Source organism: Undibacterium sp. TJN19 (genome assembly GCF_049339485.1).
In the GTDB taxonomy this organism is placed as follows: domain Bacteria; phylum Pseudomonadota; class Gammaproteobacteria; order Burkholderiales; family Burkholderiaceae_D; genus Undibacterium.
On sequence record NZ_JBMPPL010000001.1, the window covers coordinates 173015 to 230324 of the forward strand.

Below are 57310 nucleotides of genomic sequence, written 5' to 3' on the forward strand. Positions count from 1 at the left end.
TATTGGATCGCGTATCGGCTTCATCATGTTCGCTTTAATCATGCCTGGTATTTTCAAGATGCGGATGCTCGGAATTTATCCGCAATTTTTAAAGTCCTGCTTTTTGCATTCTGCCGCCAGGTTATCGGCTTTGACTATTTGCGCAGCTTTCATTTTCTTTGCCAGGCTGGCTTTTTTCTTCAATGCCTCGGGATATGCAGGCGTGGCAGCCAGCGCAAACCACATATACGCCAGTGGGATATCAGGCTTGACACCCAGGCCCTGCTCGTAGCTGGTAGCCAGGTTGAATTGCGCATATCCGTCATTTTGCAGCGCGGCCAGGCGATAAAATTTGAGTGCATCGGCATGGCTTTGCGGCACACCCTGCCCTTTTGCATAGCGCATGCCCAGGTTGTTCTGGGCCGCTGCCAACCCCTGGTCGGCTGCACGCCGCAGCCATTTCAACGCGGCTTCCACGTCTTTTTCCACGCCCTGCCCATTCAGGTAAAGCATACCCAGATTGTTCTGTGCGCCGGCATGCCCTTTTTCAGCAGCCAGTGTGTTCCATTTTACGGCTTCGGCATAATCATGTGGCACACCTTGCCCCTGGGCATACAACAAACCCAGATAGTATTGGGCCTGCAAATTGCCCTGTTCTGCTGCCGGGCGCAATAACTTGAGGGCTTCTGCATCATCGCGCTGCGTGCCGCGGCCTTCCATCAACAACAAGGCCAGGTTGATTTGCGCAGTCGTATAGCCCTGCGCAGCTGACAGACGATACCATTTCACGGCTTCAGCATCGCTTTGCGGCAAGCCCTTGCCTTGCGCATGCATATTGCCCAGATAGAATTGCGCACTGGCGTCATTTTTTGCAGCGGCCAGGCGATACCATTTCAGCGCTTCCGGCAAATTCTGTGGCACCAGTTTGCCACTGGCATAAATTGCGCCGAGGCTGGCTTGCGCCTTGGCGTCGCCAGTGGCGGCGGCCAGACGATACCACCTCAGTGCATCATCGGTGTCCTGGATAACGCCCTGGCCTTTTTCATAGGCATAAGCAAGATTGACACGGGCATCGGCATTGCCCTGGTCTGCGGCCAGGCGATACCAGGTAACAGCTTCAGCATAATCCTGACGCACACCCAGGCCTGATTTATACAACAGGCCCAAGGCATACTGGGCACCGGCATGGCCTTTTTCAGCGGCCTGCTGATACAGGCGACGCGCATCGTTATAACTTTGTCGCACACCTCTGCCGGTCTGGTACATGGTGGCCAGATTATATTGTGCCAGCGTATTTCCCTGTGCCACGGCCTTGTTGATCCAGGTCAGCGCATAGCCGACGTTTTGCACGACACCCTGACCATCCAGATACATCATGCCCAGATGCGCCTGTGCCGGTGCATTGCCTTGCGCGGCTGCCTGCTTGATCCAGTTGGCGGCTTCGGCATAATCCTGCGCCACGCCATTGCCCTGTACGTACATCAGGCCCAGATTGCTTTGGCCTTGGGCGTCACCCTTTTCTGCTGCCTTGCGATACCATTTGACGGCCTCGGCCATGTCCTGCTCAACGACATCGCCGAAAAAATACAACTGCCCCAGATCATTCTGCGCCCTTGTATTGCCCTTTTCTGCCAAGTCGCGCAATGCCTGCAAGGATTTGGATTTATCACCACCAAGCGGTGTGATACCTTTGAAATCGATGTGTCCAGTGGGCTCATCAGGATAGGCCAGACTGGCCACGGGATGCATGATCAGTGCAAAACTGACCAGCAGTAAAATTTTTTTCATTGATTTTCTTGAATTGTCTGCAAAAGCTGATAAAGCCAGCCAACATGCTAACAACAGGGTCAGGCTTTGGCAATATTTGTACCCTGTTTGTACAATATTTTTGCATGGCAGCATTCAAGCTGCCCATTGCGCTACCACTTCGGTGCAATATAGTCACCGGGCATGATGTCATATGGGCCAGCCCAGCCAGGTAATGCCTGGATACGATCCAGCCATGCGGCGATGTGCGGGTAGCGCTCGCGCACGCCATAGGCGCTTTCATTCTCTGGATAGAACAGGTAAGCGCATAATGAAAAATCGGCGATGCTGATCTGTTCACCCAACAAAAACGCACGATTTTCCAGGTGCTTTTCGACAATCGAAAAAGCTGCATCCATCCTGCTGCGCAACCAGTTCATGAGGGTGATATCAGGCGCGGCAGGGCCAAAAGATTTCATGAAACGGTAAGTGGCAAAATAACTGGTGAACTTGTGGTTGTCGAATAATATCCAGCGCAGGATCTCGCGTTTTTCAGCTTCATCATTGCCACCATAGACCGCGTATTTATCTGCCAGGTAATGTAGAATGACGCCCGATTGCGTCAGTTTGATATCGCCATCTTCCAGCACCGGTACTTCACCCATTTCATTCGCGGTTTCACGCCAGTCATCACCACGGGTGGCACCATGCATGTAATCCACAAATTCAGCCTGCCAGGGGATATTCATCACGCGCAAAGCCAGAGCGACTTTGTAACTGTTACCAGATTGACCGAAGCAATGCAGTTTGAGCATCTTGATATCCTGTATGAAAGTGGCACGAAGTAACAAAAAACGACCATCATTCTAACCCAGGCAGCTGTTTTATTATTGCGCCTGTGCTTTCAAAAACTGTCCGGTCTTTTCATCGGACGGATAAAATAATTCCACGCATAATTCATGCAGGGTAATGTCACGCGGGCTGCCAAAAGTGGTCAGGGTGGTGAACAATGACAGTACATGACCGTGTAGTTCCAATATGCAAGGCACCAGCAAGGCGGGTTCATTTTTGATGCCATTGACGGCATCAACTGTGGTGTGTTCTTTCAGCGCGATCACGTTAGGGTACGCATAGACTTCTTGCGCCAGCGCCGTGAGCGCTTCATCGCGTGCGCTGAGCATCAGCCTTTGCAGCACCTGCAAAAGATAGCCGCCCCACTCATTGAAGTTTTTGGTGTAAGCCGCAAAACCTTGTGGGTGCAGGCTGGCACGGAAGATATTGATGCCACCCAATGTTAATTCCGCCGGCAGCAAACCCATGAGTCTTGCCGCTGCATGGTTATGCAATACCACATTCCAGTGGCGGTCAAGGGCCACGCCTGGATAAGGGTCATGCGTATCCAGCAGTCGCTGCACGGCAGCCCTGACCTGCACCATGCGGGCAGAATCAAGCCCCTGCTCGGTATATCTGGGCGCATAACCCGCCGCCAGCAGCCAGGTATTGCGTGCCCGCAAGGGCACATCAAGCTGGCTGGCAATCGTCATCAGCAGTTCGGCACTGGGTCTGGACCGCCCAGTTTCAACAAAGCTCAAGTGCCGGGGCGAGATGGCGATATCCAGCGCCAGGTCCATCTGACTCAGTTTGCGCTGGTTGCGGCATTCGCGTATCAGCTCACCTATCGAAGCATCATGCCCTGACTGCTGCATGGATTGTGCACCAAGTGGTGTTTTCGTTGAAGTGCTCACTCATCGCCTCCGTTTTCCTGTTATCACATGAAGTACCAGAGTCAGCATTATGGGCTTTTTTTTCCGCGCAGCCATTACCTCTGAGGTAATCGACTTGCTGCACGCAAAGCACGAAACTGCAAGCTCCTTAACCGAACTGGAGATTGATCATGACCACCGTTACTTCAAAAGCCACTGCAAATACGGATGCCGCCAATGCCGCTACCAATGCCATCACCGGATTGAATCCAAGAACAATTTTTTTATTCGACGCACTGACCTGTCTCGCCATGGGCATTTTGCTGGTGGCTGCGGCTGGCGTGCTTTCCGGCTTACTGGGTCTGCCAAAAAATTTCATCTTCATGGCCGGGCTTGCCTTGTTCCCCTGTGCTGCGCTGATGTGGTTCACCAGCCGTGCCGGCACGCAAGAACACCCGCCTGCCGCGTTGAGTTGGCTGGTCATCATCGGCAATGTTGGCTGGGTCATCGCCAGCATATTGGCGATCGAAGTCTGGTTTGATGCAACCGTGCTGGGAATGATCTTTGTCGCAGCACAAGCCCTGGTCGTCGTGACGCTGGCAGTGCTGGAATATCGCGGCTTGCGCAAATGAAGGGAATCAGCAGGCGCTGTAACAAGTGTGCCGCAAACTCTACCGCAAACTGAGCAGCAAATTGAGCAGAAAGCGCCTGTTGATCAATTTGCGGTATGATTGCCATATTCGCAATACCAAGACTATGTCATCTGATGAAACTGCCTGCTCTGAAAAAACACTGTGCCAGCTTTATCGGTGCGCAAGAAAGACTGTCAGCTGCACCCAGCAATATCCTGGTGTACAGCATTGACGATAAAACGTTTGCGTATTTTAAAACCAGCGAACCGGAACAATGGCGTTTCAGCATACGGGTTTCACCCGACCGTTTTCTTGAACTCACCGACACCCCCGGCGTCAAACCGGCCCGCTACATGGGCCGCTTTCACTGGGTGACCATCGTTGATATAACGACATTCCCGGAAGATTATCTATTGGAACTGCTGGCCTATTCTTACCGCAAAGCCTTGTCGGGCTTAACAAAGAAAAGGCAGACCGAGATTTTGCAGGGGCAGGCCGCTTAAGCGCGGTCTGCACGTAGAGCATCATCACGTTATCGCTTTTCCTGCTCTGTGCAAATAATCTGAGCAATGACAAAACGCCTGCTGACTTCAATGATCGCTAGTGGCTGTGATGTGCTGTGTCCTTTGCTGCGCCCGGTATCACCTCGCCGCGTTCCATTGCCAGGCGTTTGCTCAATAAGTCGCTGGCTTCTTTTGCATAATCGCGGCAACCATTAGCGTCGATGAATGGATTGCTGTCGGCCGTACGTTTGGCAGCTTTTTCCATGACATCGGTCATATTGGGATGTACAGAAATAATGATGTCGCATTTCAGCGCTGCGACCCTGGCGATGCTGGCTGCGAAGGAGACGGAAATATCGGCGGTTTTATTCTTGCCGTTGCCCTGATCGCTGCTATTTCCTGTATATCTGAAATCACCACTGGCATAGGGATTGAGGCTGTCGGCATAGACCACGTTCAGACAACGCGAGCCTTCGCAGGAAACCCAGGTCCAGGTCGTGCCGCCGGGTGTATGGCCAGGCGTCATATGAGCAGTGAGGCCCAGCGGGCCTGCTGTCACGACATCGCCCTCGCCTATCACCTTGACCTTGTCTACCCTGGCGATGTTGATCACAGGCGTGGCCTGGTATTGCGGATCATCAACCCCATTGGTGCCGCTCTGGAGTACCTTCGCAGCCGACGCGCTGGCCACCACGACGGCCCCCGTCGCGCGTTGCAGTGCGTGTATGCCGCCGGCATGATCCCAGTGCGCATGTGAATTGAGGATGAATTTCACGTCCTCGACACGAAAGCCGAGCGCCCTGATATTTGCTGCTATCAAGGGTGCCGATTGGGGCATGCCGCCATCCAGCAGGATATGACCCTTCGGGCCAGTCACCAGCACGGCTGACAAGCCTTTGACACCAACATACCAGGTGTTGCCAAATATATTGAACGGCTTGACTGGCTGGTTCCATTCTTCGCAACTATCACAGTTGACCGGTGTATCCGGGGTCTGTGCGCTGACGTTGCCAGCGATGCTGGCCATTAACAAAAAAGCGATAGCTAAGATCTTCATGCATTTCTCTCCAGGGGAATATTGTTCACGCAAGATGTAGAATAACATTTCTAGAAAATTTATTCTAGAAATAATTTTCTATTTCGTGACTACCCGGGAAACAGCGCTATCAATTCTATTTAAAAGATATAGTCTAAAAGAGGCTGGTTGCGCGGGTTTAACTGGCCGCTGGAAAATGCTCTACATGCGTTTCACCACGACGGCCAAAATAAATCACATGCCGCCCGTTTATCCAGACCAGATAACCGACACAACCGGCAGCCATGGAGAGTTGCAAAAATTCTGGATATTTCACCGCACCAGCTTGCGCACCACGTATTGCCGCCTGCAAGGCAGCCGTATCAAAATTTTCAGCAACCGGTATTGCCGGTGCATGCAGCGCGATCACCATCGTTTCACCGTCTGGCAGGTAGTAAGTTGTATCCGCATGACGATAGTCTGCATGATAGGACTCAACTCCCGCCACCATCAGCTTGCCGACAATGGCGCCAAAACTCATCGTACCTGCATAAGACGCCTGCGCGCATTGCGTGATGGTTTCGCTGACTGTATTTTCCATTTTTCTCTCCCGGTCATCAATATTCAATGGCGGTGCTTTAGTCCACCGGTAATTGTTTCAGCCCGCACATGCTGACTATGAGTTTCATGCTGCTCATCAACTCTTTGCGCTCAGTTGCGCTCAGGTGACCAAAAAATGCCTGGTCATTCTGATCAGCCGATGCAGCCAGCGTTGGTACCAATGCCATGCCAGCTTTGGTCAGCATGATTTGCTGCGCCCGTTTATCGGTATCCACAATGACACGCCTTACCAGACCTTTGTCTTCGAGGCGCGTCACGATCTTGGACACGGCCCCTTTTGTCATACCCAGTGCATCCATCAGGTCCGCAGCAGAAAATACTCTGGTGCTGCCGGTATGCCCTGCGGGATACAAGGCGCGCAACGCTACCCATTCAGACACGGAAACACCATTCGCTTCCACCATGCTGGCAAACTGGCCCGACACATGATTCGATACATAGCGCAGCCAGAAACCCAGATGCGATTCAAGTTCACTGACTGTGCCTGCATGTGCAATGGCGGGCTCTGATGGTTTCACTTTTTTCATATTCATCGCAATGGCGCTTATCACAGGTATGCGCATCTTATGTCTGTTACGGTTTGATGTGATTTTAGTTTCCACGGAAACTATTTGCAAGTTTTATTTTGAATCGCCATGACAAGGCATGAAGCCTGCCAGCTTGCCTGTCAGGCACAGCGCAGTGCTGTCTCAATACACCGGCAAACGGCTGGACGACTTTATCTCGCGCAAGGTCAGGCTGGAATGGATGGAGGTCACGCCAGGCAGGCGGCGCAGGATATGTTCAACAAATTCGCCATAGCGATCCAGGTCTTCGGCAACCACCTGCAACAGGTAATCCGCCTTGCCGGTGATCTTGTGGCAGGACAAGACTTCTGGATAAGTCAGCACGGCCTCTTCAAACCGGTCTGCCGAATCATCGGTATGGATATCAAAACACAGGTGCACAAAGGCCAATACATCAAAGCCGAGTTTGCGGCGGTTCAGGTTAGCCTGATAACCTTCAATAAAACCCTCTTCTTCCAGCCTGCGTATGCGACGCCAGCATGGCGTCACACTCAGCGACAGGCGCTCTGCCAGCTTGGCGTTGGACAGACTACCGTCTGCCTGCAATTGACGCAGAATGTTTAAATCAACGTCATCCAGTGGCTTTTTGAGGTGTTTGTTTTTCATTTCGTCTATTTTTGAGTTGATTTGACTCAAATCATAAGCTTGCATCAGGCAATAAAGCAAAGTAATTTCTGCCTGGCAGGCTCATAATCATTCCCGTACCGACCGTCAACCCTAGCCTGCGAGAGCAAAAAAAAATGCTGACCATCTATAGTGACAAACACCATCTGCATCACGGCACGGAACTCAAAGACGGCATGTTGAAACCCTGCGTGGAAATGCCGGGCCGCGCTGATACCGTCCTGGCGCGCATCAAAGACCTGGGTTTGGGCGACATCATCGCGCCGCATGATTACCCGGTCAGCATGTACAGCCCGGTGCACAGTGAGCGCTATGTCGATTTTCTGCAAAATGCCTGGGCCAACTGGGCAGCCTTGGGCCGTCAACATGATGCGCTGCCGCTGGTCTGGCCGGTGCGTGATTTGCGCACTGATATCGAACCTGTTCACATCGACGGTAAACTGGGGTTTTATGCGATGGATGCCGGGGTACCTATCACGGCAGGTACCTGGGAAGCAGTATGTGCCAGCGCCAACCTCGCGCTGACTGGTGCCGACATCATCAGCACTTCAGCAAATACCCGGCAGGCATTTGCACTGTGTCGTCCGCCTGGTCATCATGCATCGACAGAATACATGGGCGGTTACTGCCACCTCAATAATGCCGCCATTGCTGCACAGGATTTCATACGCCGCGGCGCTGCCCGCGTTGCTGTGCTGGATGTCGATTATCACCACGGCAATGGCACACAAGGTATTTTTTATGGCCGCAGCGATGTGATGTTTGTGTCCCTGCATGGCGACCCGCTGACTTCTTACCCCTACTTTCTGGGGCATAAGGATGAATGTGGGCATGGTGATGGCAGGGGTTTCAACCATAACTACCCGCTGCCGCACGGCACGAACTGGGATACCTACAGCCTTGCCCTGGCCGATGCCTGCAAAAAGCTGGCAGTATTCGCGCCAGACGCCCTCGTCATTTCATTAGGTATCGATACCTTCAAGGATGACCCGATCAGCCAGTTCAGACTGGAAAACAGCGATTACCTGCGCATGGGCGCCATGATCGCCACCCTTGGCAAACCCACATTGTTTGTCATGGAAGGTGGTTATATGGTGGATGACATCGGCGTCAATGTCGCCAATGTCTTGCTGGGGTTTGAAGGGGAAAATTAAAACGGCGGCAAAATCTTGCCGCCGTTTTTGCTGAAACAAGCTGAAGTAACCGGGTTATTTTTTTGCGAAAGTCATCACAGTGAACTGATCGTTCAGGATGGCAGGCAAATAGATGCGCCTGGTTTTCATATCCATGGCCATGGTCTTGGCACCCTGTGCGGTTTTGACATTCTCGACCACGGCATAATGATCGGCATCTTTCTGGCTGATGACTGTCAGGCTGCCACCACCATCACCATTGGAAGAAAAGATGCTGGCCGTTTCTGAATCATAGATGACGGCATCAGGATGTTCACCAATTGCCACGCGGCTGACCTGCTTGCCGGTTTTGGCATCGGTCACGACCATGGTCTTGTTATGACAGACAGAAAACAAGCGGCTATGGGCAACATCCATCGCCAGGCCAGTCGGCTCTTCACAATGCTTGAGCGGCCACTTGGCAACCAGCTGATTGCTGGCGACATCAATGACATGCAGTTCGCCCTTGTCTTCGACATTGAAATACACTTTGCCAGCGTTATCCGAGACGGCAAATTCAGGCCTGCCGGTGCTGGCGATGGTTGCCACGACTTGCAAGGTTTGCGCGTCTATCACCGTCACATTGGCCGATTTGCCATTGAAGGCAAACAGCTTGTGACTGGCGGGTTCATACAGCAGCGCATCAGGATTATGGCCGCTGACTTTGATTTCCTGTTTGACCGCCAGGCTGTCAAGATCGAATACCGTGACGGAGTCGGCACGGCCATTGCTGGTAAAGCCAATCTTTAAATCCTGTGCAAAAGCCACACCATGTACACCAGCTGTGTTGGCGATATCGCCAACCGGTTTGCCGGTCGCCAGATCCAGCACCTGTACATGATCGCTACGGCTCAGGAAAAGCCGGTTACGTACGGGGTCAATGTCCAGATAATCCCACTTGCTGGCTTTACCCAGGGGCCATTGTTGTACCAGGCCATAAGCTGTTTCAGCAGCCTGTGCCGGTATACATGGCAGGCTGCCAAGCAAGCTCAGCGATGCGCAAATCAGTATTTTTGCTTGATGCTTTTTCATAGGTTTCTTTATCGTCAGGTTAGGCTGCATTGAAATAAGAAGTACATGATCTTTATTGCGGGGCTTACTGGTTCGGGAGGATACGCATTTTTTTGCGCAGCCGCCACCAGTTCAACATGGTCAATACGCTGATCACCAGCAGGCTGGCCCAGCAGATGACCGCCAGCACACCACCTATCTGCGGCGTCCTGCCCAAAAACACCCAGAAGAAGAGAATATAGCCCGCCGGGAAACTGGCGACAAAGCTGATGATGGCTTTTGGTTTTTCTTTTACGGCCAATACAGCGCAAGGCAAAAAGAAGACAGTCACAATCGCCAGAAAATTGACGATGGCATTGGAAAAATTTCCTTCTTTCAATTCTTCCCAACCAGAATGCAGCATCTCTGTCGCATATAACACGTTATCTTGATTTTCAGCAGGCTTTGCTGTCTTGTTGGCGTCCGCCACTGATGCGCCAACTGCGTCAGTGCCCTGCTTTGGCTCTGATTTAAACGAGCAGGTAGAAAGCGGCAAGAAAAAACATAGCAGCAATAAGACCGAAGCGATTTTTCTGATCAGACTAAAAGTAAGCATGCCGGTTTCCGGTGAACGTCGCGCCCTGCGTTGAAGAAAAAGATTGAACACCCACGGTTATCAATCAATGAACCCGCACGCACTTTATCAAACCATGGGCGCTAAATATACTGCAAATGCCTGTACCGGTGGCTTAAAAAAAGCAGGGTACAGATAAACATCATCGATTCAATCAAAAAAGGAAAACACCATGTACTTACTCAACGTCAGCTATAACAAAGCCCCCGGCCTGGTAGAACCACATATCAAAGCCCATGGTGAATGGGTGGGGCGTTATCTGAAGGAGGGCGCATTTCTGTTTGCAGGCCCGAAAAAGAGTGGCCTCGGTGGCGTTATCGCGGTACAAAGCATGGCCAAGGAAACGCTCCTGCAAATGCTGGCTGAAGATTCTTATGTGCAACATGACGTGGCCGAATACCAGATCATCGATTTTGATTGCAAGGCAGCGCAGACCGCACTGGAAACGCTGAAGCTGGCTTAAGGGAAAAACCTCTCCTGCTCCCTCAACGATGCGAGAGCAGGAGATGTCAGCAGCCTTCATACGTACGGGTCTGCACGCACATGGGTTCGCCAAACAATTCCTGCCCCCTGGCATCGCCAGACAGGTACACACACACCTGGGCCCCCTGAGAGCCGCCGCTTTCGGTAATGAGATCAAGCCTGCCATCATGGTCAAGGTCACCCGCCCACAGCAGGTGATTTTCTATCTCATCGAATTTATTGATACTCATATAGCCGAGCTGGCTCATCCTGCCTTCGGAATAAAGCATGATCAGCGGGTATCCGCCTTGCTCTTCAGCCGGCTGTATCCTGAACTGGTACAGATGATGATTGAACTTGGTCTGTAAACGGCTGGGCAAAGTCGCAGGCAAAGCTGTCTTCAATATGCGGTGATAAGTTACCGGGCCAGTCATCACGGCGGGATGACGCAGCAAAATAACTGGATCGACGATGCTCGACGAAACGTTCGAAAAACTGCCACTGGATTCAATCTCAGGCAAAATTTCCGATTTTACCTGGGTGGCGCTTAGTCGCCATTGTCCGCCGTGACGCGTCAAGGCCAGCCATGGTCCAGTCTCCACATTCCGAGGCAGGTCAGCCGTGCAGACTGGCATGGGCAACAAGGCATCACCGGGCTTTTCTGTTGTCTGTGCCATCGCGGACATGCTGCGCAGGGAAAATATCCATGCAAATATCCACGCAAAACAGGGGCTGTTTATTTTTTTCATTCAGGCTGCGTAGTCCGATAATGTGACTTCCAGGTACTCCCATCAAGGCCGTATATACGCATACCCCTGCTGCTGGCGTTTGATTAGTTGTGAAACACCGGCTTCGACATAGCCCAGGTTATCGAGCATATCAGACTTGCTGAGTTTTTGGGCGCGCATGGTGTTTTCGCAAATCATGACTTGCGCACCAAGCTTCAACACTTCTTCTATGCGGCCTGCGACGGGTGATTCGAATTTGAACATATCGATACCAGGTCCATAGGCAACAACTTCAACGTCGACATTGTCCTTGCCCAGGTCCTTGATGACGTTTTTGACATTGCTCAATGTCAGTTCCCATTTTTTGCTGTCACCATCGCTCACCTGAAATACCACTTTGGATTTCTTGGTCGCCTGGGTTTTGCTTTCCTGTGCCTGCACGCTGGCTTGCACCAGACCGCTCAATGCCAATGCCAGAACCAGCAGGCGGGTAAAATAAGCAAGATGTGAGAGGCGTTTCATGACAGCTCCAGAGTTCGTATCGTGTCCGCAAAGATACCAGATTTATGCAGCCGTGGATGCGCCGGATTGAAGCTTATAAAGCTTTACGCCAAAAGACTTGACCATACCAAGAGAATGGTTATTTCGCCTGAAAAATGACATAAGGGATTGCCTGCCAGCATTATCTACATTAAAGTTGGCCTTTTCTTAATGAAAAATGCCTATAAACTAAGCTATCACGCAAGGCTGTGGCAGGATTTCCTGTTCGTGCCTTCAAGTTGTTTGACATATTGACATGCACTACATGCGCTTTAAGGGGCCAGCAACATGAAACCATTTTCTACGCTTGCAGGGCTGGCCTTGCTGATCAGCATAACCAGCACAGGCAGTGCGCAAGCGCAAAGCAGCTATACCCTCAATGTCAGTGAAGGCACGTCTGGCGGTCTGGATTCAGCACAGGTCATAGAGAAATACTCGGGTCTGGCAGAAGTCATGAGCAAGGCGCTGGGCAAAAAAGTGAATGTGGTGGTGACCCGCGAATTTACCCAGCTGGAAGAAGGCATGAAGGCTGGCAAGATGGATTTTGTGATTGCCCGCCCCAGTGATTATCCGGCGCGTGGCATACGTGATTACAAATACCAGTTGGTGTCCATTTCCAAGCCGGATGGGCAATGCCTGTTGATTGTACCCAAGGCATCACCGTTGAAAAGCCTGGCAGATGTCAAAGGCAAACGTATTACCCTGCCGGAAAAAATTTCATATATGTCGAAATTCTGTTCGGCTGAACTGACCCATAAGGGCTTTAACCTGGAAAAAGAGAAAGTGCAGTACGCCAAGGAACAGGGTGCCGTGCCATTTTATCTGGACACGATGCTGGCAGACGTTGGTGGTATCGCCTCTTATTCGGGCGTTGCCAAAAATCTGGAAAAAACCGGACACCGGGTCATACACAGCAGCCAGCCTCAGCCGTATCAGCCGCTGATCGCGCATGCAAAATTCACGGCAACACAAATTCAGGCATTGAAGAAAGAGTTGGGGCAACTTGACGAAAACGAATCAGGCAAAGCTGTTTTGAAACAGCTGGGCATCAAGGCATTTGATACCGGCAACAATGAGCAAAGCTTGCTCGATTTGCTGAAATGGCTGGGGTAGCACCAGTCTCTTGCTGCCTGGCATATTTCATTACATCACCTCAGGCATCCTGAATCAGCCCCAGACGTCTGACCGCACTGACGGCCTGGATGCGGTTGGCTACCGCCATTACCTTGAAGATGGTGGAGACATGCGACTTCACCGTCAGTTCGACGATATTGAGACGTCTGGCGATTTCCTTATTGGAATAGCCCTGGCACAGCAACAATAAAATTTCGTACTGACGACCGGTCAGATTGAACGCAGCCGCCTTGTCAGGCGCAATTTTCTGTTTGCGCACTATCCATTTTGCGGCCAGGCTTTCATGTGCCATGACTTTTCTGATGGTATCCGCAATGACCTCCAGGGATACCCTTTTGGATATAAAAGCCGTGGCCCCGGCAGCCAGGGCATGACCAACCTCGTGCCGGTCTTCTACGCCTGACAATACCAGGCAGTCAGTTTGTGGGTAGCGCGACTTCAGATATGCCAACGCGGCAATGCCGTGCATGCCTGGCAAACCCAAATCCAGTGTCATCAGCGTGAAATTGATGGCCTCTGAAAAACAACTGGCAATATCTTCTATGCAGCCAACTGAAAAGATATCGCTGCCCGCCAGCAATACCTGCAAACCCGCCACCAGTGCATCGCGGTACATGGGGTGCTCTTCTATGACTAAAACAACAGGGCGCATTGTTTCATCCGTATGTCGGTCTCATGGTCAAATCGGTCTGGATCAAATTTATTGCTAAAAGTCTACGTGCCAGCCACGTCTATGTAAACTGTTTTCCTTCATTTCCCTGCAAGAGATTGAGCAGGCTGCGGTGAAGTGCCGCTGCTTGCAGAGGTTTATGCAGGATCAGCAACTGCGGCAGGCTGCTGCTCACCGTGGTGTCGCCGGTAATGAGCAAGGCAGGAATTTCTTCATTGAAAAAATCACGCAGTTTTTCAATGACTTCGACACCAGTTTCATTGGTTGCCAGATGATAATCACAAATCAGCGCGTCCGGAATCTGTGTTGCATCTTTCATTTTTTCAAGCGCCGCTGCACAACTGGTGGCGGCCGCGACCTGACAGCCCCATTGTGTCAACAGGCTTTGGGTGGCATGCAAAATCGTTTCATCATCATCAACGATGACGACAGCAATGTTACGCAACAAGGCGCTATATTCTATATCGGCCTGATTATTGCTGGTGCTGTCTTCATGGATGGCAGCCAGTTGCAAAGACAGGGCGAAGCAGGTGCCATACCCCAGTTCAGACTGTACCGTAATCGGTATGGCCAGCAAATCTGTGAGGCGTTTAACAATAGCCAGACCCAGTCCCATACCCTTGTTGCCATCTTTTTTCAGGGTTCCTACCTGGAAAAATTCTTCAAATACGGTTTCTTGCTGGTGCTCGGAAATACCAATACCTGTATCACTGACCGCCACGCGCAAGCGCCCTTCCACCTCGCGACAATTGATGGCAACGCTGCCCGCCGGGGTATAGCGTATGGCGTTGGCGATCAGATTGCGCAGTATCTGCTCCAACAAACCGGCATCGCTATTGACCCAGGCCTGACATTCGCCAATGCTGAAACCCAGTCCCTTGGCATGCGCCTGCAAGCTGAACTCAAGTTCTAGCTTTTTCAGTATCAATGCCAACGGAAATTCGACCAGATCCGGTTCTACCACGCGCGCATCCAGCCGTGACAAATCCAGCAGGGACAAAAACATGGCATCCATGGTACCAGCACATTTTTGCACCTTGTGTAACAGGTTGCGCGATGCGCTTGACAATTCTTCACTGGACAAAGCTTGCAGGTAGAGATTCAGCGCATGCATGGGCTGACGCAAGTCATGGCTGGCCACGGCCAGAAAACGCGTCAATTCACTTTGGTGTTCGAGTTGCTGCCGGTTGGCCTGTGCCAGCACACCCACGGCCTGCTCAAGTTCGGCGGTCTTTTGTTCGACCAGGCTTTTGTGCATGGCAATTTCTGATGTGCGCCGCATGACCTGTTGTTCAAGCCTCAGCTTCTGACGTATCAACTGGCGCAGGCGATAGCGATAAATGCCCCAGAAAACCAGCATGATCAGCAGCAGCCCCGCTATGCGGAACCACCAGGTCTTCCAGTAAGGTGGGGTGATCGTGATCGTCAGCGATGACCCTTCTTCGTTCCACACACCATCCTTGTTGGCCGCCTTGACACGAAACACATATTCACCAGGGTCGAGGTTGGTATAAGTGGCGAAACGGCGTTTGGCGTCGGTATATACCCAGTCCTTGTCAAAACCCTGCAATTGATAGGCAAACTGGTTGCGCTCGGTATCGGCAAAATGCGGGGCGGCGAATTCCAGCGAAAATACTGAATGGGCATAGGACAGGGTAATGGCCCTGGCGTCCTGTATCTGTTCTTGCAGCGTAAAGCCAGCGACGCTTTTACCAGCCTGCACGACCTGGTTAAAGATCTGTAGTTCAGTAATCAGTACCTGTGGCGGCACGGGATTATCATGAATATCGAGCGGATCAAAAGCACTTAAACCGCTCAGCCCGCCAAAATACAATTGCCCCTTGCTGTCGCGCAAACAAGACCCGGTGTAGTAACCACCATCGACCAGGCCATCTTTACCGGTATAGTATTTCATCTGCCCATTGGCGGGGTCAAAGCGGGCAATACCGGCATCCGTGCTGAGCCAGAGTTTGCCGCCCGCCCCTTCAAGTATGCAATCGACAGCTGCATTGGTGACATAATTTTTGAACTTCAACTGCGCATCATTGGTTTCTTGCATGCGGCTCAGACCAGCACTGCTGCCTAACCAGATCACCCGCTTGCTGTCCTGAAAAATGGTAGTGACAAAATCACTCAGCAAACTGGCGGGGTCACTGGCACTACGCTGAAAATGCCGGAAAGCCATGCGTTGCCGGTCAAGCAAGTCGATACCGCCCAGGGTTGCCAGCCACAGGCGGCCCTGATTGTCTTCCTCCGCGGCCATGACAGTATCATGGGCGATACTGGTGTCATCCTGATCGCTATGTCGAAAATTATGCAGCTCATTGCTGGCCGGGTCCAGCCGCAGCAAACCACGGGTGTTGCCTGCCCACAGTATGCCGGCACGATCCTGAAAAATGCCGTTTATCTGATGGGTAGCTACCTCATCGGGATTGGGTTTGCGTGCTATGAATTTGTTACGCACCGGGTCGATATAGCCTAAGGCCGTTTCAGTACCTATCCACAATTTTCGGTCCCTGGCCTGAAACATGCCCAGCACATTTTTGCCACTGACACCATAATTGGCACTGACATTACTGGCTTCACCGGTGACCGGGTCCAGCAAATTCAGGCCGCCGCCAAAAGTACCGAGCAAGAGTTTGCCGTTGCCAGCCTCCACAATGCCGGTCACTTTTGACATGCTCAGGCTGTCCGCCTCGCTAGGTACTTGCAGGTAACGTTTAAACGCACTGCCAAGCAAATCAACATGGCTGGTGCCGCTGGTCCAATAACCTATCCACAGGCTGCCACTGCGATCCTGGAACAGGGTTTCCACCTGGTCATCGGCAAGGCTGTTGCGGTCACCATCTTCGCGCTTGAAATGCTGCACTTGCCTGGTATTGCCATCAAAGCGCAGGACGCCACTATTGTTGACAGCTATCCACAGGCTGCCACCACTGTCCTGGAGTATTTTCTTGACAGACTGTTCCTGCAATTTTTCTGGTAAGGCGAAGCGTTCATACTGCGCCCACGGCTTGCGGTGATCCCAGAACAAAAGTCCCTTGCGCATGCCTATCCACAAGTTTTGCTGCTTATCGATGAAAATATCATTGACGGCATTATTCTTCTTGTCAGCCTTGGGGTCGCTGTCTATCTTGAAATGGATAAATTCTTTTTCACCTTGCGCCAGGTAATCAAGACCCTCTTCAGTGCCTACCCACAAATTACCCTGGGCGTCACGCGCCAGGGTATTGACGCGGTCATGCGCCAGGCTGGCTGGCCGGTTTTTTTCATGATGCCAGACCTGTATTTTTCCGTCACTGGCATCAATATGCTTAAGGCCATTTTCAGTAGCGATCCACAAACCATTCTTGCCATCTTCCACCAGGGCGTAGATGTTGCGCTTGTCGGCAACCTGCGGCACTTGGTCGGTAACCAGAAAACGTTGAAAATTGTTTTTGCGACGATCATATAAATGCAGACCACTGCTCGCCGTCGCCACCCACAGCCTGTCGCGCGAATCGACATAAATTTCCCTGACCCAGTCACTATTGAGGCTGCGTGGATCGTCAGGGTCGTTTTTATAAGTGGTGAAACGATAACCATCAAAACGTATCAGGCCGGCCTGCCCGCCAAACCACATATTGCCCTGCCGGTCCTGGGCGATAGTCTGCACTGATTGCGTAGGCAAACCCTGGTCGATGCCCAGATGTTCAAAGCGCATGGTGCGCAAGGCCGCAGCGTGACTGAAGGCGGGCATCAATGACAGGGCCAGCATCAGGATCAGCACGCAACAGCTCAGACCAGACCGGCTTAAATGGCGACGCACAATCAGCATCCGTTCCTCAAAGTAACGATACAAATAGCGCGATTTTACCGCCCTATCTCATCAGGTAGTCAAATCGCGATGCTTGTGCCTGCATGACAAGACAAAAGTGTGCCTTGGCTGAGGTGGTCAGCCTGCCATTACGCAGTCAAGGCGCGGCCAGCACAGCGAAAGCGGCCCGCTTGAAATGGCACTGACGGATTTCATCGACAGGAGCAAGATGCGTTTGCCAGGTAATCTGGGCAAGCCAGGTCAGGCTGAGAATATAGGCCGTTTGCGCACTGGCGTGACCTATACAAAGGTATGTGCGCCAGCTGGTCTAGCGGTGCAGCAGGGAAGTCGTCAGATGTTCCAGCCAGTTGATCAGGCTGGCTGGCAGCTGCAAATTGCTCAAGAGATTGTCTTCCAGCCGCAGATACAGGCATTGCCAGAAAAAACTGCTCTTGTCGGTGGCCAGGCATTGCATGGAATTCTCAAGTCGTAACATTTCTGTCCCGGCATCGGGAAACTGCAACATCACACCAGCGATCACGAAACCCAGTACAAATATCAATGCACGCATGATAGGGAATAATAAAATGAGATCAGGTTTTAAATCGTAGTATTCGCCACGGCAACGCTGCCGTGTCCAGTTTTCATCATTGAATCAGACTGATCGGCCAGCTGGGAAGACGGCATGAAACTGCATCAGTTGATTCCATCGCCAGCGCAAAATAACCAGGGTAATCACACTGACACCTGCACACAGCAACCAGGTCGAGGCCAGCACATATTCCGCATATTGCGCATGCAGGAAACTTAACGCGCCACCCAGCAACACGGGCTGAAAGAAAGCCAGGAAATTATCACTCGAGTATTGTGTCTTCAATCTGGCATAGTTCCTCAGATAAAAAATACTCAGGGGCAGCATGCTGAAGCAGGCGATTATGCCATTTTCAGTCAGCAAGGGGCTGACGTCTGCCAGATGCAAAGTGCCAACAACGATCAATAACACCATCAGCCACAGGCCGAAAAACTGTCGCAGCAAGAATGCACATTGCAAGCGTGTTTGCGTCGCTGGCCCTGGTATTCTGGCTGCCAGGCTGAGCAGACCCTGCTCCACACTGGTCTGATAGACGGCACCGCGCACCACAGCAGTATGTATCACCGGCAGCATGATAAAGGAGACGACAAATACCATATAGGTAAGAATGCTACTGCCGGGTTTTACGTCACCTGATTTTTGCAGAAAGAAATGGAAGTAGGCAACTACGCCAGTGGCCATCACGGCTACTGACAAGAAACTGCCCAGCCAGAGTGCCTGCTCGCCAAATATATACGGCATCAGTCTGGTCGCTTCACCAGCCGCGCCACCGACTTGCCTTAGACGGCGATTAAAAAAGAACTGGTAGGGATTCAAGATTTTCATGGAAAACTGATTCGCTTGTCCACCACGGCCATCCATCGCGCTTTGCAACAAAAGCACATTCTTATGGCGCTTGAAATGACGGTCGCCATGTACCTGCAAGGCCCAGTAAGTCGTTGCTGCCGTCAACAACAGACCACCCAGTGTCAGCCAGGCAGGATGGTGCAGGGTTCGCACATCAATCGAAAGCGCGGCACTGCCACCCCACAAGGGTAACTGACTGATCACTACCAGCACCAGGATTGCCCATTTGCTGCGTATGGTACTGACGTAAGACAATATGGCAAGCACGCCAAAAAACCATATCTGGTAAATACCCTGATAATGATCAAAATACAGGGACGCCATCAGCATCACTACCTGAAACATCAGCACGGGCAAGGCCAGTGCCCAGCGCATCGCGGGTTTCAAGCCGGGCACCAGGTTGGCATTGGCGGGAGAAAACTGTGTGGCGATACTGGGAACCAGCAGCGTGAACCAGAATGCCAGTGTCGCCACCAATGCAAAAGCCAGCCCCAATGCCAGGGCAAGAAGTAATGGCTGCCAGCCAGGTGCATCGCCGCCTACTTTCATCAGCAAGATGGCCGTTGGTAATAACGCCAGCAAAAGCAGCAGTACCAATGTCACTTTCTGGTTGGCGGCATTTTTGCGCGCATACACAGGTTGCATCCATATCGAAATGATCTGTTTCATTTTTTATCCTTGTCGAGACCAACTGCTTTCATTTTGAGTACACTGACTATGCTCACTATGCTCATTGCGTCATCTCTATGAATAAATCTTCCAGACTCAGTTTTTCGGCACGCACATCGCGGCGCGCTTGCAGTTGCGCAAATTGTTCAGCACTGAACTGGGCAAGCACAGAGCTTTCACTGGCGCCATGCTTTACCGGACGTAACAGTTTTGGAGTTTGCAATTGCGCCAGGGCCTGCGCTGTACCGGTGACGCGCACGGTGTCGTCCATCATTTCATCGAGCGCCTGCTGGTGCACGATGCGGCCACCGTTAAGGAAGGCGACATTCATCGCCACCCGCTCAAGATCAGACAGGATATGGGTAGAAAACACGACCGTGGTCTGCTTTTCAATGACCCCATCGATCAGTTCACGCAAGAAATCACGGCGCCCTGCCGGGTCAAGGCTTGATACCGGCTCATCAAGTATCAGCAACTCTGGTTCATGTGCAAGGGAGCGGATGATGGACAGGCGCTGTTTTTGCCCTACCGACAGTTTGCTGATGACTTTGTCGAAAGGCAGATCCCATGCCTGCATCAGGCTATTGACCTTGGCTTCATTCCAGCGTGGGTATAGCTGACGGAAGTAAGCCAATAACTGCCTTGCGGTCAGCCATTCAAACAGGTCGCTGCGTTGTGGCACATAGCCGATTCTGGCTCTGGTCTGTTCGCTCAGTTGAGTGACAACATCACCATATAACTGCAAGTCACCGCTGTCGACATCGCGCAAACCCAGCAGGCATTCGATCAGGGTCGATTTACCTGCCCCGTTGCGACCCAGCAGGCCAACAATACTGCCGGGCTCGATTTGCCAATCGAGTTGTTGCAAGACTTTTTGCTGTTCAAAGGCTTTGTTCAAACCACGGATTTGTACTGGCGCTTGCATACTCATTTTCCTTTAAGAATACTGGTCAGCAGTGCGATCACTGCCTTGGGTTCTAATTCCAGCTGGCTGGCTTCGGTGGCGATGCGTTCGAGGCCGGGGCGTAATAATTCCAGTCTCGCCTCCACATCTGCACTGCCACTGGCCTGCGCTGCCACCACCATGCCAAGGCCACGCCGGCGTGTCAGCAAAGCCTCGGCTTCGAGCATGCTGTAGGCCTTGGAAACCGTCATGGGGTTGACGCCCAATGCCGTTGCGACTTCACGCACCGACGGCATGGCATCACCTGGCTGTATCTGCCCACCTGCCAGCAGACGGCGCATCTGCTCTATCAACTGGCGGTAGATGGGTTCGCTGGTACCAGTGGCAACCCGGAACAGGTCGGCACTTAATTGCCGTTCTCTGGGTTCTGGCGGCGTCACGATTTAATCTCTCTGTTCATACTGTCATCCTTGCTGGTTAGCACATACTCTGGTCTGACTGATACACCTTCATGTTCACCAATACACCTAATTCACGTGTATTAATATAGTAATACACTAAACCGACAATTTCAAGAATATTTTTTCATCTGCCATTCATCTGCCATTTTGTCTGGCTAAGGAGAATGAATGGAAGAGACAAAAACCGCACAGGCAATAAAGTGCCAGCTACCTATCGCAGCACGACAGTGGCTGACAGGCTAAAATAAGCGACATGCGCCAAGCAGATATCAGATAAAAAAGCCAGCCATCACTAAGCCTACACACGCAAACCCATGTCCAGTTTCAATACCGCCAGCCTGACCGCCGCACAGATTTTATTGACACGTCGCCGCCAGGCTGAACGCGGCCCTGCCCTGCCTGAACATTGTCGCCCTCACGATCTGGAGGCAGCCTTTGCCATTCAGTGCGCAGTCAGCAAACTGAATGGCGAACCCATCGCTGGCTGGAAATGCGGCTTGCCAGGTGATGGAAAATGGGTCGTCGCCCCGATATATGCCAATGCCTGCCATGAACAATCACCCCAAACTGCACCAAAAAATTACCCGCTGCATGCTTATGCAGGACAACATGGGCAGGTCAGGATAGAACCTGAACTGGCCTTCATCATTGCGCGTAACCTGTCTGCCAGGGCTGAGCCTTATACACCTGCAGAAGTTGATGCGGCAGTTGACGGCACCAGGCTGGCACTGGAAATAATTGATACCCGTTATGAGGATGCAGCACACATCCCTTTCATCGATCACCTGGCTGATGGCCTGTTCAACCATGGCATGGTCCTCGGGCCTGAAGTCGATAGCGATGCAGCATTGGCGGCCAGTCATCTGAAGATAACCATCAAGACCGAGAATGGCAAGGCTGACCGGTACAATGGCGTGCACCCGACGGGCAACCCGCGTCTGCCACTTTACTGGCTGGCAGAATTTTTACGCAGTCGCGGCATGGGCCTGCAAGCGGGGCAAGCCGTCATCACCGGCTCATACGCAGGCAGCCCGGATGTGGCCATAGATACCGACCTGAACATACAGTTCGGCGAACTGGGCAACCTGCATGTGCATTTTAAGCAGATGAAATGAAGCAGCCTGGCGACGACAGGACGGACAGCGTCGCGGGTCACTTTCGCCCGCGCATTACCCTGCAAACCCTGCACCGTGGCGATGGCTTGCTGGGCATGAAACCCAGCGGTGATTTTGGCCCACGCGGTGGCAGTGTCACGGTGGTGGAAATCGACTGGCTGTATCACACCGACAATGGCTTGCGCTGGCAAACACCTGCGCCTACGGCCTTGCTAAACCGCCGTCCGCATTCCACGCATTTGCTGCATGATGCGGCGGGCAAACCCTACACCCTGTTGCGTGACCTCGGTGCTGAAGCGGATGCACTTGATAAAGTCTGGGATATCCATCTGCACCCCCTGCCCGCGAAAAGCCTGCAATGGCGCACCGAGGCCAACGCGGCAAACTTTGGCCCGTTGTGGAGCCTGGTACAGGAAGATTTCTTTGCCGATTTCTGGGCGGAACAATTACCACAGATGCAGGCCCTGGGCTGGCAAGTCGTGGTGCGCCCCGGCTTTGCGCATGAAAGCGTGCCGGTTGACGCATGGCACTTGATCATTGATGAGGCCAGCGGTGCGATAGTGGGCAAACAGGTAGCCAGCCGCATGCGCGGCCGGGCTGAAATCATATCGCCACTGGGCCTGCCTGCGCGCGAAGGTTCATGGTTGCTGAGCCTGGGCATAGAAATTGAAGGCCACATACTCGACCTGGTGCCCATGCTCGCCCATCTGCTGCAAAGGGATGCGCGCTGGCTCAATGCCAGCCAGATACGCAAGATCGACGACCTTGCCATCATCCAGTTGCGCGCACCCGGTGGCAAGCGCATTGATGCCATGGCTGCACCGCTGAAAGCCATCGTCATCCATATGCTCGATATGCTGACCGACCTGCGCCAGCCGGATGGCCCTGTCGTTTTGTCGGCATGGGAAAGCTACCGGCTTGATGCACTGCGCCTGAGCCTGCTTGACAGCCAGCCTGCACGCGCCGGCGAATTCGGTGGCTGGCAATTGCAGGGCGATGCTGGCCTGCGCAGCCTGGCGCAACGCCTGCAAACCATCGGCAGCCCGCGCCCGGTCGCTGCACCAGCCGGCCTGGGCGTGAGCTTGCGGCCTTATCAGTTGCATGGCGTGGCATGGCTGCAATACCTGCGTGAACAGCATCTGGCAGGCATACTGGCAGACGATATGGGCCTGGGTAAAACCGCGCAGGCACTCGCCCATCTGCTGATAGAAAAGCAGGCTGGCAGGCTGGATAAACCGGCACTGATCGTGTTGCCGACTTCGCTGATTTTCAACTGGCAGGCAGAAACCCTGCGCATGGCACCTGCGTTGCGTGTGCTGACCTTGCAGGGGCCGGAACGCGCCGACCTGTTTGCGCGAATCGCGCAGGCCGATGTGGTGTTGACGACTTACCCCCTGCTGTGGCGCGATATTGCCGCACTGACTACGCAGGAGTTTCATCTGCTGATACTGGATGAAGCGCAGACCGTCAAGAATGCCGCCAGCCGCAGTGCGGATGCGGTGCGCCAGATACGCGCGCGGCATCGCCTATGCATTACCGGCACACCGCTGGAAAACAATCTGGGTGAATTGTGGACGCAGTTTGATTTTCTGATGCCGGGTTTTCTGGGTGATATGCGCAGTTTCAGCCGTCTGTGGCGCAAGCCTATCGAAGTCAATGGCGAAACCCTGCGTGCGCAATTATTGGCGCAACGTGTCCGCCCTTTCATTTTGCGCAGGCGCAAGGATGAAGTGGCGAGCGAATTGCCGCCCAGGACAGAAGTCATCAAACGCCTCAACCTGCAAGGCCGGCAGCGTGAATTATATGAAAGCGTGCGCGTCGCGGCTGATGAACAGGTGCGACGCATCTTGCAACGCAAGGGTTTTGACGGTGGCCAGATCACCATCCTGGATGCCTTGCTGAAACTGCGCCAAGTCTGCTGTGACCCGCGTTTGCTCAAAGGAGAACAGACACCGGACGATATGGAGCGTGCCAAACTGTCCCTGCTATGCGACATGCTGCCCGCCCTGGTGGCAGAAGGCCGTCGTGTGCTGGTGTTTTCGCAATTCACTGAAATGCTGGAACTGATTGCCGAAGCACTCGATGAACTGGAACTGCCTTATTTAAGCCTGACCGGCAAGACCCCGCCTGCCCGGCGTGGCGAAGTGGTGGCGCAATTCCAGGGCCAGCAGGTACCTGTCATGCTGATCAGCCTGAAAGCCGGTGGCGTTGGCCTGAACCTGACTGCGGCCGATACCGTCATCCACATGGACCCGTGGTGGAATCCAGCCGTGGAAGAACAGGCCACCGCACGCGCCCACCGCATAGGCCAGCAACAGGCAGTTTTCGTTTATAAGCTGGTGATAGAAGGCAGCATAGAAGAACGCATACTGGGCTTGCAGGCGCGCAAGGGCGCACTGGCTGAAGGCGTGCTTGGCACGGACGCGGCTTTCGCCCCCAAATTCAGCGCCGAAGATTTACAGGCCTTGCTGGCCCCCTTGACTGCCGTCATATCGACGTAAACATCTTATGTGCTGGTTGCCGCTTAGCGCACAAAGCGGCAACAAGTCGTAATGCGAAAATTATCAAACATTGAATATATTTCAATAATATCCCGATTTTTCATTGACAAAAAAACACATTTGGCACATCTTAAGATGAATTTTTTGCTGTTGTAGCATTGTTATTGCGCAATGTTGCCAAGAGGAAATAATATAGACTGTGCTGAGCTCCGCTGACTGAACTTCGCCTGGCAATGACATCTCACTCCACCGCCACGCGCACTTGAGAAGGCATTATTAAAGTCCGACCATTCGCGCTCTATGATGACTACGCCACGCAATCGTTACATCTTGTTTGTGACAGGGTTTTATCTGTTGTTTTCGCTGGCATGGATTTTCCTGTCTGATAATCTGCTGGCGAGCATTACGGATATGGAATCCATTACCTGGGCATCAAAAGCCAAGGGCATGTTTTTTGTAGTCATGACGAGTGCACTGTTCTTTTTTGCCCTGCGTGCGGTCCCCCTCAGGTTTGGAGAGACGCAACCTCCTCTGGGCAGCGCCTTGCTCGAAGCCTTTCAGCCGCAAACCCAGGCACGCTGGTTGCTGTATTTTTTTTCCATTACCCTCTCACTGGCGGTCTTGTTTCTGCGGCAGGTCATGGCACCGGGCTTCAATGAACGCCCTTTACTCATCATGTTCATGCTGCCCATCGTGCTTAGCGCCTTGGTGGGCGGTCTGGGCCCTGGCCTGCTATCTACCAGTTTGTCTGCCATGGGGCTGGCGTATTTTGTCTTCCCGCCGCTGCACAGTCTGGAGATGAAATCGAATCAGGATATTTTTCAACTGGGCTTTCTGATTGTCAACGGGATTGCCGTCAGCCTGATGACAGAAGCCCTGCACCGCTCACTGCAAAAAATACAGGTCAACCGTAACTTGCTGGATGCTGTGGTATTTGGTACGTCGGACGCCGTATTCGCCAAAGATTTGTCGGGGCGCTACATCCTGGCCAACGATGCGGCAGCAAGATTTGTCAATACCTCAGTAGAGCAGATGATAGGCAAGGACGATTTTGCCCTGTTCCCTCGTGATTCAGCCAGGCTGATTGTAGAAAGCGATCATGTCGTCATCACCAGTGGCCGCACCCAGACACGTGACGAAAGCCTGACCCTGCTTGATGGCAGCACACTGGTGTTCATGGTGACCAAGGGCCCGCTGTTTGACAAGAACGGCAAGATCAGGGGCCTGTTTGGTATTTCGCGCGATATTACCGAACGCAAGCAAGCAGAAGCCCTGCTCAAAGAAAGCGAAGCGGCCATGAAAGTGGCGCAACGCTCCGCCGCAGTAGGCAGTTGGGAATGGGATATGCGCAGCGATGTGCACATCTGGTCGGAAGAAATCTACCTCATCTATGGACGTGACCCGGCGTTACCGGCGGCTGTTTACCCAGAGGTGCAGCAATATTTTACGGTCGAGTCATGGAACAAACTGGCATTGGCTGTAGAGGATGCCATCAATCACAGAATACCCTATACCTGCGATGCCGAAGTAGTCAGGCCCGATGGCAGCCATCGCTGGATCATCGCCCGTGGAGAAGCGCTGGCAGATGCCAGCGGTACACTGTTCAAGCTGCATGGCAGCGTGCAGGATATTACCGAACGCAAGATGGTTGCCATGCAGTTGCAGGCCAGCGAAGAGCGCCTGAAAATGGCCATGGAAGCAACCAGCGATGGTTTGTGGGACTGGGATCTGGTCAACGACCATATCTATCGTTCGCCCCATTATTTTGAGCTGGTCGGGTATTCACCTGAAGACGATACGCATGATTTTGAGTTTTTCAAACGCATGGTGCACCCCGCTGACCTCGACCGCGTGGTACAAAATATAGACCATCACAAGCGGGGTATGACGGCAGGCATAGACTTTGAATACCGTCACCGCACCAGTGCAGGTGAGTTGCAGTGGATGCGTTCAAAAGGGCGGGTTGTCAGCAGGGACGCTGAGGGCAAGGCATTGAGAATGGTCGGCACGATTTCAGACATCACCCAGAAAAAACTGACTGAGGCTGCCCTGAAAGATCATGAACAAAGGCTGGAGAGGGTCATGCAGGGGTCTGATCTTGGCTATTGGGACTGGGACCTGCCAAGCAATGTGTTCCAGGTCAGCGCCCGCTGGGAAACCATGCTGGGTTATGAGCCCGGTGAGATGCAGGTCGCACCAGAACATTGGGCAGGCTATATTCACCCGGAAGACCTGAAGCTGGCAACGGTGTCACTGGACAGGCACCTGGCTGGTGAGACACCCATCCATGAACTGGAACTGCGGATACGTGCCAAATCAGGCGAATGGCGCTGGATCAGGACACGCGGGGCCATCGTCGCCTGGGATGAAGAAGGCAACCCCCTGATCATGTCGGGCACGCATACCGACGTCAATGAGCGCAAGCGCATGGAGCTGGCACAACGCGAGGCGGCCACGGTGTTTACCAGCAGCTATGAAGGCATCATGGTGGTTAACCCCAAAGGTGACATCACCAAGATCAATCCGGCGTTTACCCGCATCACGGGTTATAGCGAAGAAGAAATCTGCGGCAAACCCACCAGCCTGTTGTCGTCGGGGCGTCACAGTGCGGCGTATTATGCCGATATGTGGAATACCGTTATCAAGAATGATTACTGGCGCGGTGAGATCTGGAACCGTCGCAAGAATGGGGAAATCTATGCTGAGCTGCTGTCGATTTCATCGGTGCGCGATGCCGGTGGTGAAATACAATATTACATAGGCATTTTTACAGATATCAGTGAGCTCAAAGCGCATGAGGCAGAGCTGGACCGTATCACACACTATGACCCGCTGACTGGCGCGCCCAACCGCCGCCTGCTGGCCGACCGGCTGCGCCAGGCCATCAACCGCGCGAACCGCACAGGCAAGACCCTGGCAGTCTGCTTTCTTGACCTGGATGGTTTCAAGGAAATCAACGACCAGTATGGCCACCAGGCAGGTGACCAGCTGCTGGTGGGTGTGACGGCAAACCTGAAGCATGTCTTGCGTGCCGACGATACCCTGGCACGCCTTGGCGGTGACGAATTTTCCCTGCTGTTATCTGACATCACCTCAGCCGAAGAAAGTGCACTGATACTTGATCGCATACTTGCCGGTCTCAGTACGCCTGTCAGCCTGGGTGAACATATGGTCAGCATTTCAGCCAGCATCGGTGTGAGCCTTTATCCCGATGATAATGTCGATGCCGACACCTTGCTGCGTCATGCAGACCATGCGATGTATCTCGCCAAGGAGGCTGGCAAGAACCGTTACCATCTGTTTGACCCTGAGAGTGACCGCAAGGCGCAGCAGCGCCGGGCGATACTGGAACGCCTTGCCCTCGCGCTGACGCAGGAAGAATTTGTGCTCTACTACCAGCCCAAGGTCGATTTGATCAGCGGCGATATTATCGGTGCTGAGGCACTGATACGCTGGCAACATCCTGAACGGGGCCTGTTATCGCCTGCCGAATTTTTACCGTATATCTATGGCAGCAAACTGGAAAAGCCTTTAGGCGAATGGGTCATCAAAGCCGCCTTGCAGCAGGCCAATAACTGGCAACTGCGCGGCATGTCCTTGCGCATCAGTGCCAATGTCAGCGCCCGCCATTTATTGCTGCCTGACTTTTACGACTACCTGCAAACAACATTACGGGCGCATCCCAACCTGCCTGCAAATAATTTTGAACTGGAGGTACTGGAGACTGCGGCCATCGCCGATATGGAACAGGCTGTCACCATCCTGAATCGTTGCCGCCGGCTGGGTGTACATTTTGCACTCGACGATTTTGGTACGGGCTATTCATCGCTGACTTACCTGCGTAAACTGCCGGTAGATACCCTGAAGATAGACCAGAGCTTTGTGCGTGACATGCTCAATGACAGTGAAGACCTGGGGATAGTGGAAGGTGTGATACGACTGGCGGCGGCATTTGACCGCCAGGTCATCGCAGAAGGAGTGGAGACCATGGAACATGGTGCCAAGTTGCTGGAACTGGGTTGCCGCCTGGCCCAGGGCTATGGCATCGCCCGCCCCATGCCGGCAGCGCAGTTCATGGATTGGTCAGCCACGTGGAAGAAAGAAGGACGCTGGCGCGATCTGCGCCCCAAGCTGGTACTGCAAATATTGCATTGACAATGTGAGCCGGGCTGAGGCCATGCAGCCAGAGCGTTCAGGTCAGTCTGTACTCGTCGCCCTGGATGAAGACCTCAAAGGCAGGCAACATCACTTCTTGCGAAATACCAGATCCCATACACCATGACCAAGGCGCAGGCCACGGTTTTCAAATTTGGTCACCGGACGGTAATCCGGCCGTGGCGCATAGCCCTCTGCCGTGTTTTCCAGCGCAGGTTCAGCGCTTAACACTTCCAGCATCTGTACGGCATATTCTTCCCAGTCTGTGGCGCAATGCAAATAACCGCCCGGTGCCAGGCGGGAAGCCAGCAAGGTCACCAGCGGCCCCTGTATCAGGCGACGCTTGTTGTGACGTGCCTTGTGCCATGGGTCAGGAAAGAACACGTGTACGCCATGCAGGGACGCCGGCGCGATCATATGTGTGAGCACTTCAAAGGCATCATGCTGGATGATGCGCTGGTTTTGCAAACCCATTTCATCCGTCAGCTTCAACAGACTGCCCACGCCTGGCGTATGCACTTCTACCCCGATGAAATTCTTCTCAGGCATGCTGGCAGAAATCCTGGCACTGGTTTCACCCATGCCAAAACCAATTTCAAAGACTGTCGGTGCCTGCCGACCAAAAGCAGCGTCGACATCCAGTACTGCCTTTTGATACGGGATGCAAAACTGCGGCCCCACGGTATCTATAGCCCTTGCCTGCGCATCAGACAAACGCCCGGCGCGGGTGACAAAACTACGGATGCGGCGTTCAGTAGGGTCGTAAAACAGCGGTTTAATACCGTCAGCAGGTTTGGAATCAGACATACGGAAATGATAGAAAATAGGAAGAAGGTCTGAGGCGCGGGACAGTGCATCAAAATCATGCTCATGTGGTCAATGTGAACATTCATATCAACCATGCAAGACGCGCACAGCCAGTGCAGGCCCGCAAAACGCGTATTTTAACAGAAGCGCCGGGCAAGAAGAAATCTGGCATTTTTGGCATGAAGACAGGCCAGCCCCAGCCCCGCATAACGACCTTCAGCAAAATTTCAGTCTACGACGAGATCTGAACATTGAAAGTAATAAAGCGCGATTTGCAGCAAAGCGAATCGCAAAGTTTCAGTAGACTGATCAATCTATGAAAAAATCGATATCAACAAACCTGTATTCCCCATTCTCCAATTTTCCAAAATTAAACCATCTTGTATATACAAAAGTGTTATCGGCAATTGCGCTGTAACATTGCACAAATTTTTCATTGCTTGGATGTGGCCGAGATACGCATCTTTCAACAGATACATCAGAAATACTTTTCACAACGAGTGGCAACTTTCTAAAATCTGTCTTGGCATCCCAATCACTCTCTTTTAACAAGGCAATGCCTTTCGATTCAACAAAGGCGCGAATATTCAATGCAGCAGCTAGCGGCAGGTTTTTATCAATATAGAACCACCCTTTGCCAGGGTAGCGTTTACTGCGAAAATCAATTGGAGGGCATTGCTTGCTATTTCTGGATTTTGCGATAATTTTTTTCGTGTCAGAATCAAGAAATTTTACTGCTGCACCTTTCACTGAAACCAGCGCTTCATTGAAAACACAAATATCATCCCCGGTCATTTCTGGTTTGGTAATGACAAATGTTTTCGGATTACCATCGAGACACCGCACAAGCATTGCCCCCTTTTTTAAAGATATTGGCGCTTGGCGAATAGCCGTTGCGTCAAGCACTTGCTCAACAGCGTTCAGATTGCAATCGTAAGCGTCTACGGTGTAGATGGTGACCGGTATCATTATTTTTTCCATAACTCCCACCAACTGGGTGGTGATGGGGCCTTGTAATTGCGGTAATGATCTACCAAGATCTTGTATTCTTTAGCAGTGGGTCTCGGTGATCTTAAAATATCGGATGCATAAGACATGATGCCGGGTCTTTGCTCCGGGTTTATTTGCTTAAACTCCTCATGACCTAATCCCAAAGCATGCAAGATTTCATGTTCAGTTGTAGTGTAGTCGTGACTTCGAGGCAAAGATACAGTTAAACCATGCAAGACGCGTCCAGACATTGCAGGCCCGACTGGTTGGCTTGCAGATAGTTTGCAGCAATGCACTGCTTTCTGCCAGGACAAAACAGGTCTGTAGCCTGCGTCTAAACTTGACCTGATTGACTTTCACGCTGACAAATCCTGCGCCGATGCATATGTACAGGATTTGTTTTAACTGGCAAGAAATTTCGCCAGAAAATAAGATTTATCTCTTTTTGATCTCACAACAAAATTTTTCGCTTACTTCAGATAAATCTGGCACTGGTGTGCTCAGGATTTTTTCCGCTGCTTTCGCATTGCTTTTATTCTTCTGGCCTGGTGTCAACAACAGGCCCAGTTTATCCGTTTCGACTATGCCATACTCTGGTACACACACTGAGCCGCCGCAATCAGACTGAAACACAAGCATCGCCTTTCCAGATTTATTTTTCATGCACACCGCATCAAAATTACCTGCGCCAAGCGTAAACAATTTTTTCTTCTCTTTACCCTTTATGCCATAAAGATCAAATTTCGTCTCCAACGGCCCCCCTTCATTTTTCATCTGCACTTCGAATTTACTGTCACCACAAGTGGTCGTCACAGATTCGGCATAAGAAAAGCAGGCCATACTGAGCAAGACGAATGCAGTTACGAAATACTTACATCGATTGAACATAGCGTAACCCCTTCAGACAAAAATCGCGACCAACTCAGTACACCAAATTTTCAGGTATTAATCTACAAATTACGTCGCGATGTCGTTACATTTTTGAGGCCGTCGAGCCAAACCGCGTTGCCGCGGGCGCGAAAGCATTGAATATACTTATATCTTCAAGTATCAAAGATGTCTTTCTGCGTTCAACCGCAGGGTCAATTCCGCTAGAAAACGCACAAGCATGACCCCTTTTAGAGGGCAGGTGCTCTGCAAATGGCCTATGTTTCAAGAAGCTGTTCAATGGCATTGAGATTACAATCGTAGGCTTCTACGGTATAAACAGTGACCGGTATAATTATTTTTTCAGAGTCCCCACTAACTGCGCGGAGGCGCAATTTTATGCTGATTTTTGAGGATTCGCGTCTTCACTGCATTCGAATTTAAGCTGTTTCTCATTCACCACGTCTAAAAATACGCGCTGCAAGTGCCTAGGTGTCGTCGCACAATTTACGGTTGCAGAAGTCTCTACCCAGCAATCGAGCTTACCTGTCATCATTGAAAAACAATAGAGTTCATCTCGCGTATCTTCATCTATCAATGAAATGGCAAGCTGGTTTTTAGCAAATTTAAGGGAATTCCCTACTGATTTCAGTTTCAGATTTTCGGTCAATTCAGCCCGTTGCGCCTCATCCACAGCTAGAGAATATTTCAGATAAGGCTGGTGGCCTTCAGAAACAACACGATTACTGAGAATGACGTACAGCAGAATAGCGGCTCCCAGGACAACGGGGGTACCTATAAACCATAGCAAGGGCACGACGACATTATCTTTTATTTTTCCCATAAATTTTTTCACTTTCAAAAATTTTTATTGCCGCCCTTTGATGGCACGGCAAATGAACCGATCGCATTCCTTTTTACTGGACTTTCTCTTATTTTGTCAAATCATCCATTCTCTTCACAAAATCTGCTCGGGCAGCAGGTTTTTCAATTTTTTCGTAGAGGCGCCATATTGACGGAAATTTCGATGCGGCATATTCGCTGGCAGATTTAGATGTTGATTGCAATTGTTCGGCCATTTTAGGTCCTAATCTTTGCGGTGTTTTGACAAACCTTCCGGACATCATGTTCCACAATTCATCACCCGTCGCAACCGTTTTTTGCTGTGCTTCAGTCATGCCATTTCTTTTGGCTATATATTCCAGTGCATTGTCTGGCAAGTAATCTGCCTCATCGTTTTTTCCTTGAATAGCACGGTATAGATTGGTCGCATTCATGCCGAAATCACCAATATTTTTTGCTACCGTTGCGCCACCAAATGCTGCAAGTGGAACGCCCGCTATCTTTGTAAGTACCGGCTCTGGCGCAGCGACAAGGGCACCTCCCAGAGCGGTCATCGCACCGCCCTCTATGGCACCTACAGTACTTCCGAGCATGCCAATCGCAGATTTTGCTCCCTTTGTCCATGGGCTGACAGCTACCGGCAATCTGACCACGTCATCAGGATAGCGGCTATCAATGAGGTAGCGTTTTATATTGTCTTTGGCAGATATGACGTTCTGGTAAGTGGGGTCTGCAAGCATCTCGGCACGGGTACCGTTCAAAGAGCGCCATCTGTCCATTTCCTGCATTTGTTGCTGCTTGTTCCTGTCCTGCCTGATTTGCGCATCCCTCGCCATAAAATCGTTTAACTGTGGCGGACTGACATCGACCCCATGCAAAATATCCAGACTTGGGCTCCTGATCAGCTGATTGACAGGTAAGTCATGCGCGCTACGCAAGTCATTTAATTTGGCGAATTGTATTAACTCACCCGGGCTTGGGGCATAGCCGTAATTTTTTTTGAACAACGCCGTCATCGTATCATCAGGCTGGCTGACGTCGCGGCCATCGAAATCACCTGCCCGATAACTGGCTTTTTCTGAGCGCAAAAATGCAGATTTTCCATTGTCATCCAATCCATCACCAATGTCAGATTGATCTGCCCCTCTACGCGCCAGCATTTCGCCAAATGAAGGGATGTCCGGGCTGTCATCGCTATCATTGCTGGCCTGCGAGAAATAAGGCGGCAGACCAGATCTGCGGGCACCGTCATAGTCTTCGGATGTCACCCCGTTTAAACTATCATCGTTTGCATAATCCGATGTATCGATGTCATAAAGTACGCCATCCGGGCCGATGATGCTTCTGTAATTTGGCATGTTTTTCCTTTTGTTTTAAAATTTGATATTGCGTTTTCGGTTGCGCACTTAAGTTGACGATATTTTTAGACTCACATAAGCGCTTGGTGTCAGCTGTTTTCAGCTGGTCTATATTGAAAGTTCGGCAGAACAAATCGACGGGCGAAAAAAAACCCGCAAATGCGGGTTTGTACGTCTACTAGCTGAATTGATCCTGTAAGTTTGATCCACCTTCCATTTCCTGGCGAAGGCGGCCACTCGGCCATGCGATCCCTCAAATCCCAGTTCTTTCAGATCGAGATGAAGCTGCTTTAAACTTCGTCGCTGCTTACGATTTTTACCAGCTTCGGCTCTAAGCCAGCTTGAAAGCTGTAATGCATATTTATCGATGGCGCTTGTTGTTTGTCGATCCGCATAGGCTGGCTCTGTGACTTCAGAGCGCAGAAAGCGTCGCGCGGATAGCGCCGGACAGTGTTGCGGGAGATGCCCAGTCGTCTGGCGATCTCGCGTAATGGAACCTGGTCACGAATGTTCCAGCGTCGAATAATACCTAGTAATGCCACGTCAATCACTCCTGCTCCCTACTCATCAAGATAAGTAGGATTGTGTGATAAACGTGGGTCACAATAGATGCAAATTATTGCCCGCACTCCAGTGGGTCAATTTTCAGTGCAAATCAACACAGTAAACGACTATTGTCGCTTACTTGGACGTTAGACGCATTGCTTCGATTTTATCAACCCAAGTCATGATCTCGTCACGTACGGGAAAACTCCCATCGATAAAACCTGGACGCAATTCTTCCAAAAATTGAAAGCTTCCGTCACCGTCAAGTCTATGGAAATTATTGATTGTGCCACTTAAAGCAGCATCTATATGCAAAAATCGCCACCAAACCGGCGGCCAGAAATGATCGTTTAACAGAGGTTCGATTATTTCCAAATCTGAATTTATCCACTTAATTGGAACCCACTTATCTTCATTCCCAAGGCTTAACAAATATGACTTCAAAGATCTAAGCTCATTGATGATCGGGACTATTGCCAGCAATCTTCTATCCAATTTTATTTGCTCCATGGAGTTGGATGGGAAGAAATTTCTGAACGTGGAATCACATTCCTGGAATCAGGTACATAAATTTGATAGCCGCCACCGGGTTGTAACCAACCATATCGAAATTTGGATCCCAAAATTGATTTTTCTGTATGCTGGCCCCTTATGGCCTGAGGAGCGGCTTCTCCACCCCATGCCCATCCGCCTTTAGGCGTCCAACTCCCTTCTACTGTACCATCATTACCCCACTCGCTCAATATTGCATATTTATTCCGCCATTTTCCCAAACTCCGAGGAGGTGGCTCTGTAGCCCAATACGCACCAACAGGAGAAGTCCTCACATTGTCAGATACGCGATACAGTGTTTTTCCACCTATATAAGCGGGCTGTGCAGAATTGAAATTCGGCGTTTGACTCGAAGGAAGAAGTTCCAACAATCCTCCTGGACTGACCATAGGATTTATTGTTTCAATTTCAGGACGTACTTTGTAAAACCCCAATTCAGCTCCAGGTTCTGGCGCAAATTTGCGTTGAATTGCCTTATTTGTAGCAAACCCTGCAGCAACACCCCCGGCATCTTCTGCTGCATCCCCCCACCTCCCATCAATAGCCGCACTAGCCATATCGTAACTTGTCAATCCAGTTCCTAATATCTGCCCCACGACAGGAATGCCAGTTGCAGAGCGCAATGCAACTTCACCCTTACCCATCCCTGCTTGATAATTTTTCCCCACAGCGCTCAACCATTTTGGCTCGTAACGGTCGCCCGAAGCCAATCCGACGACTGTCTGACCTAGATCAATTGTATTTGCGACTGGTTGCCAAACTGTATCCAGCAAACCATTCCCTACGCCTTTTACGAAGCGACGACTTAGATTTCCTGGAGTCGCCAGGTTTTCATTTGCACGCGATTTATCACCATCACTAATAAGCGAAGAGTTATCCGCTTGAGCATCGCAAATATCAGTATAAAGTCCAAGTCATGCAGCGTTTTCCCAACTTGGTCGACGATCGGCTGCTTCCATTGCCATCTGATAAAAAGGATCAACATCCTTCTTTGCTTGTGATGCATTCCACAGATAACCATTGGTCAATGGGTCACTTTGTGCTGCCTCTTTACGCTTCTGAACGAAGTAATCGTTCCCGGCCAAATAATCCTCGAACTGATCTGGTCTGACATCAATCTTATGCAGGCTTTCCAGGCGTGGGCTGTTTATCACTTGATCAATGGGTAAATCGTGCGTACTACGCAAGCCATTTAAATTGGCGAATTGTATTAATTCACCTGGACTAGGGGTATAACCATACCTCTTTTTGTACAGTCCGGTCATCGTGTCACCTGCCCGACTGACATCGCGACCATCGAAATCACCTGCCTGGTAGCTGGCTTTTTCTGAGCGCAAAAATGCGGATTTTCCATTGCCATCTGGTACATCGGTAATATCAGATTGATCTGCCCCTCTGCGCGCCAGCATTTCACCAAATGAGGGGATGTCTGAGCTGATATCAATATCATTGCCAGCTTGTGAGAAATAGGGCAGCAAGTCAGCGCTTCGACTGCCATCATAGTTTTCGGACGTCACGCTGTTTACATCATCATCGTCTGAATAATCCGACGCATCGACATCATAAAATACGCCATCCGGGCCGATGATGCTTCTGTAATTTGGCATGTTTTTCCTTTTGTTTTAAAATTTGATATTGCGTTTTCAATTGCGCACTTAAGCTGACGATATTTTTAGACTCACAGAAATGCCTGGTGCCAGTTGTTTTCAATGGGATATATTGCGCGTTCGGCGGAACAAATCGACGGGCGAAAAAAAACCCGCAAATGCGGGCTCTTACTTCTTCTCGAATGGATAGACCAGTCTCATCTTTTCAGTTGAGGGATATTAAAACTGGCGTCATGGCTCCAATAATTTTCCATCGTTTTCAGTCGTATAGCCATTCACAGTCAGAATTTTACTGACACGCTATTCGCACCTGACATTCCAGCGCATATGCATGTATTAAATTTTTGACTCACTCATCAACGATTTTACAAACCCGGCAATCTTCTTCAACATATCGCTGCATTCTTTCCAGCACGATTTTTCGCTGCTTGTCAGAAACTGGCCAGAAGAAATCCCATCTCTTTATCGATTTTGCAAAAATCTCGGTGAACTCCCGGGTTTCCACATCGACGAAACTTGAGCCATTGGGGTCTGTATATAAAATGTGTTCCCCCTTAAATACCCTGGAAATATAATACCAGCCATGCTCGTCTTCTTTTGGATAATGGTTTTCCTTGAGGTGACGTATGAATTTACGGATGTAGTACCACTCCGGGTCTATCAAGCAAAATGGGAAAATCATCATCTTTTAAATTTCCAGAAAATTATCGTGGTCAAGGTAGTAGTAGTAGTAGTAGTAGTAATAATAGTAGCGGGTATTCACTCTGCTGTTGAAAATACCCGCTTCCGAGCTGGTTGATGATTTTACTGCGATACAATGCGCTTATGACTATTCATTATGGATCCAATAACTATGATTATAGAAGTCCTGCAATCTCTGATCTAGCGGTGCTAAACCCAAAGCCTCACGCGCCACCGGATCAGACATATAGTATTGCCAGCTGTGATTTTTTTCACCTTCTACCGGCTTACCATTCGCGGCGACTTTAAAATCCGTTTCTTTAAATTGATAAGAGTCTGGATTTCGATTATTGGCCTCAATAAAGTTTCTTGATTGCGGCACACCACCAGTTGCGGTGAAACTTTTACCGAATTTCGTGTACACCGAATCATTAATATTGCCCACACCTTTGTAGGCATGAAGTCCACTTGGCACGTCGCCTGTTGCCACGCCAAAATTATGCAAATCGATATCCGATCTATCATTTTTGTCAATACCTTCGATAGCCTGGTTGGCAATAAGAGTGCCTTCACTATGTCCCCAAACCTGGGTATAGATGTTCTCTTTGCTTTCTGCTGAAAGTATCTTGTTGTAGTTCTTGGCTTCTTGAATCGCAATGCGCGTACCAATGACGGGGGCGCTATCCAGGCCAAATTTTGTAAGCATGGACTCAATACCGTCTGGCAATACACCATGGGTTGCGTTATAGGTATTCAAGACAATGGTCGGTGTACCCTTTTTATCCATTTCCTCTATCAATGACCGGCTATTCGAATAAGATTGCAAGACGCTATTCGTAATACCCGATTCTTGTACGGTCATTCTTAAACCGAGATCGCGTGCCTTTTGGTAGAAATCCTGCTTTGTCACTCCTGCCGCCAGATTATGCGTATCCGGGTCTAACATTGCGCGCAATTCATCGTACTTACTTGAATCGGGAACTGCATACATGCGTACCACCTCTTCGGGCCTATCTGTTAAAGAAATCGCGGCTGTAATTTTTGCAAAGAGACCCATCTTTCTGCTTATTTCGTTTGTAAAATCCGGATCAATTTTGGCTTGCCAATCCATCATATCATTTTTAAGATCAGTGGTACTTTTGATATCTTTTTTCCCACCCCAATATTTATGTAATTCACTGGCGCTAACATAGTCCTTGGTTTGCTCTATCAAGCGTGTTGAGCCCAGCATGGTTTGAGGCGCGGGTGTGTGTGTTCTGTTTAGCAGCCCATCTCCTGCTGGCTCATTAACATTTGCTTGTCTGTCTGCGCCACTTTCCGCTTTTTGCTCGTCAATGTTGGTGGCTGGGTATCCATCATTCAAAACACCATTCCACAAACTGTTCGAGGCAAGCGTGCTCAACGGTGAATTTTTTGCCCTTGCAGTACCACTATCCAGTGCAGCGTCAGAAAGATTGCCGAACAGGTCGTTTATCCTGAATGGGCGTGAAAGTGCGGGGCTGCTGCCATCAAGCCTGATCGCATCGTCATACCTGGACATGCTGGGGAACAGTGCCGACAGGTCGCGGCTCTGACCGTTTAAGGCATCATCTGCGTACCTATTACCCAGCCCAGTCATTGCTGCAAACTGCCCTAACTCGCCAGCTGCCGGCGTGTAACCAAAGTTCTTTTTGAACATGGCTGTCAGAGCTTCACCTGATGTGGTTGAAGCGCGGCCATCGGTAGCGTCAATCAGAGGGATTGTCCTGCCTATACTCCCGATGAGATTGGTACGCATATCGTCGGGTAATAACTGCCCACTGGATTCGCTCAAACGCGGACGTATCAATTGCCCGAAGCCTGACATCGTCGCAGCGGGGGTCAACTCTGTGCTACCGTCGTTGGTCGGTCTATCAGCTGGATACAGATTTCTTTGCGGTGATGAATATCCGAAAGTGCCGGTATCAAAACTATTGCTACGCATTTTTATGTCTGAAGGCAAGGCAGGATCGTTGAACGATCGCCCTCCGTCCAGCCAAGGCGTATTTGAGAACGCCGTACTTGCCTGATCCAGGTTTTTATCGGTGTAATAATCGGCATCAGCGAGACGATTGGCCGCATTTAACAGGTTGCGATTTTGTGCTGAGAAATCCTGCGCATCTGTCGGCTCTTCTGATTGGTTTGCATAACGATCGGCTTCGTTCGCCATTTGTTCGCGAACACACTGTCGCGTCATGTCGGAGGAAAAAAGCGAATCATGACCGACAAGCCCGTCCATGCCGGGAAGCGCAAAACTGCCTGTCATATCCCGGCTGGCTGGTATATGTCCCCATGTGCCCAGACCGGTGTCATCATCGCCATACATATCGAAGCGACCTGATACGGAGGGTAAGTACATTTCTTCCGGAATACGTAGATTTGCGTAAGCCGGGCTACGATTTATCGATACGCCCCCATGTGAATCACTCGGCATATCTGATAAATCAGCGGCAATATCGCTCTCATCCTGATAGCGCGAATTGTCAGGCTGAAATAGGGAAGAAAGTCCCGCTTGCCATGTTGGGGGTAGAGAGTTTCTGGATGCCAAGGCCTCCAGTTGTTCATCAACGTCGTCATCTGGCAGCATGACGGCATAGGGCACACCATCCGATCCATAAAATTCCTTGTAGATAGCCATTTGTGTTCCTAAAAAAAAGCCGCCATGACTAACTGGCGGCTATTTATCGCGTTTGCAGGAATGCATGTTTCAAACCCGCTGATTGATTATTGATATCTTTAAAATTTCATTTTCATTTCAGATGCATCGCATTTTTAAAAACTGATCATTTGAAAATTTTCTCTCAGACTCAAAATCAACAGATGAAAAAAAACCCGCAAACGCGGGTTTTATCGTTTCATAAAGCTTGAGATTAGTTCTTTCCAGGTTTTTCAATTTTTTTCAGCGCAATCGTGTTGAGTTTCTTTCCGCTAGCGCAATCTGAATTTTTAGCCAACCTTGGAAGTCGCCTTACGCTGGACGTTTGGTAACAGCAACAAGGTCGTTGAACAAACTGCTGACGAACGGCCAGGCTTGTTCAATCTGCGCTTCTATACCCAGACTGGTGGCAATGAGGTTGCGTACCAGCTGGGCCTTGCTGGCGCCGGGGGTATTGGGTATCAGGCTTTCGATATCCACGATCAGTTTTTTAATTTGCTCTCTGTGCTCAGACAAAAAGCCGATGATTTGAAAAATGGCGGTCGCAATTTGCAGCATGTTGTTGTCCTTTAAAAGTTGCATTTTCTGGTGAGGGTGATGCCGTCGATTTGCCTGATGTAGTCAAGGACGGTAGGTGGTGTCGAGTCCGGCGAGTGGGTTGTCGCTGTCTGCCATTGCGGAGCCAGGCTGAAAGAACAAGGGCTTTGCCGGTTCAACAGCAGCCACATCTGACATTGCTTGCTGCTGTTCTGCAAGGGATTGTCTGGCTGGCAGTAAGCCGATTTTGTCTGTTGATGCAGTAGTGGCCCCGACATTGAACAGGCCGAACACCACAGCAGCGACAGCAGCAATATGAGTGAGGTCTTCATCCGACAGATGAAAGTCGTAACCATAATTTTTTCCTATCGCATAGGCGGTGGTCAGCAACACTGCAAGCGTGTTTGCCAACACTTGTTTGTTTTTGAGTTTGGCTGCGTCAGTGACTGCCTGGCCCTGACGGAATACGTTATAAAACAGGCCGATTTTTTCAAACATTTTCTGTCTCCCACAAGGCGTTATTGGCCAGACGGTTTACCCAGCCAGCACCAAAGGTCGGCCAGTTGGCCAGTTTTGTATAAAAACGGATGCGATGTGCCAACATGCGTTTTGCCAGTTTGTCTGGATGGATCTTGTTGACTGCAGCAAGGGTGATGGCGCCAACGATGCCGTCATCTGCCACACCCAGAGCGCGCTGCAGGATGCGGGCAGCCGTACCGGCACCGCAATTGACGGCGCAATCAAAGAATTCGAAAGCAACGGCCAGCGGTAATTGGTCAAGCTTGTTGGCATCCCAAAAATCACGCTTGTAGAGTGCCTTGGCCTGTACTTCTGTTAAGGCGGCGATGTTGAGTTGAGGATAGCTGCGCTGGCTGATACCGAATTTGGTCAGCTTGCCACTATCAAGGGGATGGTTGCTCAGGCCGCCTTCATTTTTAAAGAGCGGGGCGATACAAATTTCAAAGTTGTTCATGCAGACTTCCTTTCAGTCTTTGTTCTGCTTCCTGTTTTTCAATTTCTGCTGTCTGCAGGCTGATCCAGCGCTGTCGCAACAAGATCAGGGAGATGACAATGCCGATCAGCATGGAGGCAATGGACAGATAACCTTGAATCTCGGCGATTGCTGTCAGCGGTGCAATGGCAGTGGTGATCGCTGGCACTGCCAGCGCAGTTTTTGGATTGTTGGTGATGGCCGCCGCCACTTGACTGGCTGCGGCTTCGACATGGTCTGGTACATTCATGTTTCGATTTCCTCGCGTATTGATATGAACGCGTCAAAAAAATTAAATGGCAAGCACGATCAGGCAGCAAATGGCGGGATCGGGTTGGGCATATGTCTGCCGGTTAAAATCGGAATGGGGATAATTAAGATGTTGCTGAGATAAATCGGTGACAAAAAAACTGATGGCAATTACTGATCATGCGTTTAGGTAGCGCATGAATCTTGCAAAGAAAAAATGCTAAGGTTAACTGTTGCGAGCATTTTTCTTATCATGTCTTTGACTGATTTATCATTTTTATTGCCAGGAAAATTACATGCTGACGTCATAGTCAGACTAAGTTCCCAAACTTTCGCCATCTGGCAAGGTCCAGCCATCGTTACCACCACTGTACTGGTTGTAATCATTGTAGGGATTACCACGGCTGCCAAACAGGTTCCCATTCGACAAGGTCTTATACAACTGAGTGCCACTAGACAAAATACTGTTTAAGCCGTTAGAACCTGAACCGCCCTGACCAGATGAACGCTGTACGGGTATCATGCCTGAATTGCTCATACCCATATATGGCGTCAACAAGCCATTGATCTTGGTCGCCTGGTTAAGCGCATAATCGTTCTGATTGGTTGCCATCTTGAAGGCGTTATCTGTCAGACCCATTACGGCACTCAGCCCACTCAACTTATTCTGGCTGTTGAGCTGATTATTTGCGAGCTGCCACGCGCCATTTTGCAAGTTAGCCTGGTTCATGTAATTCAGGTTGGCCAGATTCATGGCTTGCATGCCCTGGTAGTTATTCTGGTTGGCTTGTTGTAAAAACCCGGCATTGGCCTGGTTGTTCTGCAAGGCGCCGTTGAACAATTGCGACATGACATTGTTTTGTGCGCTTGCATTGAACTGGTTATTATTGTTCGCCATTTGCGCATTGCTCAGGTTGACCTGATTCCTGGCACCGGCATCTTGCCCGGCAACATTGTATTGTTGCCCTGACAGACCCAGCGCAGCGTTCAGTTGATTTTGCCTGTCTTGGCTGAATTGGGCTGATTGGGCTGCCACGGCAGAATCGGTCATGTTTTGCCCCACTTGCGACAAAGCCCTGGTCATGTTTCTGGCGAGGGAATCCGCTGCCTTGCCTTCAGCAATACCTTGCCGCGAGCCGCCATACTGACCATTGGCGATGGCATCACCACGCAGGGAAGGCAAGATGTCTTCCTTGAATTGTTGCATCGCATCGCTTTGTAAATTCTGAAACTGTGCCGCGCTTTGATTCAGTCCCTTCTGGATTGCTCCCGCAAGATAAGGATTATTGCCCATGTCGCCGTAGATCACATCCTGAAAAGCCTTGCCCAGCCCCAGGTTATTTTGACCAGGTGCGTTGATCGTGGCCGCTGGCCCGGCTTGCGCCAACGCCGACGTGGCAGCCTGATAGCTTTGCGGCATCTGGCTGTAGGCTGCCTGCATGGCTGGTGTAAAACCGCCTTGAACTGCCTGCATGCTGACTGGGTCGTAGGCGTTCTTCATGAGACGGAAGGCAGAATCGCGCGCCTCATTCATATCCCAGGCAGAATTGGTACCCAGGTAATCATCCATGGATTGACCATATTTTTGCAGGCCTGCGCTTTGCGGTTTATCCAGTAGTGACTGATAGCGTGCCAGCAAGCCGGTTCCGGGATCATAATCCGATTCCTTATAAATCGGCTGCCCATTTTCATCTGTGCCTGTAGAAACTGCACCGTCTTTTAAAGTTTTTACACCACTACCGAATAGCATCGCTGCAATGCGCGGGTCAAGTTGCTTGGCTTGTTCGCCAGATGAGCCACCGCCGCCACCGCCGCCACCGCCGCCTGCGCTACCGCCTGAAGAGCCACCACTATCACTGGTCAGCGCCTTGCCAACTACAGATATGGCGGCACTGCCTATATAACCCCAGGTCATGTTATCTCCTTCACTGTATTTTCAATCTGTGGAATATCGTCATAAGTTTTTGCGATGACTTCCTCCTCTATTTTTTCCAAATCTGTTTCATTGGTGATGTGTACCGTTGTCCACAGGGTGTCTTCCAATACCAGGACGACACGTTTCGTTCCTACGGATGAGATAAAGGTATAGGGCGCCTCAATGATCATGGGGCCTTCTTCTGTCAGAACTGCAACCCGCCCTTTGCTGATGAAATTCAGATGTGCATGCTTGTGTATTTTCCCTATGATCCAATGACCTTTTGGCAAACTCATTTCCCTGGCGTAAGCACCCGGTGCGAACAGGTGTCTGAGCGGGAAAACTTCATCCATATCGCATTTTTCGATATCCCCTGATGCCTGCGCCTCACACATCTGTTCTTGCAACAGGAGAATTTTCTTGCGCAGTTCCTGGCGAGAATAATTACCGGGAATGAGTTGTCCGTTTGTATGGTTTGCCGGCAGGTTTGCTGCTGCGCTCCACAAATCTTCACAAATATCCTGCAACACTTTTTGTTTGATGTCTGTTTCCATATTTACCCCAAAAACACCCAGGCTGATGTTGCGCCCTTGTAGTAATACACGCCCACACCAGAGCCCGGGTTCCAGTTGCTACCATCGGCGTAGCGGATATCGCCGTCCCTGGGCTTGATCGGTGCGACCGTAGTTTTATCCAGATGCCCAAGTGAAAGCATCGCTATGCTGGCGGCAATTTTCTGTAATTCAGACGAAAAAAAACGCTGCATTTCGGCAGCGTCTGTGGGTACTTGTCCGGGTGCATAAGACACGGTTCCTAAATTGCTTGTTCTCACCATGCCCCCGCTGTTTCAACATCAAGATCTACCGAATCCAGGCGCCATTGATAAGCCGTGCCAGATGCATATTTGTGGGCGATGTAACGACCAGATGCAAACAGGTCAACCGCAACAGTATTGCCTATGACAAAAGTGCCAGTTACCCAGCTTGGTTCGTCATATGGTGAATTCGAAGAACCCAGGCTGACCTGTACTGTTTCACCTTTATTGCCGAAAATTCGCGGTCGCACGCCCTTGACCAGTTTGATACTTTCCGGTGTATCGAAAGAGATGCCACGGCGTTCAAGATAGGCACTTGGTATCGCACCATTGAATGATGCTGAGGCATCAAGCATGTAGAGCTTGCCGTCGTTCGATGCCATCAGCACGCGCGCGGTATCTGGCGTGTAATCTGGGCCGTTCCAGAATGTCAGATCGGAATCCCACGAATCAGAATCCTGGGCCCAGTTGCCACCGAGGTCATTTGAGACAGAACCATAATTGGCATGATTCACGTTCGGCAAATCACGGAAGGATACGGTCTTGTCGACAAAATTGTACACCATGGCTTTATCACACACGGTTGAACCAATCGAGGGATATGCTAGAAAAATTTCGTTCAAAAAAGGATTTTTGAAAACGAATACATTCGCCCGGGAACTGACATCGATATTCTGGAAAAAATTCCTGCGCGTCTGTTTATCCAGCACAGAAGTAGCGGTCTGACCATCGTGCACGATCACATCTGACCCAGTCACGACGAAATGCCAACCATCGAACTCCACTGCGCAATTGCGGTTGAGCATGCCGGACATGCCGAGTATTTTGGAAAAACGGAACACTGACTGGCCGCCGACATAATCCATACGGTGCGTGGAATTTTCAGTATAAATAATGAAAGAGTCACGCAAGGTCAAGCCATCCACTATCGGACTGGTGGCTTCTGCCAGGTCGGTTTCACCCGCATCCTTGGTAGCGTCTGCCGCATCCCAGGATGAGGGGAACGCACCAGGATCGGCGGGATGCGACCATTTCACCAGAAACGGTTTGTTCGTACCGGACACCGTCACATTCAAGGCGACCAGAAAATTCTTGTATGCCCGCAAGGCTTTACAATACGTGCTGGCTGGCCAATTGATCAGATCAATAAATTTGTTGGCGGTATTCAAATCCCAGGTCATCGGCACTTTGGACGTATCACCGACATTCAGTACTGGCAGACCTGACAGCAGCGCATGCGTCCACTGGTTGATGACACCAGCTCTCGGTGCTGCATGCGTGATATCGGTATGCGTGACGACGCCGGCAGAATACGTTACTGCGTAGGCCTTGGCCGCACTGGTATAGATCCAGTAGCGATTGCCAGAAATTGTTAAGGGCAGCACGTATTGCGGCACCACCGATGGGGAATTATAGACTTCGCCATGGCCATAAAACTGATACGCATAACCATCCAGGAAACGGATATTGCGCGCGTCGGTCCAGGCATTGATGGGTAATTCATGCTGAGACAGATCTTTGTTGACACCGAACTGCCCAACGGATTGAATTTTAACGAGAGCCATATGCGCTTAATAATCCATAACGGTTTTGGTTATTATTGGAAGCCTGATTTTGCCCGTATGCCTGATTTTGCCCGTATGCCTGATTCTGTCCAAAGCCCTGGCCTTGGCCTTGATACAGTAATCCACGCCGCTGCGATTGCTGCCCCCAGTTTTGGTATGACGGCTGCTGAAACGCAGATTGATAAGGGTTAAATTGCACAGACTGCATAGGCTGTGGCATCGACTGCGAATTCCCTTGTTGCAATGGCTGCATGGGGTTTTGTTGCGATTGCTGAAAACCATTCTGAAAACCGCCATATGGCTGTTGCTGCATGCCGTACTGAAAATTATTATTTTGCCCCCAATCCGGGTATTGCCCGTTACTTTGTGAGGTATACGGATTTTGCGGCGCCTGATAGTTCTGCGGTGCCTGATAGTTCTGCGGTGCCTGATTGACCTGCGGATTGCTGCTCCAGTTCTGATTCACCGCCTGCCCGTACGCCACGGTCTGTTGAAAGGGCTGCAGGTAAGGGTTTTGTTGTTGCACAGGCTGGGAAGGTCTTTGCACCTCGGGCGCCTGCTGTTGCGGGAACATCTGCTGCAATTGCTGGCGCTGTGCCGACGATACACCTTGTAATTGTTGTTGCAGATAGTCTTGCTGTGCCTTGTTCAGACTGCCATAGTTCTCTATACGTTTTTGCATGTCCTGATAGGGGTCACTGGCAAACATGCCGGACGATTGCAAGGGATTAAAACCCATTTCATTCCCAGCCTGACGCAACTCATTACTGGCACCATATTTGTTCGCAAGATCATTGAAGGACGGACCGCTATTACCGGCACGCCATGCATCCGGCCCCTGATTGAAATAATTGAGTACGTTCACATCGTCGGAATTAGCCTGGCCGTTTTTGAAAATATTCTGGCGGGCACGCTCAAGAACGCTGTCTTGCGTATAACCATAACCGTTTTGCCCTGCCATTTTCAACCATTGGGCATCCTGATCATTGACACGTCCTTGTAACCCAGCCGCCTGACCGGATTTCATATAGTCATATCTGACTTCGGCTTTTTGTGCATCGTTGAAATTCGCGCCTGCCCCGGCACCATTGACAAGCCCGCTAATGAAGGATGAAGCACTATTCAAATTAAGAAAAGGATCAGCACCGTACATATTATATTGGCCGTACTTGTTCTTCAATTGCGATAGATAATCGCCATTCCCCGCAGGATTAAAACTCGAGTCCGTCGCTAATGAGCTGGTATTGTAAACCGGCTCAGCTTTCGCCTGCAGCGGTGCCGACTGAGTTTGAGTCTGCGACTGATTGGCATTCGATGCGATATCACCTGACCCGACCGCTTTGCCTTTGGCAAGATTCATGGCGGCATCCACCCTGAACGCCTTATAAGCATTGTCATAGCCTTTGGCAGCGATTTCCTTGTTCCAGTAATCCATGCCTGGCTGATCGCCGATTTTTCCCAGTGCGGTGTACCAACCTGCGGAGTTTTGCTGATCTTTCTGCTTTTCCATGTCAGCCGATCCCACCGCCTTGTCTTTAGCAAGATTCGTGGACGCATCCATCATGAAGGCCCGGTAGGCATTGTCATAGCCCTTGGCAGCGATTTCCTTGTTCCAGTAATCCATGCCCGGCTGATCGCCAATTTTTCCCAAGGCAGAATACCAGCCTGCCGAACTTTGCTGCGGTAACTGATTGCGCGGGTTAGTAGGATCATAATCCATACTGCCGGCCTGATTGTTTGTATTTGTATTTGCCATCATTTTCCTTTTTAAAGATCGATGTCTGACTGTGGCGTATTGAGTCAGCAGAAGGATATGTGTGTACTCACCAGAAATTTTCTGGTCAATAACTAATTTTTATGATGCCGAACGGCAGGTATGAATGACATGCGGCAAGCACATGAACCAACTGGCTCCAGGTGCCGCTCAAAAAAGAAAATTTAACGCTATGCCAGCGTGGACAATTGCAGCCTTAACGCTACGATCTGATCATCACGTGATTTTAATTTGAGGTAAAAAGCATGTGTGGATAAATCTGTTTGCTTGTCGCCTGATAGCTCTTTAGCTGCAATCAGCTTTTCATTTGCCTCTTTTTCCAGCAGATAAAGACATAACTCGCGTAAGCCCCGACTGCACATATCTTCCCGCTCCATCGTGTCGATCCGGTGAGTGATGGCTTGCCTTTGCAATCCTGCATTCGGCAACGCTTTGGTAAATCGATTTCCGTTATACACATCCCCGATGCTGACAGTATCATCGACAGGGATATGACTTTCCATATGACCAAGAATGATATTAGTCACTATGCCATTTTGAATTTCTGCACTTTTCATGATTACCACCAGTAAATGACTACAAGACCGTCGCCGCCTTTGCCAGAAGGAACCCCTGGAACACTAACTGATCCGCCTCCTCCCGATGGGAAACCGCCGTTTGAGTTCGCCGAATTGGAACCACTAAAGTTAGATTGCCCACCATTTCCAGCACCTCCAATTAATTTACCTATCTCTCCATTTATTGAGCGCGAAAAAGTAGTACCACTCGAATCAAAGGCGCCGGAAAACCCTGCATTCCAGCCGTTACCACTAGCTCCTCCTCCGCCAGCATAAAGACTATTACCACCTGATCCTCCAGAAGAATTCCCAATAGAATAAGCAGCACCACCTCCAAAAATGGCCCCGCCTAAATAAAAAGATCCGCTAAATGTAACGACTGAAGCTCCTCCCCCATCATTACAGGCGTTTGCAACATTAGAAGTAACCATTCCGCTTCCAGGCGCTGGCGAGTAAGCAACACAAGGATTTCCACCAAATCCACTTGCAGTTCCTGAACTAAACACTCCACCTCCACCATTACAATTTGATCCAACACCACATCCGCCATAAGCTTCCAAAAAAACTCCTAGCACAGGAGAACCTACTGAAGACTTTCCGCCATTAGCGCCTACAATGTTAATATTGGTAGTAGAAGTAGCGGGTGCGCCACCAGAACCTATTAAAACTGGCAAAACCAAGCCTGGCTTACAGATATTTTTAGAAAATAGTTGCCGATTTCTAGCACCACCACCACCACCGGGATATACAATTCCATTGCTTGCATAATCAGTAGCACCACCACTCCCACCACCACCGAAGATATCAATTAGATAAAAATTTGCTTCTGGCACAATAAAATTTCCAGAAGTTTTAAATATTTGAATTCCTGCACCTTTAGGAGGACTTCCAATAAATCCCGTAAAACCTGTCATAATCAATAATCCCCTGTATGAACCCTGACCCGCCATCCCGCAGCGACGCTCGTGCCTATAGCTGCATATAAAATGTAACCAGCAGGTATAGCGCGATTCAATGGAATAACAATCTTTGTTTGCCCGGCAATTTCAGTCAATGTAGTAGCTGGTAAACTGACTTCTTCCCACAGGATATTATTCGTAGCTGTAGCGGTAGAAGAACCGTTATTCAAAAAAATACGTAAAACCGACGCCGTATTCGTGCCTATGGGGAGAGCCTCTACGCTTTCAGAAAAAGCCCCATTCGCACCAGCAACTGCTGATATTTGTACAACCGTTCCAGTTCCGTCTTTAGCTGTATTCGCTGTGGTAAGCACCGAGGAAATTTGAACCTTCGGCGTCAAGGGGAAAATCGGCGATATATTCGCAGGCATAACTGTCCTTTAAAAATTATTATATAAATAGATATTACTAGCAGCATTGGTGCCCCAAAATGCGGTGGCTCCGTCAGTCGTAATTATTTTCCCCGCATTCCCAGCCTGCGCTGGCAATGTCGCGGCAAATACCAAACCATCCGCATATAATTTTGTCACGGCATGCGCTGCCGCTGTCGGTGTCGATACATTGATCGTCGCGCTGGTAAAATCATGTGTGCCACTAAATGTTTCACCCGCCTTATTCGCCTTGGCATTCATGCTGGCACCTGTTAATGCACCAGTGACAGCAAGTGTCCCGCTGACGGTTTGATTGCCCGTCAACGTCAGGTCCCCGGTCAGTGTCTGGTTACCGGTTTTACACAACATTGCCGAGCCGGCGATGATGACGAAATTTGTGCCGTCATACATCAGCAACAAGGGCTGGTTGGCCATAATATCGCCAGATGTCGGGTCAGCACCCAGCAAGGTCTTGACTGCCTTGGCACCAAGGCTGGAGACATTGACGGTCAAGGCGCCTGTACCGGCATTGACGGGGCGATACAACAACATCAGGCCCGTGGTATAGGCAATCAGCGCGGTTGCTGGTGTCAGCACATGCGCGCTGGCCGTGCCAGATTCAGTGGCTGTCATAATGACCGCACCGGTAAAGCCCGAAAAACATTCTTTCAATACTGTTTTCAGCAAACGGATATGGTCATCACCCTGGCTTTTCGGGTCTGACGCCGTTGGATTCGTGATCGTCAGATCATTAATGTAATTCGCTGTTTCTAGTCCCATTATCTTGCCCTCACTCTCATGGTTGAACCGGAATACCAGTCTATGGAATTGATCGCTTCTATGCCCTGCATATACAGCCTTTCAAACGTCGGTATGCGCGCATCATTCATGATGAAAGGCTGTGCCGCACACAAGGCGGCATACAGATACACATTCGGAAAAGCCGTCAGAAGCCAGTTCGTTGTATTCGTTGAAGACAATGCAGGTATGCGCTGCTGATAAGTTAATTCCAATGTGTAAGCTGTATCGGGGATTGGTGCCAGTTGCAATTGCGAACCGATGACGGCAAAAGCGCTGGGCTTGCCGGTCAAGGCAGTCGGGTAATCAATACTCAACTGGTCCGGGGATTCGTAACGCAGGGTATAAACCGGATCGGTCATTAAAATGAGACGGTTCATTTCCAGCATATCGCCAGGCAACGTTACATAAGCATTGCCGGTGCTGGTGGTCAGCGTCGTGCGTACATCCATCGGGCGAGCGACAATATCCGACGACATCTTCCCTTCAGCCAGCGCAATAAAATCAGGCACAAAAGCAGCCAGGTCTGAGCGGTGCAACCAGTTGATGACTGCGGTTTGCAGGCTGGCATAGTCAGTAATAGCACTCATACACGACCTCCCCATACACGAAATGCCGACAAGGCCGGATCAGACAGCATGGCTTTGACGTGCACGCGATTTGCCATGAATTCGGCAAACGTGATGCCCTTGTCATTCAAATATTTCTCCACGATCACCATGGGAAAAGATGCGGCGTGGCGCATCTCGCTGCTGCCGTGCAGACCTTCTCTGCTCAATGCCTGCGTATGCTCGGCGATGGCCGTGCAGTCCTGTACACGCTCAAATGTGACATTGCCACCATCGACATGGATGTGGGTCGCCACGCCCGACATTACATATTCTCCAAGGGCGACACCTGTACTACACCGGCGCTTGCTACCTGAACTGCGGCGATTTTGTCATTGCCATTCACACTTAAAATCACGGCATCACCAGGCTGTACCTGCAAATCCGTTGTCACGGCTGTCGCCGCAGTTTTGCCCAGGCGCACACAAGCAGGTGCCGTAGCGGCCACGCGGATAAAGCGTGGTAATTCGCCGCTGGACATAGCGGGAATTGAGGCCGAAGCTGACGTCGCTGTAGTGGCAATTGCCACACCAGTGGTCTGACTTGATATTGTGATGTAACCACCATCCATAAAAACCTCCTGCGCTTTTCAGCGCGAAATAATGCAATGTATTTTTGAAGGCGGGCCTTGCGCCCGCCATGGTTTAGTTGGCCGGACTCAAGGTCACCGTTACCGAACCCACCGCCGAAGTCGGTGTTCCCGTTACTACCAGGCCAATCGCGCTGCCTGCCGAGATCACCAGGGCAGATGCCGTTGCAGACAACGTCAAAACCTGTTTGGTGTTGACAGTGCCAGCGACGTTGTAGGTGCCGGTATGCAGCAAAGTGCCTGATGCAATGGCGGCTCCCGTTGGCACGTTATAGAGCGATATGGTGCAGGCACCACCCGTACCTGACACATCCACGCGACCGGTGATGTCTTGTACAATGTAATTGCGGTTGGCACTAAAGAGAGACATGGCTGCCGGTGAAGTCGCCGTATATGTCGCAGTCACAGGCAAAAAACCGCCATTGCCGCCAGTACTGTCACCAACCAGGCCAAGCGCGCCGTCAGGGCGCTGAACTATTTCAACTGACATAATTTCCTTTCAAAAAAAAAGCGACCGCAGTCGCCTTAAGATCAATTACAGAACATCGTAAATAGCGCCATGTGCTTTCGGCGCGCGACATTCCAGTGTATATTCCACCACCAGTTCGCGTTGTACGGCATCACCTGTGGTTGCCAGCTCTATCGTACTGAACGGACGCAGATAGGCCAGAGCCAGTTTGTCCGACTGCAAAACAAACACATCGCGCGACAACTGGAAGCGGTTAGGTACCACCGTCAGCGAACCGAAATCAGACACATAGACATCAATCGCTGCATACAGCTTGGCATCTTCCGATTTATCGAAACGCGTGGCATTGCCAGAGAAAGTGGAAAAAGTCTGTTTCTGTGCCGGCCCCACCATGATAGTGTCAGGCTCGCCGCCAGCGGTATAGCATTTCTGCAAGACATTCTTCAACTGCGCTTCCGTAAAGGCGCGTTGCGTACCTGTCGTGCGGCCGGTGTTACCTGAATACGAAGCCAGCGTACCGCCGTTGTTATCGATGTTATCAACCACCCAGCCAGTCAGGCCGCGTGCCTGACGTGGCGCTGTGGCAGCCGAATCCAATTGGCACAAGGCACTTTCCATATCGCGCTTCAGTTCCAGCGAAGCCATCGACAACTGGTAAGCCAGTTCATCTTTACGGCCAGCAGGGTTCATCGCCTGCTGGGTACCGGATACCACGACAGTTTTTGTAGCGATTTGCGTGCGGTTGTTCAGGCGAACAGTTGGCGTTACTGACTTTGCGCTTGCGTTATCACCCTCGGCCTGGGCATTATTGACTACGGCAGAAGCCAAATCCTGGGTTTGCCATTCATGCAAAGTATTGCTGGCCTTGCCCTTGGCCGCCATATTCATCAATGGCGTGGTGGTGGGGGAAATGCGGTAAATAATGTCCGTCAAATCTTCTTTATTACCAATTGCGGCAGTCGTCAGATAGGTATTGCTTGGTGCTGTCATATGTTTTCTCCGGGTCTTTCGACCTTAAATAAATTTTGCGAATAAGGATGCGGCGTCTTCCACCCTTCCGGTCTTGCTCAGGCGCTGCATGGCAGCGCTGCGGCTATTCACGGAAGGTGATTCGCCCACACCCGGTCTCACCACTTTTTGCGGAACAGTGGCAACGCGTTTCGAGGCGGCGTTTGCCTTGGACATCATGGCGTCATACAACATCGCCTTGCGCCCCAGCAGAACCGCCTTATGGTCGGCAATCGTGTCCACCGTATGGTGATCAAAACCCTGTTCCAGCAAATATTTGCGTATGGCGCCGCTTTCGGCTTCGGCTTTGCGCGCATCTTTCCAATCCGGCAGCTTGGCAAGCAATTCTTCTTGCTGCGTCTGGATCAGTGTTTCCATGTAATGCGCCTGCTCTGCTTTTGCCACTTGCGCCAGATATTTTTGTTGCTGAATATTTTTCTGATAGGCAGCGTGTCTCTGTTGATAGAGGTGCTGCTGTTTCAGGTATTCAGCCGGATTGGTATCAAGTAACTTTTCCCAATCAATGTTTTTCTGCTCGACCAGAGCGCCTTCAATTTGTGCTGCCATCTTTTGCAGATTGACCGCGTACGTCTGGCGCTCCTGCGCTGCACGACGGATCTCTGCTTCTGCCGCTTTGCGGGTTTCAGCCACTTCCATCGTTTTCTTGGTGTAATCGGATTGTCTCAATCCGTTCTTGTAAGCATCTGCCAGTTCTGCCCGTGATAACTTGACTGTCTTGCCATCCACTTCGATTGTGACAGCATCGTCATCTGCGACGTCATTTCCGGCATCTGCCTCATCCTGATCTGTTTGCGCCTGCGCTTCTCCATCAGCAGGCTTGCCAGACAGGTCTTCCAATATTTCCCGCTCCAGTTCCCTGGCACTCTTCTGATGCGCGCCAGGCTCCAGAAAAGCACCTAGCGCCTGTGCTGCACCATCTATGTTTAATGCACTGGGTTCAGTGGCCTGCGCGGCCAGATTATTCTGATTATCCACTTAAAAATTCTCCGTTGATTGATAGGGTATTCCCTGTTCCTGCGTCTCCCGACGCTGGCATTGTTCCAACAAAAAAGGCCACCAAAGTGACCTCGCTGATGATTTGATATGCCCTGGGCAGGCACTAGATCTTGATAAATTCACCACTATTGAGCTGGTAACCGGCTTCGCCAAAACCTACCCTGACCCAGCCTTTCCTGGTCTCTATCATGGTTTCTTCCGGTTGCGGATGAAACGCCATGGCAACCGAGTCTTTCCAGCCAGCGAAATTTTTTACAGCCTTCACCACGTCGTCAAACGTTGCAGCAGGTTCTGCTTGTGCTCCACTTCCAGTTGCGCCAGCTTGCCGGTTTGCAGCGTGCTGTCGAGCTGGCTCTTGAATTTCTTCAACATCGCCAGGTACATCCATAATTTTTCTCTGCCCTCGGCGTCGCGGGCTGGTGTGGTTTTCCATTTTTCTATGATCTCGTTTTCTATATCGGCAAATGCCTGGATATATGCTTCATTTTCCAGTACTTCCTTTGCCCGGTTAGCGTCATAAATACGCTGTTCAAGTGTTGCCATACCCACCTCCTGTACCGTCATTGCCAGCGGCCAGTTTTTGCCTTGCTGTAATCTGCGCCACCATGATTTTTGTTTCTGCTTCCAGTTGCGCTTTCCAGCGGTCAAATTCGATGCGCTGCTGTGCCAGTTGTGCATCAAGCTGGGCTTTGTGCTGACGCTCCTGCATATCGTTTTGTGCCTGCGCTTGCTGCTTTTGCGCTTCCAGTTGCAATTCACGTTCACGCAGGGCTGATTCCTGCTGCAATTCGCGATCACGCATCTGCATTTCCTGCATGTGCCTGGCCTGGTCGGCCTGCATCTGCATTTGTGTTTTCTGCTGGTCAGCCTGCAATTGCATTTGCGTTTTTTGCTGATCCGCCTGCATTTGCATCTGTGCCTGTTGCTGGTCGGCCTGCGCCTTCATCTGTTGTGGATCTGGCTTGGGTGCCTGTGGCTGTGCTTTGGCCGGGTCAGTAAAGAATTTGTCACCATTTTTAAAGCCCAGCAATTTCGCCAGTTCAGAACTGGATTGATAAATTCCCTGCGGATCGGCAATCCCCAGCGGGAAGACTTTTTCCTGCTGCGCCAGCAAAGCCATCAGGTGATTGACCTTTTGATCCTTGTTGCCCAGACCTATGCCGACATTGATGCTGACATCAAACTGGTTACGCCATTCACGCGGGTCGATATCTGTCCAGCCATTTGACAACCTGACCAGGGCTTTCTTGTCCTGGTGCTGGCACATCAGTTTCAATACATACTTGAACAGTTCGGTAAACCCTTCAGCAAAATTGCGTGCTATCAGGTCCAGCCGCATATCGGCCTTGTTAGTAATGATATTCATGCCCTGCGCAGTCTGGTTCAGGCCGTCACCATCATTGCCCTGGCTGTAGCGCGTCCAGCCGGTCTTGTTTTCCAGATCCTGCTGTATGTAATCCAGCAAGCCCATGGTTTCGCCGGTATTGCCCTGCGCCTGATCCAGCCGGCCTACCGCACCTGGCTGCTTGATGCGTACCACGCCACCAGGGCGCGACGTCAGCAAATCATCCAGGTTGACCTGGCCTTCGACGGCGTAATAACGGCCATTCACATTCAGGTACAGATTATCAAGCTGGCTGCGCAGGATACTGGTCTTGGTTTTCTGGCTTTCCATCGCCAGGTCAGCAATCGACAGGCCGAAAAAAGTATGTGGCAAGGGCACCGGTGTGATATCCACAAAGGGCGTGAAATCCACCTCTTCATTATCAAGAATTTCATTGCCTGCCACTGTCACCTTGCGCAATTCGCTGATGCCGTCACCGTCAAAATCGCAGCGCACATACGCTTCGGTAATCCAGATCTGGCGCTGGCTTTCATCGCCATTCGTCATTTCGTCAGACAGATAGGCATTCTCGTCATTCCAGCTCAGCCGCTGGATACGTTCCATATTGACAGCCTGCCCCTGGTCTTCACCACTGATGTTATCGACGTTTTTGTAACCCATGGATTTCAGTTCAGACACCGTGCGCTGTACACGATGGCCAACAAATTTGGCAGTCTGAATATCCCTGGCATTGCGTGCGATCAAAAATTCTTCCGGCGGCACATTGTCTATCTGTATCTTGCCGCCCTTCTTCACACGCTTGCAGGTCAGGTCGTACAACATTTGTGGTGGCTGGGCCTGTATCTGTTGCAACTGCGCCTGCAATTGCTGTACTGCCTGCATGGCAGGGTTTTGCTGGCCTGCAGGATCAGCCTGAGCATTTCCGGGTGGACTGCCTGGCGAGCCTGGTGGATCTGACGGGTTTGCTGATGGGTTTGCCGGCGGCCCGCCAGGCGCAGCGGCCTGCTGACCGGTTTGTTGGTCAGCCTGTTGCGCCTCCTGCATGGCCTGCTGCATTTGCTGTGTCAGTTGCTGTATGGCTTCCTGGCGCTGTTTGGCATCATCTTCGTCAGGATAGGCATTTTGTTCCGTGACTTCGATTTCTTCATCATCCAGTATCTGCGCCAGTTCCACCTGGCTCAAGCCCTTGTATTCTTCCTTCTTTTCTTCAAAGCGCGTATCCCACCAGACCTTGACGATGCCATTCTTTTGCAGCAGCGCGTCTTTCATCCAGGTATAGGCAATCTTGTGGCCGTTATTCTTTTTAAAGAACAGGTAGTTGATATATTCTGTCGCGGCGCTGGCCCTGGCTTCGTCGTCAGGGTTCTGGGCTTCAAATTCAACGATGGAATCACCACCGCAAAAAGTCACCATCAATTGCGGCAACATCGATTCTATGGTGTCACGCACGTCGGTCGACACCACAGCCGAACGGCCATCCACTTCTGGGGGTGATAAATCGCCGACCGCCATGCCCAGATAGTAATACTCGGCTTTTTGTCTGGCGTGCGACAGTTTCGATGACGAATATCCCAGACTCTGACGCATCTCCGTCATGACCAGGGTTTTCAGTTCATCTTGCGTTAATCCTTTGCCCATGGCTTCCTCAGTGTTGTTTTCATTTATGCATAGCTAAATTTGGGATAGTGCAAAGCGCCGCCCCATTCTTCATTCGACATGGCTTCTGCATTGATGCAGACATAGCGCAGGTTGTCGGCACCGTGGCTGAATTCATCATGCAAGGGGGCACCGGCTTCGTTGGTGCTCTGGTTGATCTGGCGCCGGTAACGTTTTGCACATTCCAGCAGGCGTTCAGTCTTGCTGCGGTCAAACCACAGGCGGCCAAAACTCATGCGTGTCAGGCGTATGCCATCTTCCACGCTCATGCCAGGTGTAATTGCCACATCCCAGCCCAGCGCCGTCATGATTTCTTCTGCACTTTTGCCGGTCTTGAAATCCTTGTTGCGACCATCATGCGGCAGGAATAATTTGCCCCAGTTCATGTTCTTCTGCTTCAACATG

59 protein-coding genes (1 of these 59 only partly in view) are annotated in these 57310 nt (G+C 50.8%); 8 read left to right on the forward strand and 51 right to left on the reverse strand.

From position 1 onward, the window contains the following. Positions 1-75 precede the first annotated feature (75 nt). The 3 genes from ACO0LH_RS00745 to ACO0LH_RS00755 all read right to left on the reverse strand — a co-directional run bounded on the left by ACO0LH_RS00745 (position 76) and on the right by ACO0LH_RS00755 (position 3470). Positions 76-1767 (reverse strand): SEL1-like repeat protein, encoded by a 1692-nt coding sequence (locus ACO0LH_RS00745; RefSeq protein WP_422939122.1) that lies wholly within the window; start codon positions 1765-1767, stop codon positions 76-78. Positions 1768-1898: 131 nt separating this feature from the next. Beyond that, the gene (locus ACO0LH_RS00750) at positions 1899-2540 is read right to left on the reverse strand and encodes a glutathione S-transferase family protein (protein WP_422939123.1); all 642 of its coding nucleotides are present in this window, start codon (positions 2538-2540) and stop codon (positions 1899-1901) included. A 72-nt stretch (positions 2541-2612) separates the two neighbouring features. Beyond that, the gene (locus tag ACO0LH_RS00755; protein WP_422939124.1) at positions 2613-3470 is read right to left on the reverse strand and encodes a helix-turn-helix domain-containing protein; all 858 of its coding nucleotides are present in this window, start codon (positions 3468-3470) and stop codon (positions 2613-2615) included. A 149-nt stretch (positions 3471-3619) separates the two neighbouring features. On the opposite strand from ACO0LH_RS00755, the gene ACO0LH_RS00760 reads away from it, so the two are divergent. Both ACO0LH_RS00760 and ACO0LH_RS00765 read left to right on the forward strand, forming a co-directional pair. Continuing rightward, complete coding sequence (locus tag ACO0LH_RS00760) at positions 3620-4060, forward strand: hypothetical protein (RefSeq protein WP_422939125.1); 441 nt, start codon at positions 3620-3622, stop codon at positions 4058-4060. Between the two features lie 134 nt (positions 4061-4194). Beyond that, complete coding sequence (locus ACO0LH_RS00765) at positions 4195-4563, forward strand: MmcQ/YjbR family DNA-binding protein (protein ID WP_422939126.1); 369 nt, start codon at positions 4195-4197, stop codon at positions 4561-4563. Positions 4564-4660: 97 nt separating this feature from the next. Here ACO0LH_RS00765 and bla read toward each other — a convergent pair whose 3' ends face one another. From bla to ACO0LH_RS00785, 4 genes are all read right to left on the reverse strand, one after another. Further along, the gene (gene bla, locus ACO0LH_RS00770) at positions 4661-5620 is read right to left on the reverse strand and encodes a subclass B3 metallo-beta-lactamase (protein WP_422939127.1); all 960 of its coding nucleotides are present in this window, start codon (positions 5618-5620) and stop codon (positions 4661-4663) included. A 157-nt stretch (positions 5621-5777) separates the two neighbouring features. Further along, on the reverse strand, positions 5778-6179 hold the full coding sequence (locus ACO0LH_RS00775; protein ID WP_422939128.1) for a DUF1398 domain-containing protein: 402 nt from the start codon (positions 6177-6179) through the stop codon (positions 5778-5780). Positions 6180-6216: 37 nt separating this feature from the next. Continuing rightward, the gene (locus ACO0LH_RS00780; RefSeq protein ID WP_422939129.1) at positions 6217-6726 is read right to left on the reverse strand and encodes a MarR family winged helix-turn-helix transcriptional regulator; all 510 of its coding nucleotides are present in this window, start codon (positions 6724-6726) and stop codon (positions 6217-6219) included. A gap of 162 nt (positions 6727-6888) precedes the next feature. Next, positions 6889-7371 (reverse strand): Lrp/AsnC family transcriptional regulator, encoded by a 483-nt coding sequence (locus ACO0LH_RS00785; RefSeq protein ID WP_422939130.1) that lies wholly within the window; start codon positions 7369-7371, stop codon positions 6889-6891. Positions 7372-7505: 134 nt separating this feature from the next. On the opposite strand from ACO0LH_RS00785, the gene ACO0LH_RS00790 reads away from it, so the two are divergent. Then, on the forward strand, positions 7506-8543 hold the full coding sequence (locus tag ACO0LH_RS00790; protein ID WP_422939131.1) for a histone deacetylase family protein: 1038 nt from the start codon (positions 7506-7508) through the stop codon (positions 8541-8543). Between the two features lie 54 nt (positions 8544-8597). On the opposite strand, the gene ACO0LH_RS00795 is transcribed toward ACO0LH_RS00790, so the two are convergent. Both ACO0LH_RS00795 and ACO0LH_RS00800 read right to left on the reverse strand, forming a co-directional pair. Then, positions 8598-9593 carry a YncE family protein gene (locus ACO0LH_RS00795; RefSeq protein WP_422939132.1) on the reverse strand — a complete coding sequence of 332 codons (996 nt, stop codon included), beginning with the start codon at positions 9591-9593 and terminating at the stop codon, positions 8598-8600. A gap of 64 nt (positions 9594-9657) precedes the next feature. Continuing rightward, the gene (locus ACO0LH_RS00800) at positions 9658-10167 is read right to left on the reverse strand and encodes a hypothetical protein (RefSeq protein WP_422939133.1); all 510 of its coding nucleotides are present in this window, start codon (positions 10165-10167) and stop codon (positions 9658-9660) included. A gap of 190 nt (positions 10168-10357) precedes the next feature. On the opposite strand from ACO0LH_RS00800, the gene ACO0LH_RS00805 reads away from it, so the two are divergent. Further along, complete coding sequence (locus ACO0LH_RS00805; protein WP_422939134.1) at positions 10358-10648, forward strand: YciI family protein; 291 nt, start codon at positions 10358-10360, stop codon at positions 10646-10648. 46 nt (positions 10649-10694) lie between these two features. Here ACO0LH_RS00805 and ACO0LH_RS00810 read toward each other — a convergent pair whose 3' ends face one another. Together ACO0LH_RS00810 and ACO0LH_RS00815 are read right to left on the reverse strand one after the other, a co-directional pair. After that, positions 10695-11396: a hypothetical protein gene (locus ACO0LH_RS00810; protein WP_422939135.1), complete on the reverse strand. Its 702-nt coding sequence runs from the start codon at positions 11394-11396 to the stop codon at positions 10695-10697. A 42-nt stretch (positions 11397-11438) separates the two neighbouring features. Further along, positions 11439-11897 (reverse strand): DsrE family protein, encoded by a 459-nt coding sequence (locus ACO0LH_RS00815; RefSeq protein WP_422939136.1) that lies wholly within the window; start codon positions 11895-11897, stop codon positions 11439-11441. Between the two features lie 306 nt (positions 11898-12203). Here ACO0LH_RS00815 and ACO0LH_RS00820 point away from each other — a divergent pair, with 306 nt between their 5' ends. After that, complete coding sequence (locus ACO0LH_RS00820; protein ID WP_422939137.1) at positions 12204-13028, forward strand: PhnD/SsuA/transferrin family substrate-binding protein; 825 nt, start codon at positions 12204-12206, stop codon at positions 13026-13028. A gap of 40 nt (positions 13029-13068) precedes the next feature. Here ACO0LH_RS00820 and ACO0LH_RS00825 read toward each other — a convergent pair whose 3' ends face one another. The 6 genes from ACO0LH_RS00825 to ACO0LH_RS00850 all read right to left on the reverse strand — a co-directional run bounded on the left by ACO0LH_RS00825 (position 13069) and on the right by ACO0LH_RS00850 (position 20966). Beyond that, the gene (locus ACO0LH_RS00825) at positions 13069-13701 is read right to left on the reverse strand and encodes a LuxR C-terminal-related transcriptional regulator (RefSeq protein ID WP_422939138.1); all 633 of its coding nucleotides are present in this window, start codon (positions 13699-13701) and stop codon (positions 13069-13071) included. A 79-nt stretch (positions 13702-13780) separates the two neighbouring features. Then, positions 13781-17527: a two-component regulator propeller domain-containing protein gene (locus tag ACO0LH_RS00830; protein WP_422939139.1), complete on the reverse strand. Its 3747-nt coding sequence runs from the start codon at positions 17525-17527 to the stop codon at positions 13781-13783. A 316-nt stretch (positions 17528-17843) separates the two neighbouring features. Continuing rightward, the gene (locus ACO0LH_RS00835) at positions 17844-18086 is read right to left on the reverse strand and encodes a hypothetical protein (protein ID WP_422939140.1); all 243 of its coding nucleotides are present in this window, start codon (positions 18084-18086) and stop codon (positions 17844-17846) included. Between the two features lie 84 nt (positions 18087-18170). Continuing rightward, positions 18171-19622 (reverse strand): hypothetical protein, encoded by a 1452-nt coding sequence (locus ACO0LH_RS00840; RefSeq protein WP_422939141.1) that lies wholly within the window; start codon positions 19620-19622, stop codon positions 18171-18173. 61 nt (positions 19623-19683) lie between these two features. Continuing rightward, complete coding sequence (locus ACO0LH_RS00845) at positions 19684-20547, reverse strand: ABC transporter ATP-binding protein (protein ID WP_422939142.1); 864 nt, start codon at positions 20545-20547, stop codon at positions 19684-19686. 2 nt (positions 20548-20549) lie between these two features. Beyond that, positions 20550-20966: a GntR family transcriptional regulator gene (locus ACO0LH_RS00850; RefSeq protein ID WP_422939143.1), complete on the reverse strand. Its 417-nt coding sequence runs from the start codon at positions 20964-20966 to the stop codon at positions 20550-20552. 335 nt (positions 20967-21301) lie between these two features. On the opposite strand from ACO0LH_RS00850, the gene ACO0LH_RS00855 reads away from it, so the two are divergent. From ACO0LH_RS00855 to ACO0LH_RS00865, 3 genes are all read left to right on the forward strand, one after another. Next, positions 21302-22102: a 2-keto-4-pentenoate hydratase gene (locus tag ACO0LH_RS00855; RefSeq protein WP_422939144.1), complete on the forward strand. Its 801-nt coding sequence runs from the start codon at positions 21302-21304 to the stop codon at positions 22100-22102. After that, entirely contained in the window at positions 22099-24603 is a 2505-nt protein-coding gene (locus ACO0LH_RS00860; protein WP_422939145.1) for a DEAD/DEAH box helicase, read from the forward strand. Before ACO0LH_RS00855 ends, ACO0LH_RS00860 begins: the two co-directional genes overlap by 4 nt. A 303-nt stretch (positions 24604-24906) precedes the next feature. Continuing rightward, on the forward strand, positions 24907-28758 hold the full coding sequence (locus tag ACO0LH_RS00865) for an EAL domain-containing protein (protein ID WP_422939146.1): 3852 nt from the start codon (positions 24907-24909) through the stop codon (positions 28756-28758). Positions 28759-28848: 90 nt separating this feature from the next. Here the strand turns inward: ACO0LH_RS00865 and trmB are convergent, their stop codons facing one another. The 34 genes from trmB to ACO0LH_RS01035 form a co-directional block, all read right to left on the reverse strand. After that, a complete protein-coding gene (gene trmB / locus ACO0LH_RS00870) occupies positions 28849-29565 on the reverse strand; it encodes a tRNA (guanosine(46)-N7)-methyltransferase TrmB (protein ID WP_422939147.1) in 717 nt (238 codons plus the stop codon). A gap of 309 nt (positions 29566-29874) precedes the next feature. After that, positions 29875-30546: a hypothetical protein gene (locus tag ACO0LH_RS00875; protein ID WP_422939148.1), complete on the reverse strand. Its 672-nt coding sequence runs from the start codon at positions 30544-30546 to the stop codon at positions 29875-29877. 444 nt (positions 30547-30990) lie between these two features. Further along, on the reverse strand, positions 30991-31443 hold the full coding sequence (locus tag ACO0LH_RS00880) for a hypothetical protein (RefSeq protein ID WP_422939149.1): 453 nt from the start codon (positions 31441-31443) through the stop codon (positions 30991-30993). 376 nt (positions 31444-31819) lie between these two features. After that, entirely contained in the window at positions 31820-32266 is a 447-nt protein-coding gene (locus tag ACO0LH_RS00885; protein ID WP_422939150.1) for a hypothetical protein, read from the reverse strand. A gap of 88 nt (positions 32267-32354) precedes the next feature. Continuing rightward, a complete protein-coding gene (locus ACO0LH_RS00890; protein WP_422939151.1) occupies positions 32355-33623 on the reverse strand; it encodes a hypothetical protein in 1269 nt (422 codons plus the stop codon). Between the two features lie 290 nt (positions 33624-33913). Beyond that, positions 33914-34165, reverse strand: coding sequence for a sigma factor-like helix-turn-helix DNA-binding protein (locus tag ACO0LH_RS00895; protein ID WP_422939152.1), 252 nt, complete (start codon positions 34163-34165; stop codon positions 33914-33916). A gap of 139 nt (positions 34166-34304) precedes the next feature. Next, positions 34305-34679, reverse strand: a complete 375-nt coding sequence (locus ACO0LH_RS00900) for a hypothetical protein (protein ID WP_422939153.1) — start codon at positions 34677-34679, stop codon at positions 34305-34307. Further along, entirely contained in the window at positions 34667-35494 is an 828-nt protein-coding gene (locus tag ACO0LH_RS00905) for a hypothetical protein (protein ID WP_422939154.1), read from the reverse strand. The genes ACO0LH_RS00900 and ACO0LH_RS00905 overlap by 13 nt, the downstream gene beginning before the upstream one ends. Before the next feature lie 141 nt (positions 35495-35635). Beyond that, positions 35636-36328, reverse strand: coding sequence for a hypothetical protein (locus tag ACO0LH_RS00910; protein ID WP_422939155.1), 693 nt, complete (start codon positions 36326-36328; stop codon positions 35636-35638). Positions 36329-36677: 349 nt separating this feature from the next. Next, positions 36678-37013 carry a hypothetical protein gene (locus ACO0LH_RS00915; RefSeq protein WP_422939156.1) on the reverse strand — a complete coding sequence of 112 codons (336 nt, stop codon included), beginning with the start codon at positions 37011-37013 and terminating at the stop codon, positions 36678-36680. 144 nt (positions 37014-37157) lie between these two features. Beyond that, on the reverse strand, positions 37158-39665 hold the full coding sequence (locus ACO0LH_RS00920; RefSeq protein WP_422939157.1) for a hypothetical protein: 2508 nt from the start codon (positions 39663-39665) through the stop codon (positions 37158-37160). Between the two features lie 330 nt (positions 39666-39995). Further along, positions 39996-40241 (reverse strand): hypothetical protein, encoded by a 246-nt coding sequence (locus tag ACO0LH_RS00925; RefSeq protein WP_422939158.1) that lies wholly within the window; start codon positions 40239-40241, stop codon positions 39996-39998. Positions 40242-40304: 63 nt separating this feature from the next. Beyond that, the gene (locus tag ACO0LH_RS00930) at positions 40305-40718 is read right to left on the reverse strand and encodes a hypothetical protein (protein WP_422939159.1); all 414 of its coding nucleotides are present in this window, start codon (positions 40716-40718) and stop codon (positions 40305-40307) included. Next, the gene (locus tag ACO0LH_RS00935) at positions 40711-41193 is read right to left on the reverse strand and encodes a glycoside hydrolase family 108 protein (RefSeq protein ID WP_422939160.1); all 483 of its coding nucleotides are present in this window, start codon (positions 41191-41193) and stop codon (positions 40711-40713) included. The genes ACO0LH_RS00930 and ACO0LH_RS00935 overlap by 8 nt, the downstream gene beginning before the upstream one ends. Beyond that, a complete protein-coding gene (locus tag ACO0LH_RS00940; RefSeq protein WP_422939161.1) occupies positions 41180-41461 on the reverse strand; it encodes a hypothetical protein in 282 nt (93 codons plus the stop codon). Before ACO0LH_RS00940 ends, ACO0LH_RS00935 begins: the two co-directional genes overlap by 14 nt. A gap of 315 nt (positions 41462-41776) precedes the next feature. Continuing rightward, positions 41777-43375: a hypothetical protein gene (locus ACO0LH_RS00945; RefSeq protein WP_422939162.1), complete on the reverse strand. Its 1599-nt coding sequence runs from the start codon at positions 43373-43375 to the stop codon at positions 41777-41779. Then, positions 43372-43929, reverse strand: a complete 558-nt coding sequence (locus ACO0LH_RS00950; RefSeq protein WP_422939163.1) for a hypothetical protein — start codon at positions 43927-43929, stop codon at positions 43372-43374. The genes ACO0LH_RS00945 and ACO0LH_RS00950 overlap by 4 nt, the downstream gene beginning before the upstream one ends. Before the next feature lie 2 nt (positions 43930-43931). After that, complete coding sequence (locus ACO0LH_RS00955; protein ID WP_422939164.1) at positions 43932-44207, reverse strand: hypothetical protein; 276 nt, start codon at positions 44205-44207, stop codon at positions 43932-43934. Continuing rightward, positions 44204-45754, reverse strand: coding sequence for a hypothetical protein (locus ACO0LH_RS00960; RefSeq protein WP_422939165.1), 1551 nt, complete (start codon positions 45752-45754; stop codon positions 44204-44206). Before ACO0LH_RS00960 ends, ACO0LH_RS00955 begins: the two co-directional genes overlap by 4 nt. Further along, a complete protein-coding gene (locus ACO0LH_RS00965; RefSeq protein ID WP_422939166.1) occupies positions 45741-47510 on the reverse strand; it encodes a hypothetical protein in 1770 nt (589 codons plus the stop codon). The genes ACO0LH_RS00960 and ACO0LH_RS00965 overlap by 14 nt, the downstream gene beginning before the upstream one ends. A 188-nt stretch (positions 47511-47698) precedes the next feature. Then, positions 47699-48085: a hypothetical protein gene (locus ACO0LH_RS00970; protein WP_422939167.1), complete on the reverse strand. Its 387-nt coding sequence runs from the start codon at positions 48083-48085 to the stop codon at positions 47699-47701. 2 nt (positions 48086-48087) lie between these two features. Next, on the reverse strand, positions 48088-48999 hold the full coding sequence (locus ACO0LH_RS00975; protein WP_422939168.1) for a hypothetical protein: 912 nt from the start codon (positions 48997-48999) through the stop codon (positions 48088-48090). Positions 49000-49001: 2 nt separating this feature from the next. Beyond that, a complete protein-coding gene (locus ACO0LH_RS00980; protein ID WP_422939169.1) occupies positions 49002-49415 on the reverse strand; it encodes a hypothetical protein in 414 nt (137 codons plus the stop codon). 9 nt (positions 49416-49424) lie between these two features. Next, complete coding sequence (locus ACO0LH_RS00985; RefSeq protein WP_422939170.1) at positions 49425-50195, reverse strand: hypothetical protein; 771 nt, start codon at positions 50193-50195, stop codon at positions 49425-49427. Beyond that, positions 50195-50803 carry a phage adaptor protein gene (locus ACO0LH_RS00990; RefSeq protein ID WP_422939171.1) on the reverse strand — a complete coding sequence of 203 codons (609 nt, stop codon included), beginning with the start codon at positions 50801-50803 and terminating at the stop codon, positions 50195-50197. Before ACO0LH_RS00990 ends, ACO0LH_RS00985 begins: the two co-directional genes overlap by 1 nt. Further along, positions 50800-51087, reverse strand: a complete 288-nt coding sequence (locus ACO0LH_RS00995; RefSeq protein ID WP_422939172.1) for a hypothetical protein — start codon at positions 51085-51087, stop codon at positions 50800-50802. The genes ACO0LH_RS00990 and ACO0LH_RS00995 overlap by 4 nt, the downstream gene beginning before the upstream one ends. Then, positions 51087-51392, reverse strand: a complete 306-nt coding sequence (locus ACO0LH_RS01000) for a hypothetical protein (RefSeq protein ID WP_422939173.1) — start codon at positions 51390-51392, stop codon at positions 51087-51089. The genes ACO0LH_RS00995 and ACO0LH_RS01000 overlap by 1 nt, the downstream gene beginning before the upstream one ends. Positions 51393-51465: 73 nt before the next feature. After that, positions 51466-51900: a hypothetical protein gene (locus ACO0LH_RS01005; RefSeq protein WP_422939174.1), complete on the reverse strand. Its 435-nt coding sequence runs from the start codon at positions 51898-51900 to the stop codon at positions 51466-51468. Positions 51901-51945: 45 nt separating this feature from the next. Next, positions 51946-52869 carry a DUF5309 domain-containing protein gene (locus tag ACO0LH_RS01010; RefSeq protein ID WP_422939175.1) on the reverse strand — a complete coding sequence of 308 codons (924 nt, stop codon included), beginning with the start codon at positions 52867-52869 and terminating at the stop codon, positions 51946-51948. Between the two features lie 24 nt (positions 52870-52893). Continuing rightward, entirely contained in the window at positions 52894-53883 is a 990-nt protein-coding gene (locus tag ACO0LH_RS01015; protein WP_422939176.1) for a hypothetical protein, read from the reverse strand. Positions 53884-54007: 124 nt separating this feature from the next. After that, positions 54008-54169 carry a hypothetical protein gene (locus tag ACO0LH_RS01020; protein ID WP_422939177.1) on the reverse strand — a complete coding sequence of 54 codons (162 nt, stop codon included), beginning with the start codon at positions 54167-54169 and terminating at the stop codon, positions 54008-54010. After that, positions 54166-54447, reverse strand: a complete 282-nt coding sequence (locus tag ACO0LH_RS01025; RefSeq protein WP_422939178.1) for a hypothetical protein — start codon at positions 54445-54447, stop codon at positions 54166-54168. The genes ACO0LH_RS01020 and ACO0LH_RS01025 overlap by 4 nt, the downstream gene beginning before the upstream one ends. Continuing rightward, positions 54434-56887, reverse strand: a complete 2454-nt coding sequence (locus tag ACO0LH_RS01030; RefSeq protein ID WP_422939179.1) for a portal protein — start codon at positions 56885-56887, stop codon at positions 54434-54436. Before ACO0LH_RS01030 ends, ACO0LH_RS01025 begins: the two co-directional genes overlap by 14 nt. 23 nt (positions 56888-56910) lie before the next feature. After that, a protein-coding gene (locus ACO0LH_RS01035) for a PBSX family phage terminase large subunit (RefSeq protein WP_422939180.1) crosses the window boundary here: on the reverse strand, positions 56911-57310 show its 3' portion. The gene runs 896 nt beyond the window's last position; the window shows 400 of its 1296 coding nt (coding positions 897-1296); the start codon falls outside the window, past its right edge — the gene reads right to left on this strand; it ends in the stop codon at positions 56911-56913.

What these genes read in the sequence shown, in the direction of transcription:
- ACO0LH_RS00745 (WP_422939122.1), bottom strand. Translation starts at nt 1,767, where the DNA reads ATGAAAAAAATTTTACTGCTGGTCAGTTTTGCACTGATCATGCATCCC.
- ACO0LH_RS00750 (WP_422939123.1), bottom strand. Translation starts at nt 2,540, where the DNA reads ATGCTCAAACTGCATTGCTTCGGTCAATCTGGTAACAGTTACAAAGTC.
- ACO0LH_RS00760 (WP_422939125.1), top strand. Translation starts at nt 3,620, where the DNA reads ATGACCACCGTTACTTCAAAAGCCACTGCAAATACGGATGCCGCCAAT.
- ACO0LH_RS00765 (WP_422939126.1), top strand. Translation starts at nt 4,195, where the DNA reads ATGAAACTGCCTGCTCTGAAAAAACACTGTGCCAGCTTTATCGGTGCG.
- bla (WP_422939127.1), bottom strand. Translation starts at nt 5,620, where the DNA reads ATGAAGATCTTAGCTATCGCTTTTTTGTTAATGGCCAGCATCGCTGGC.
- ACO0LH_RS00775 (WP_422939128.1), bottom strand. Translation starts at nt 6,179, where the DNA reads ATGGAAAATACAGTCAGCGAAACCATCACGCAATGCGCGCAGGCGTCT.
- ACO0LH_RS00780 (WP_422939129.1), bottom strand. Translation starts at nt 6,726, where the DNA reads ATGAAAAAAGTGAAACCATCAGAGCCCGCCATTGCACATGCAGGCACA.
- ACO0LH_RS00785 (WP_422939130.1), bottom strand. Translation starts at nt 7,371, where the DNA reads ATGAAAAACAAACACCTCAAAAAGCCACTGGATGACGTTGATTTAAAC.
- ACO0LH_RS00790 (WP_422939131.1), top strand. Translation starts at nt 7,506, where the DNA reads ATGCTGACCATCTATAGTGACAAACACCATCTGCATCACGGCACGGAA.
- ACO0LH_RS00795 (WP_422939132.1), bottom strand. Translation starts at nt 9,593, where the DNA reads ATGAAAAAGCATCAAGCAAAAATACTGATTTGCGCATCGCTGAGCTTG.
- ACO0LH_RS00800 (WP_422939133.1), bottom strand. Translation starts at nt 10,167, where the DNA reads ATGCTTACTTTTAGTCTGATCAGAAAAATCGCTTCGGTCTTATTGCTG.
- ACO0LH_RS00805 (WP_422939134.1), top strand. Translation starts at nt 10,358, where the DNA reads ATGTACTTACTCAACGTCAGCTATAACAAAGCCCCCGGCCTGGTAGAA.
- ACO0LH_RS00810 (WP_422939135.1), bottom strand. Translation starts at nt 11,396, where the DNA reads ATGAAAAAAATAAACAGCCCCTGTTTTGCGTGGATATTTGCATGGATA.
- ACO0LH_RS00815 (WP_422939136.1), bottom strand. Translation starts at nt 11,897, where the DNA reads ATGAAACGCCTCTCACATCTTGCTTATTTTACCCGCCTGCTGGTTCTG.
- ACO0LH_RS00820 (WP_422939137.1), top strand. Translation starts at nt 12,204, where the DNA reads ATGAAACCATTTTCTACGCTTGCAGGGCTGGCCTTGCTGATCAGCATA.
- ACO0LH_RS00825 (WP_422939138.1), bottom strand. Translation starts at nt 13,701, where the DNA reads ATGCGCCCTGTTGTTTTAGTCATAGAAGAGCACCCCATGTACCGCGAT.
- ACO0LH_RS00835 (WP_422939140.1), bottom strand. Translation starts at nt 18,086, where the DNA reads ATGCGTGCATTGATATTTGTACTGGGTTTCGTGATCGCTGGTGTGATG.
- ACO0LH_RS00840 (WP_422939141.1), bottom strand. Translation starts at nt 19,622, where the DNA reads ATGAAACAGATCATTTCGATATGGATGCAACCTGTGTATGCGCGCAAA.
- ACO0LH_RS00845 (WP_422939142.1), bottom strand. Translation starts at nt 20,547, where the DNA reads ATGCAAGCGCCAGTACAAATCCGTGGTTTGAACAAAGCCTTTGAACAG.
- ACO0LH_RS00855 (WP_422939144.1), top strand. Translation starts at nt 21,302, where the DNA reads ATGTCCAGTTTCAATACCGCCAGCCTGACCGCCGCACAGATTTTATTG.
- ACO0LH_RS00860 (WP_422939145.1), top strand. Translation starts at nt 22,099, where the DNA reads ATGAAGCAGCCTGGCGACGACAGGACGGACAGCGTCGCGGGTCACTTT.
- ACO0LH_RS00865 (WP_422939146.1), top strand. Translation starts at nt 24,907, where the DNA reads ATGACTACGCCACGCAATCGTTACATCTTGTTTGTGACAGGGTTTTAT.
- trmB (WP_422939147.1), bottom strand. Translation starts at nt 29,565, where the DNA reads ATGTCTGATTCCAAACCTGCTGACGGTATTAAACCGCTGTTTTACGAC.
- ACO0LH_RS00875 (WP_422939148.1), bottom strand. Translation starts at nt 30,546, where the DNA reads ATGGAAAAAATAATGATACCGGTCACCATCTACACCGTAGACGCTTAC.
- ACO0LH_RS00880 (WP_422939149.1), bottom strand. Translation starts at nt 31,443, where the DNA reads ATGTTCAATCGATGTAAGTATTTCGTAACTGCATTCGTCTTGCTCAGT.
- ACO0LH_RS00885 (WP_422939150.1), bottom strand. Translation starts at nt 32,266, where the DNA reads ATGGGAAAAATAAAAGATAATGTCGTCGTGCCCTTGCTATGGTTTATA.
- ACO0LH_RS00890 (WP_422939151.1), bottom strand. Translation starts at nt 33,623, where the DNA reads ATGCCAAATTACAGAAGCATCATCGGCCCGGATGGCGTACTTTATGAC.
- ACO0LH_RS00900 (WP_422939153.1), bottom strand. Translation starts at nt 34,679, where the DNA reads ATGGAGCAAATAAAATTGGATAGAAGATTGCTGGCAATAGTCCCGATC.
- ACO0LH_RS00910 (WP_422939155.1), bottom strand. Translation starts at nt 36,328, where the DNA reads ATGCCAAATTACAGAAGCATCATCGGCCCGGATGGCGTATTTTATGAT.
- ACO0LH_RS00915 (WP_422939156.1), bottom strand. Translation starts at nt 37,013, where the DNA reads ATGATGATTTTCCCATTTTGCTTGATAGACCCGGAGTGGTACTACATC.
- ACO0LH_RS00920 (WP_422939157.1), bottom strand. Translation starts at nt 39,665, where the DNA reads ATGGCTATCTACAAGGAATTTTATGGATCGGATGGTGTGCCCTATGCC.
- ACO0LH_RS00925 (WP_422939158.1), bottom strand. Translation starts at nt 40,241, where the DNA reads ATGCTGCAAATTGCGACCGCCATTTTTCAAATCATCGGCTTTTTGTCT.
- ACO0LH_RS00930 (WP_422939159.1), bottom strand. Translation starts at nt 40,718, where the DNA reads ATGTTTGAAAAAATCGGCCTGTTTTATAACGTATTCCGTCAGGGCCAG.
- ACO0LH_RS00935 (WP_422939160.1), bottom strand. Translation starts at nt 41,193, where the DNA reads ATGAACAACTTTGAAATTTGTATCGCCCCGCTCTTTAAAAATGAAGGC.
- ACO0LH_RS00940 (WP_422939161.1), bottom strand. Translation starts at nt 41,461, where the DNA reads ATGAATGTACCAGACCATGTCGAAGCCGCAGCCAGTCAAGTGGCGGCG.
- ACO0LH_RS00945 (WP_422939162.1), bottom strand. Translation starts at nt 43,375, where the DNA reads ATGACCTGGGGTTATATAGGCAGTGCCGCCATATCTGTAGTTGGCAAG.
- ACO0LH_RS00950 (WP_422939163.1), bottom strand. Translation starts at nt 43,929, where the DNA reads ATGGAAACAGACATCAAACAAAAAGTGTTGCAGGATATTTGTGAAGAT.
- ACO0LH_RS00960 (WP_422939165.1), bottom strand. Translation starts at nt 45,754, where the DNA reads ATGGCTCTCGTTAAAATTCAATCCGTTGGGCAGTTCGGTGTCAACAAA.
- ACO0LH_RS00965 (WP_422939166.1), bottom strand. Translation starts at nt 47,510, where the DNA reads ATGGCAAATACAAATACAAACAATCAGGCCGGCAGTATGGATTATGAT.
- ACO0LH_RS00970 (WP_422939167.1), bottom strand. Translation starts at nt 48,085, where the DNA reads ATGAAAAGTGCAGAAATTCAAAATGGCATAGTGACTAATATCATTCTT.
- ACO0LH_RS00975 (WP_422939168.1), bottom strand. Translation starts at nt 48,999, where the DNA reads ATGACAGGTTTTACGGGATTTATTGGAAGTCCTCCTAAAGGTGCAGGA.
- ACO0LH_RS00980 (WP_422939169.1), bottom strand. Translation starts at nt 49,415, where the DNA reads ATGCCTGCGAATATATCGCCGATTTTCCCCTTGACGCCGAAGGTTCAA.
- ACO0LH_RS00985 (WP_422939170.1), bottom strand. Translation starts at nt 50,195, where the DNA reads ATGGGACTAGAAACAGCGAATTACATTAATGATCTGACGATCACGAAT.
- ACO0LH_RS00990 (WP_422939171.1), bottom strand. Translation starts at nt 50,803, where the DNA reads ATGAGTGCTATTACTGACTATGCCAGCCTGCAAACCGCAGTCATCAAC.
- ACO0LH_RS00995 (WP_422939172.1), bottom strand. Translation starts at nt 51,087, where the DNA reads ATGTCGGGCGTGGCGACCCACATCCATGTCGATGGTGGCAATGTCACA.
- ACO0LH_RS01000 (WP_422939173.1), bottom strand. Translation starts at nt 51,392, where the DNA reads ATGGATGGTGGTTACATCACAATATCAAGTCAGACCACTGGTGTGGCA.
- ACO0LH_RS01005 (WP_422939174.1), bottom strand. Translation starts at nt 51,900, where the DNA reads ATGTCAGTTGAAATAGTTCAGCGCCCTGACGGCGCGCTTGGCCTGGTT.
- ACO0LH_RS01010 (WP_422939175.1), bottom strand. Translation starts at nt 52,869, where the DNA reads ATGACAGCACCAAGCAATACCTATCTGACGACTGCCGCAATTGGTAAT.
- ACO0LH_RS01025 (WP_422939178.1), bottom strand. Translation starts at nt 54,447, where the DNA reads ATGGCAACACTTGAACAGCGTATTTATGACGCTAACCGGGCAAAGGAA.
- ACO0LH_RS01030 (WP_422939179.1), bottom strand. Translation starts at nt 56,887, where the DNA reads ATGGGCAAAGGATTAACGCAAGATGAACTGAAAACCCTGGTCATGACG.